A 56182-nucleotide genomic window follows, 5' to 3' on the forward strand; every position below is an offset into this window, starting at 1 on the left:
GCCGACACCCCCGACGGGCCGGTCACCGTCTACGCGGGCGCCTCGCTGCGCGCCGCCGACGAGGCCATGGACATCACCCAGGCCGGGCTGGCCGTCGCCTGCCCGCTGCTGCTGCTCACCGGGGTGGTGGTCACCTGGAAGGTCACCGGGCAGGCGCTGCGCCCGGTGGAGGCGATCCGCGCCGAGGTCGACGCCATCACCGGGCAGGACCTGCACCGCCGCGTCCCCGAACCCGGCACCGCCGACGAGATCGCCCGGCTCGCCGCCACCATGAACGCGATGCTCGACCGGCTGGAGGCCTCCGGCCGCCGCCAGCGGCAGTTCATCGCCGACGCCTCGCACGAACTCCGCAGCCCCCTCGCGGTGTTGCGCACCCAGCTGGAGGTCGCCGACACCCACCCGGACCCGGCGGTCCGCGCCGAACTGGTGCACGGCGCCCTGGCGGACACCGACCGGCTGCAGAACCTGGCCACCGACCTGCTGCTGCTCGCCCGGCTGGACGCCGGCGGCACCGACGACCGCCCCCGCCATCGGATCAACCTCACCGACCTGGTCGCCACCACCGTCCTCGCCCGCCCGTCCGGCCCCCACCGCCGCACCACCGACCTCGCCCCCGGGGTCACCGTCGACGGCATCCCGCTCTGGCTGGGCCGGCTGCTCACCAACCTGCTGGACAACGCCGACCGCCACGCGGCCACCACCGTGCACGTGCGCCTCGGCACCGACCCGGCGCGCGGCCTCGCCCTGCTGGACGTCGAGGACGACGGCCCCGGCATCCCGCCCGCCGACCGCGAGCGGGTCTTCGAACGCTTCACCCGCCTCGACGACGCCCGCTCCCGCGACCACGGTGGCACCGGCCTGGGCCTGTCGATCGCCCGCGACATCGCCCGCCACCACCACGGCACCCTCGCCGTCACCCCGACCCCGACCGGCGCCCGGCTCACCGCGACGATCCCGCTGACCGCGGCCGACTGAGGGCCCGTGCTCTCGCGGCGGCCGTCTGAGGGCTCGTGCTCTCGCGGCGGCCGTCTGAAGGCGCGTTCTCCGTCCTGGCGACCGGGCGGGAGCCGTACCCGGAAGGCCCTATGCTGCGGGCATGCCGAGTGAGCTGCGAACTCTTCGAGCCGACGCCGACCCCGCCTTCATCCGGCGGGAGACGGAGCTGACGCCCGTACCCTTCGTGCCCGAGATCCGCCTGCACATGGCGCAGGACGCCATCGCGCTGTGGGAGACCACCGAGCGCGAGCGCGGCCGGGACGGACTGCCGCCCCCGTTCTGGGCGTTCGCCTGGGCCGGCGGGGTGGCGGTCGCGCGCTACGTCCTGGACCACCCCGAACTGGTCGACGGGCGAGCGGTGTTGGACATCGCCGCCGGATCCGGACTGGTCGGGGTGGCGGCCGCGCTGCGCGGGGCGAAGGAGGTGCGCGCCGCCGAGATCGACGCCTACGCGGTGGCCGCGATCGAGCTGAACGCCGAGGCCAACGGCGTACGGGTGGCGGGCGCCCTGGTCGACCTGGTGGACGGGGACGGCGCCCCCGCCGAAGTGGTGCTCGCCGGGGACGTCTTCTACGAACGGGCCATGGCCGCCCGCTTCCTGCCCTTCCTGGAACGGGCCGCCGCCCGCGGCGCCACCGTGATCGTCGGCGACCCGGGCCGGGCCTACCTGCCCCGCGAACGGTTCACCGCCGTCGCCGCCTACCAGGTGCCAGTGGTCGCGGACCTGGAGGACGCCTCGGTCAAGACCACCACCGTGTGGCGCCTCGGCTGACCCGCGCCTGCCGCGCTCGGCGCGCAGTCGCGCGCGGCGCCGCCTGGCGGCCTTCGGCGAGTTGAAGCGAGCGCCGGGTGCGGCCCTCGGGTGATCCGTCCCGGGGGCCGCACCGCTGCCGTTGCGCCCGTCAGCCGCGCAGGCGGGCCAGCCAGGCCTCGACCTCCTCGGAGCCGCGGGGGAGGTCGGCGGAGAGGTTCTCGTTGCCGTCCTCGGTGACCAGGATGTCGTCCTCGATCCGGACGCCGATGCCGCGGTACTCCTCCGGCACCGTCAGGTCGTTCTCCTGGAAGTACAGGCCCGGCTCGACGGTGAGCACCATGCCCGGCAGCAGCGTGCCGTCGACGTGCTCCTCGGTGCGGGAGTGGGCGCAGTCGTGGACGTCGATGCCGAGCATGTGGCCCGTCCCGGCCAGGGTGAAGCGGCGGTGCAGGCCCAGCTCGTACACCTTGTCGGCGGTGAGGTCGCCGAACAGGCCCCAGGCGGTGAGGTGTTCGGCGAGCTCGCGCTGGGCGGCGTGGTGGAAGTCGCGGAAGTCCGCGCCCGGCCGGACGGCGGCGATGCCGGCCTCCTGGGCGGCGTGCACCGCGTCGTAGACCTTGCGCTGGATGTCGGTGAAGCGGCCGGAGACCGGCAGGGTGCGGGTCACGTCGGCGGTGTAGAGCTCGTTGGTCTCCACACCGGCGTCGAGCAGCAGCAGGTCGCCGGGGCGGGCCTGGCCGTTGTTGCGCACCCAGTGCAGGGTGGTGGCGTGCGGTCCGGCGGCGGCGATGGTGCTGTAGCCGACGTCGTTGCCCTCCAGCCGGGCCCGGACGAAGAAGGTGCCCTCGATCAGCCGCTCCGGCGTCGCGGCGTCCGTGCCGAGGACGCGCACCACGTCCTCGAAGCCGCGGGCGGTCGCCTGGCAGGCGAGACGCAGCTGGGCGATCTCGAACTCGTCCTTCACCAGGCGCATTCCGGACAGGAAGACCTCGAAGTCGGCGTCCCGCTCGGCGGTCGTCCGGTCCCGCAGGGTCTCCTCCACCCCGGCGTCGTGCCCGCGCAGAACCCGGACCGGGGCGGTGGCCGCGGCCAGGTCGGCACACACGGTGCGGACGTCCCGGCAGGGCAGGCCGAACAGCCGCTCGCTCTCGGTCAGGCTGTTGCGGCGCCCGTCCCACAGTTCGCCGTGGCCGTCCAGCCAGAACTCGCCGCTCTCGATGTCGGAGCGGTCGCGCAGGTAGAGCACGGCCCGGTGGCCGCTGTCCCCGGTGGGCTCCAGCACCAGCACGGCGTCCTGGGACTGGTCGCCGGTCAGGTAGACGTAGTCGGAGGACGGGCGGAAGGGGTAGTCGGTGTCGTTGGCCCGTACCTTGGGGTTGCCGGACGGGACCACCAGCAGCTCGCCCGGGAAGGCGGCGGACAGTTCGGCCCGGCGACGCTCGGTGTGGGCGGCCTGCGGGACCGGCTCCAGGGCGTGGCGCTCGGTGTCGGCCCAGCCGTGCTTCATGCTCTCGGCGAGTTCCTCGGTCACCCCGCGCGTGAGGCCGTTCTTGCGGTACCTGATGGACGGGGTGGACTCGGTGGGCTGGGCGGGCTGGGCGGGCTCGGTCACAGCGGACTCTCCAGAGGGGGATACGGCGCACCGTCGCGCCGACCTGCCGGGTACGTAACAAGCGTTGTGTACCGTATATCGAACGGGGACCGAAGAGAAGAGGCCGGTGCCGACGGTGCCCTGGTGCCGGGCCCGCCCGTGCCCCCGCTGAAAAGGTCGTCGATCAGCAGCCGCATGGTTGAGGGTGCGCACATAACGGGGCGGGCTTCGAGACCGCTCGAAGCCCGCCCCGAAAAGTGCAGTCCCTCAGCCGTCGTTGAGGGCGTAGTTGCGGAAGGTGGCCAGCAGGGGCAGGACTTCGGTCCTGGTCGGGTCCTCCGTGACGGCGCGCATGGCGTCGATGACCGTGTGGGCGATGATCTTGGTGACGGAGAGGTCGTCCGCCTCGGCGACCGTTCCCCAGGCCTTGAGGGTCTGGGTGAGCAGGGCGCTCATCCGGGCGCCGATGTTGGCGCTGACGGCGTCCGACAGCTCCGCGATCTCCTCGTCGCTCATGCTGGACCGCAGGCCGAAGGCCAGCGCCATCAGGGTGTCCATCGCGTGCTCGCCGTACGCGGCGACCAGCGCCGGCAGCGGCCGCTCGTCGGCCCCGCCCGCCGCAAGGGCGGACAGGGCCTCGTCGTCGTCCTTCCACGCCGCCTCGAGGGCGGCCAAGGCCCGCAGGGCCTCGTCCACGGTCAGCCCGTCTGTCATACCGGGAACGGTATTGAGCCGGTACCGCATCCCGCACGGTTTGGGCGCCGGGATCACACCTTCGGGGGACGCGGACCCGGTTCCGGCCGATGGACGTGTGCGAAGTGCTCCGCGTCCCAGGTGCCGCCCAGCTCAGGGGCCAGGGAAGCGAGGGCCACCTCGGTGAAGTCCTCCGCCGCGCCCGCCCGTTCCGGCAGGGCTCCGAGCAGCGGGGCACCGGCGGAGCGCGGCAGGTCGGCGAGGTTGCAGCGTTCGGCGAGGCCGGGGTCGGTCGGCCAGGAGCCGACCAGGACGCCGGCGAGCGGGAGTCCGCGGGCCGCGAGGGCCTCCGCCGTGAGCGCGACGATGTTCAGGGTGCCGAGCCCGGCGGAGGCGACCAGGAGCACCTCGGCCGGGAGGCCGGCGTCGAGGACGGCCCGGGCCTGGTCGGCGAGCGTACGGCCCTGGTCGTCGTAGCGGACCAGCAGGCCGCCCGCGCCTTCGACCAGGACCACGTCGTGGGTGGCGGCCAGGTCGGCGACTTCGGCTACCACCTCGGCGGGGGAGAGGTAGGGCAGGCCCGACCGCCGAGCGGCGGTGTCCGGCGCCAGCGGCTCCGGATAGCGCGCCAGCTCGCTGATCGTCAGGTCACCCGCCAGTCGGGCGACTTCGGCCGCATCGCCCGGCTCGCCGGGGGCCACGCCGGTCTGCCCGGGCTTGAGCACGGCGACCTTCCGCCCGGCCCGGAGCGCCGCCGAGGCGACGGCCGCCGTGGCGACGGTCTTGCCGACGTCCGTGTTGGTGCCCGTCACGAACAGGATGCGCGCGCTCATCCGGCCACCGCCGCGGCGGTCACGGCGGCAGCGATCCGTGCCACGTCCTCGTCCTGCGTCACGTAGGGGGGCATGGTGTAGACGAGGTCCCGGAACGGCCGCAGCCAGACGCCCTCGCGGGCCGCCGCCTCGGTCGCCGCCGGGACGTCCACCGGGTGGTCCAACTGCACCACGCCGATGGCGCCCCGGACCCGGACGTCACGAACACCCGGCACGTCCGAAGCCGCAGCCAGGCCCTCGGACAGCCCGGCCTCGATGCGCTTGACCTCCACCGCCCAGTCCTGCCCGAGCAGCAGGTCCAGCGAGGCGTTGGCGGCCGCGCAGGCCAGCGGGTTGCCCATGAAGGTCGGGCCGTGGGCCAGTACAGGCATCTCGCCGCGGCTGATCCCGTCGGCGATCTCGCCGGTGCACAGCGCGGCGGCGAGCGTCAGGTACCCGCCGGTGAGGGCCTTGCCCAGGCACATCACGTCGGGGGAGACGCCCGCGTGGTCGGCGGCGAACAGCGCGCCGCTGCGGCCGAAGCCGGTGGCGATCTCGTCGAAGACCAGCAGTACCCCGTACCGGTCGCAGAGTTCGCGCAGCATCCGCAGGTAGGCGGGGGAGTGGAACTGCATCCCGCCGGCGCCCTGGACCACCGGTTCGACGATGACGGCCGCCAGCTCGTCGGTGTGACGCTCCATCAACCCCTCGAAGAGCGACGCGTACTCGGGGTCGAGCGGGGCGTCGAAGCCGGCCGGGGGCTGGGGCGCGAAGAGCTGCCCGGGCAGCACCCCGCCCCACAGGTGGTGCATCCCGCCGTCGGGGTCGCAGACCGACATCGGGTGGAAGGTGTCGCCGTGGTACCCGCCGCGCCAGGTGAGCAGCCGGCGCTTCTCCGGCCGTCCGGTCGACTGCCAGTACTGCAGGCACATCTTCATGGCGACCTCGACCGCCACCGAGCCGGAGTCGGCGAGGAAGACGTGCTGCAGCGGCTCCGGGGTGATCTCCACCAGCCGGGCGGCCAACCGGACGGCGGGCTCGTGGGTGAGCCCGCCGAACATGACGTGGCTCATCCGCCCCAGCTGCTCGCGCACGGCCGCGTCCAGCACCGGGTGCCGGTAGCCGTGGATGGCCGCCCACCAGGAGGACATCCCGTCGACCAGCTCGCGCCGCCCGTCCGCGACGGGCTCGGCGAGGCGCAGCCGGACGCCCGAGGCGGATTCGACCACGTACGGGGTGACGGTGCCTGGCATGGGCCCGTACGGGTGCCAGACGTGCGCCCGGTCGAGGGCGAGCAGCGTGTCCGCGGACAGCTGGGGCATGGTGAGGTCTCTCCGAAGTGTTCCGACGGCGGGTGCCCAAGGGTGCCCAAGGGTGCCCGAGGGTGCCCAAGGGTGCCCAAGGGTGCCCAGGGGTGCCCGAGGGCGCCGAAGGGTCAGGCGTTGGGGGCGAGTTCGGTACCGGCGCCGCGGCGGCGGACCTTGACCAGGTCCTCGCGCAGCCCGTCGTCCGTACCCTCCGTGACCGGGGCGGCCTCGGGCGCCCCGTGCGAGTGCCCGCCGCACGGGCCGCAGCCGCCGCCGCTGCCGCAGGCCGAGGCCGCGCTGCCGCAGGAGCCCGCAGCGGCGGCCGCCTCGGCGACGTCGGCGCGGTGGCGCGGCAGGGTGGCCTCGCCGGCGCCCTCGACCTCGAAGCCCGCGTCCTTGATCATGTCGAGGTCGGCCTGGCCGGCCTGGCCCTCGCTGGTCAGGTAGTCGCCGAGGAAGATCGAGTTGGCGATGTGCAGGCCGAGCGGCTGCATCGAGCGCAGGTGCACCTCGCGGCCGCCGGCGATCCGCACCTCGGTGTCGGGGTTGACGAACCGGACCATCGCCAGGATGCGCAGGCAGCGCTGCGGGGTGAGGTTCCACTCCTTGGCGAGCGGGGTGCCCTCGAAGGGGATCAGGAAGTTGACCGGGACGGAGTCCGAGCCGAGCTCGCGCAGTGCGAACACCACGTCGACCAGGTCCTCGTCGGTCTCGCCCATGCCGGCGATCAGGCCGGAGCAGGCGGACAGCCCGGCACCGTGGGCCTTCTGCACGGTGTCGACCCGGTCCGCGTAGGTGTGGGTCTTGGTGATGGTCCCGTAGGTGTTCTCGGAGGTGTTGAGGTTGTGGTTGTAGGCGTCGGCACCGGCCGCCTTGAGCCGCTCGGCCTGGTTGTCGGAGAGCAGGCCGAGGCAGACGCAGATCTCGACCTCGGGGTCGGCGTCCTTGATGGCGGCCATGGTGTCGGTGACCCGGTCGATGTCACGGTCCGTCGGGCCGCGGCCGCTGGCGACCAGGCAGACCCGCTTGGCGCCGCCGGCCACCCCGGCGCGGGCGGCGTCGGCGGCCTGCTCCGGCTTGAGCCAGGTGTACTTGAGGATCTCGGCCTTGGAGCCCAGCCGCTGCGAGCAGTAGGAGCAGTCCTCGGGGCAGAGCCCGCTCTTGAGGTTCACCAGGTAGTTGAGCTTGACCCGGCGGCCGAACCAGCGGCGGCGCACCTTGCCGGCCGCGGCGACCACGTCGAGCAGCTCGTCGTCGGTGGTGGCGAGGACGGCGAGGGCCTCCTCGCGGGTCGGCACTTCGCCGCGCAGGCCCTTGGCGGTGAGGGTATCGAGCAGATCCATGGGCCGATCCTGCCTGCTGGCGTCGGAATGGCGCCAGAGCAAACCCACCAGAAGATCCCCGGAAGGATGTGCCGATTGCCACAGTGTCGAAGCTCACGGCGTCGGCGCTGGTCACGCGCTTGACGGGGGCCCGGGGGCGCGGTTACCGACGGGTAGTGAAACCGGCCCGCACAGGAAGATCGACAACCCCCCGACCCCGTGATCCGGGCCACGCGGGGGGTGCTTAGAATCTGCGCCATGACCACGCAGGGGGAGCGCACCCCGACTCCGGGAGAGGGCCAGGACGGCCAGGCAGGACAGCGGACCGGCGGGGGTCCCGACCCGATCGGGGAAGCCTCTGCAGGGGAGGCCGCAAGCCGGGAGACTGCGACCCGGGAGGCCTCGACCGGGGGCATGGGCCGCAATCGCGGCCGACGGCTGACCGGCCGCCGCGCGGTCGGCTGGGTCGTCATGGTCGGCGTGGTCGCGGCCGGCGGATGGATCATCACCCGCCCGACGCCCGGCGACTACATACCCGGCCTCGGCCCGTCCCAAAAGGACGCGGCCAGGACGCCCCCGGTGGTCGGCACCCCGCCGCCGCCCACCGACTCCGAGGGCCTCAACGCCGGCAGCCTCTTCCCCGCCCAACGGCTGGTCGAGGCCGCCGGGTACAAGGCCCGGCGCAACGGCATCCGGCAGGGTGAGAAGTGCGACGAGGTGCTCCAGGACGGTACCCAGGAGCTGCTCAAGGACAGCGGCTGCCAGGCCTACCTGATCGTCAGCTTCACCGGCGTCGACCACCCGGTGCGCAGCAGCGTCACCCTGCTGCGCTTCGCCGATCAGGCCGCCGCCGTAAGGGCCGCCGACACCCTGCGCGGCAAGCCCGGCGCGGTCGCCTTCATCCTCGCCGACACCAACTTCGCGCCCGCCCCGTCCGCCGGCAGCGCCAAGCCGGGCAGCGAGGCCCGGGTCGAGGCGGTCGGCCACTACGTGACCGTCACCAGCTCCCGCTCCGGCGACGCCCGCCCGGCCGACACCGCCTCCTCGAACCCGGCGCCGTCCACCCCGACGCCGACCGCCTCCGGCGGCGAGCCGAACCTGGACGAGGCCACCCGGGCGCTGTCCTACGCGGCGGGTCAGCCGTTTGTCTGGATGTGACAAACGCCAAGGGGTCCGGCGCGCTCGCGCCGGGCCCCTTTTGACGGTCGCTCAACCGCGATCCTGACGGTCCGTCAGCCGCCGAGCCGATCCACCGCGGTCACCCGCAGCACCGCCCGGCCCTCCTCGTCCGAGCCGTAGAGGTCGACCTCGGCGCTGATGCCCCAGTCATGGTCGCCCTCCGGGTCGTCGAAGATCTGCCGGACCTTCCAGGCGGAGTCCTCCTCCTCGATGATCAGCATCTTGGGGCCGCGCGCGTTCGGGCCGGTGCCCAGGTCGTCGTACTCGTCCCAGTAGCCGTCCATCGCGTCCGCCCAGCGGTCCGCGTCCCAGCCGTACTCGCCGTCCAGCTCGCCGAGTTCGTCCCAGTGCTCCAGGGCGCACAGTTCGACCCGGCGGAACATCTCGTTGCGCACCAGCACCCGGAAGGCCCGGGCGTTGGCGGTGACCGGCGCCGGCTTGTCGTCCAGGGTCACCTCGGCGGTGGCGGCCTCGGTCGGGTTGGCCAGCTGCTCCCACTCGTCCAGCAGGCTGGAGTCGACCTGGCGGACCAGCTCGCCGAGCCAGGCGATGACGTCCTTCAGGTCGTCGGTCTTCACGTCCTCGGGGACGGTCTGCTCCAGCGCCTTGTACGCCCCGGCCAGGTAGCGCAGCACGATGCCCTCGGTGCGGGCCAGTTCGTAGAAGCCGACGTAGTCCGAGAAGGTCATCGCCCGCTCGTACAGGTCGCGCACCACGGACTTGGGCTGGAGCTGGTGGTCGCCGATCCACGGGTGCGCCCGGCGGTACACCTCGTACGCGTGGGTGAGCAGCTCCTCCAGCGGCTTCGGGTAGGTGATCTCCTGGAGCCGCTCCATCCGCTCCTCGTACTCGATGCCGTCCCGCTTCATCTCGCCGACGGCCTCGCCGCGCGCCTTGTTCTGCTGGGCGGCGAGGATCTGGCGCGGGTCGTCGAGGGTCGCCTCGACCACCGAGATCACGTCCATCGCGTAGGACGGCGAGGTCGGGTCGAGCAGCTCGAAGGAGGCCAGCGCGAAGGTGGACAGCGGCTGGTTGAGGGCGAAGTTCTCCTGGAGGTCCAGGGTGAGGCGGACGATCCGGCCCTCGGCGTCCGGCTCCGGCAGCCGTTCCACCACGCCGCCCTCCAGCAGTGAGCGGTAGATGGCGATCGCGGTGCGGATGTGCCGGCGCTGGGCGGCCTTGTCCTCGTGGTTGTCGGTGAGCAGCTTGCGCATCGCCTCGAAGGCGTTGCCCGGGCGGCCGATCACCGACAGCAGCATCGCGTGACTCACCTTGAACCGGGAGACCAGCGGCTCCGGGTCGGCGGCGATCAGCTTGTCGAAGGTCTCCTCGGTCCAGCCGACGAAGCCCTCCGGCGCCTTCTTCCGGACCACCTTGCGCTTCTTCTTCGGGTCGTCCCCGGCCTTGGCGATCGCCTTGTCGTTCTCGATCACGTGCTCCGGCGCCTGGGCGACCACCTGGCCGACGGTGTCGAAGCCCGCCCGGCCGGCCCGCCCGGCGATCTGGTGGAACTCGCGGGCGCGCAGGATGCGCACGCGCTGCCCGTCGTACTTCGACAGGGCGGTGAACAGCACCGTGCGGATCGGCACGTTGACGCCGACGCCCAGCGTGTCGGTCCCGCAGATCACCTTCAACAGGCCCGCCTGAGCGAGGCGTTCGACCAGCCGGCGGTACTTCGGCAGCATGCCCGCGTGGTGCACGCCGATGCCGTGACGGACGAAACGGGACAGGTTGCGGCCGAACTTGGTGGTGAAGCGGAAGCCGCCGATCAGATCGGCGATGGCCTCCTTCTCCGCCTTCGAGCACATGTTGATGCTCATCAGCGACTGCGCCCGCTCCACCGCCTCCTTCTGGGTGAAGTGCACGACGTAGACCGGCGCCTGGCCGGTCTGCAGCAGCTCCTCCAGGGTGTCGTGCATGGTGGTGCGCCGGTACTCGTAGAACAGCGGCACCGGGCGGGTCGCGTTGCGCACCACGGTCGTGGGGCGGCCGGTTCGCCGGGTCAGGTCCTCCTCGAAGCGGCGGACGTCGCCGAGGGTCGCCGACATCAGCAGGAACTGCGCCTGCGGCAGCTCCAGCAGCGGGATCTGCCAGGCCCAGCCGCGGTCCGGCTCCGCGTAGAAGTGGAACTCGTCCATCACCACCTGGCCGATGTCCGCCCGCGCACCGTCCCGCAGCGCGATCTGCGCCAGCACCTCGGCCGTGCAGCAGATGATCGGCGCGGTCGGGTTGACGCTCGCGTCGCCGGTCATCATGCCGACCTGCTCGGTGCCGAACATCTTCACCAGGTCGAAGAACTTCTCCGACACCAGCGCCTTGATCGGCGCCGTGTAGAACGTCCGCTGCCCCTCCGCCAGCGCCGCGAAGTGCGCACCCGCCGCCACCAGGGACTTCCCCGAGCCGGTCGGCGTCGCCAGGATCACGTTGTTCCCCGAGACCAGCTCGATCAGCGCCTCCTCCTGCGCCGGGTACAGCGTGATCCCGCGCTCCTCCGCCCAGGCTGCGAACGTCTCGTACAGCGCGTCGGGAGTGGCGGGCTTCGGCATCAGATCAAGGAGGGTCACCCGGCTATCTTGCCTGCTCGCCGCCACCCCGGGCAAAGCCTCCGAGCGGCCGGCGGCCGGGCCCCGGTTGTCACGACCGGCCAGTGGGCCGCGCCGATCATGTGCCGAGTGGCACATTGATCCCCGTTCGCGGGGCGTGCCAGAGTGCCGGACATGACCCTCCCCCTCACCCCCGCACCGCACACCGCCGCCGGGCGCGCCCCGGCGCACGTCTTCGACTGGCTCGACGAGGCCGCCGAGCTGCGCGCCGACGCCGGGCTGACCCGCAGGCTGCGCAGCCGTGGGGCGGAGGATCCGGTGCTGGACCTGGCCGGGAACGACTACCTGGGGCTCACCCGGCACCCGGTGGTGACCCGCGCGGCGGGGGAGGCGGCGCTGCGGTGGGGCGGCGGGGCGACGGGCTCCCGGCTGGTCACCGGGACGACCGCGCTGCACACCGAACTGGAGCAGGAGCTGGCCGAGTTCTGCGGGGCGGAGGCCGCGCTGGTGTTCTCCTCCGGGTACACCGCCAACCTCGCCGCGCTCACCGCGCTGACCGACCCGGACACGTTGATCGTCTCCGACGCCTACAACCACGCCTCGCTGATCGACGGCTGCCGGCTCGCCCGGGCCGACGTCCACCGGGCCCCGCACAGCGACCCTGCGGCCGTCGCCGAGATCCTCGCCGGGCGGGCGCAGCGGCGGGCACTGGTGGTCACCGACTCGGTGTTCTCGGTGGACGGGGACGCGGCGCCGCTGCGCGGACTGTCCAAGGCGGTACGGGCGCACGGCGCCGCGCTGCTGGTGGACGACGCGCACGGGCTGGGCGTGCTCGGCCCCGGCGGCCGCGGCGCACTGGCAGCGGCAGGGCTCGCCGGGCAGCCGGACACCGTCGCCACCGTCACGCTGTCCAAATCCCTCGGCTCGCAGGGCGGCGCCGTGCTCGGCCCCCGCCGGGTGATCCGCCACCTCACCGAGACCGCCCGCACCTTCATCTTCGACACCGGCCTCGCCCCGGCCGCCGCCGGAGCCGCCCTCGCCGCCCTGCGCCTGCTGCGCGCCGAACCCCAGCGCGCCGACCGGGCCCGCGAGGTCGCCCGCACCCTCGCCGCCCGCCTCACCGCCGCCGGCCTGCACGCCTGCGAACCGGACGCGGCCGTGGTCTCCGTCCGCGCCCCGGGCCCCGAGGCCGCCGTCACCTGGGCCGCCGACTGCCTCCGCGCCGGCCTCGCCGTCGGCTGCTTCCGCCCCCCGTCCGTCCCGGACGGCATCTCCCGGCTGCGGCTGACCGCCCGCGGCGACCTCACCGACACCCAGATCACGGACGCCGTCCGCACCATCGCCAACCTCGCCCCGGCGGGGGCGATTTCAGTGGATCGCACCGGTACCGATCAGTAGGATGCGGGATCGTTCGGGGGGTACCGAGCGGTGCACGGGGGCGTAGTTCCGGTCGAAATGGTCGTGCGCAGGTGCCCGCGGGACTTCGGCAGTTTCGCTCCGTCGATGGGACTTCGCACATGAACCGCGTCTTTCGCCACTCGTTCCTACCCACGCTCGGCGCTGCCGTGCTGGTTGCCGTGAGCGCCCCGGTGGCGAGTGCGGACTCCTTCCCGCCCGGCTTCCCCAACGGCATCCCCCCGAAGACGGCGATGCTGCGCAACGCTCACAGCGGCAAGTGCCTGGAAGTGGCGGACTGGCGCACGGACGCGGGCGCGCCCGTGCGCCAATGGGACTGCCATAGTGGGGCCAACCAGGTGTGGGACTTCGCCTCCGGGATTCCGGGTGCGTTCGTCAACCGGAACAGCGGTCTCTGCCTGGAGATCGCCGACTGGCGCACGGATGGTGGGGCGCCTGCCCGTCAGTGGGACTGCACCCGCGGAATGAATCAGAGTTGGTCGTGGAGCCGGAACAGCCCGACCGAGGGCTGGCTGATCACCAACGGCAACAGCGCGAAGGTGCTGGAGATACCGGGGTGGGACACCGCGAACGGCGCGAACGCGACCCAGTGGGCACTCAACGGCGGGAACAACCAACGGTGGCTGACGATCGAGCGCTGATCAGGGCCCGGGACCACGACGTCGGCGCCGACCGCGTCCTGGTGCGCTGAGGTCGAGGATCCCTACGGCTGTCCCACCACCAGCAGGGCCTCCGCGCCGATCGGGCGGTAGCCGGCGGCCTGGAAGGCGCGGACGCTGGGGGCGTTTCCGGGGGCCTGCTGGGCCCAGACGGTCCCGCCGGAAGGCGTGAGGTGGCGGGCGGCGACGGCCAGCGCGCGGCCGAGGCCGCGGCCCTGGGCGTGCGGGTCGACCTCGACGGCGGCCTCCCAGCGGCCCGCCACGCCGCGGCCGAGGATCAGTACGCCGCCGTCGGTCTCGTACACCCGGACGTCCTCGCGGTAGCGCAAGGCCCGTACCACGCGGGGGTGTTCGCGATCCTCGACCGGGGTGAGCGGCAGCGGCGGGGCGCCGGGGAGGCGGTCGGCGACGGTGAGCAGGTCGATGTTGTTGACGGTCCGCCCGGTGCGCTCGGCGAAGGCGGTCAGGAAGGGCGGGCAGAGCGGCGCGGACAGCGGGTCGCCGGGGGTGGCGGCGAGCGTCTCGCGCACCCAGTCCGGGTCCTCGTCGGTGAACACCACCGCGTGGGCGGCGAGGGCCAGCACCCCGGCCTCGCGCGGCGCAGGCTGGGGCACCACGGTGACCGCCCCGTCCGGCGGCGGGAACGCTCCGCCCGCCGCGTCGGCCAGGATCTCCGCCAGCCCCCGCACGCCCATGCCCGTCCCTTCCGGAGAAGACTCGTCCCGCTCAGTTGATCACCATGGGCGGCGATACGCCAGCAGGTACCGCCAGAACAGCAGTCGGCGCACCCGGAATCCCGGCAGGTGCCGCTCCGCGTACGCCCGGATCTCGGGGAGCGAGGTCTGCGGCATCGTGACCGGGGCCCGCACCCGGGACGGTGGGGCGCCGCGCTCGCGCAGGTGGACGGCGAGCCGGCACAGCGCGTTGACCGGCACCGCCGTCAGGCTGATCAGCCGGTCCCCGGGCGTGGTCTCCCGGTAGCAGCCGAGCACGACCAGCACCCCGCCGGGCGCCAGGGCTTCGCGCAGCCGGGCGAGGGTGTCGAGCGGCAGGTGGTGGAGACTGGCCAGGCAGGAGATGAAGTCGTAGTGGCCGGGCGTCAGTTGGAGCGCGGTGAGGTCCGCCTGCCGGTACCGGATCGGCGCCGGCCCGCCGCTCGCCCGGGCGGCGGCGAGCACGGATTCGTCGCGGTCGACGGCGTCCACTTCGAGGCCCCGCCGGGCGAGCGCCCGGGCGAAGGCGCCGGTGCCGCAGCCGACGTCCAGGGCGCGGCGGGCGTCGGGCGGCACGGACCGCAGCAGCAACGGGTGGTAGTGGTCGTTGTGGTCGAAAGGCATCCGGTCAGATTAGGGGCCGGGCTTCTTGCGGGCCCGGCTCGGCTGGACCCGGGTGGGTTCGCCCGCGGCCTTCGGGTGGTCGGGCGGGTACGGGAGTTCGCCGAGGCCCTCGTCGTGCAGCTGCTTCTCGTACAGCTCCAGCACGCTGTCCAGCCGGTACGCGTGGCCGTCCATCTCCGCGTTGAGGTCGCCGAGTTCGGCGAAGCGGGCGGGTACCGTCCGCAGGTCGAAGTCCTCGGGGGCGGCGTCGTCCAGCTCCTCCCAGCGCAGCGGGGTGGAGGCGGTGGCGCGGGGGCGGGCGCGCAGGGAGTAGGCGGAGGCGATGGTGCGGTCGCGGGCCATCTGGTTGTAGTCGACGAAGATCCGTTCGCCGCGTTCCTCCTTCCACCAGGCGGTGGTGACCTTCCCGGGCAGCCGCTGTTCCAGCAGCCGGCCGAGGGCGATCACGGCGTGCCGGCCGTCGGTGAAGGTCCACTCGGGCACGAGCGGGACGTAGACGTGAAGGCCGCGCCCGCCGGAGGACTTGGGCCAGCCGCGCAGTCCGTGCTCCTCCAGCAGGGCGCGCAGTTCGTGTGCGGCACGGACGGCGTCGCGGAAGTCGGTGCCGGGCTGGGGGTCGAGGTCGATGCGCAGCTCGTCGACGTGGTCGGTGTCGGTGCGCCGGACCGGCCAGGGGTGGAAGGTGAGGCAGCCCAGGTTGGCGGCCCACAGCACGGCGGCCGGTTCGGTGGGGCAGATCTCGTCGGCGGAGCGGCCGCTGGGGAACTCGATCCGGGCGGTGGGCAGCCAGTCCGGCAGGCCCTTGGGGGCGCGTTTCTGGTAGAAGAACTCGCCGTCGACCCCCTCGGGAAAGCGCTGGAGGGTGGTGGGCCGGTCCCGCAGTCCGCGCAGCACCCCGTCGGCGACGGCCAGGTAGTACTGCGCGACGTCGAGCTTGGTGAAGCCGCGCTCGGGGTAGTACACCTTGTCCGGGTTCGACAGCCGGACGGTGCGCCCGGCGACTTCCAGTTCGACGGCTGAGCCCATGCCCCTCACGGTAAGGGCGCGGCGCCCGGCGCGCGCCCCGAGCCGCTTGGCGCGAGGCTGGCCCCATGGACCTGCCCGTGATGCCGCCGGTGGCGCCGATGCTCGCCAAGTCGGTGGCCAAGATCCCGCCGGGGATGCAGTACGAGGCCAAGTGGGACGGCTTCCGCACGATCGTCTTCCGCGACGGCGACGAGGTGGAGCTCGGCAGCCGCACCGGCAAACCGCTGACCAGGTACTTCCCCGAACTGGTGGAGGCCTTCCGGCGGGAGCTGCCGCCGCGCTGCGTGCTGGACGGCGAGGTGGTGATCGCCCGGGACGGGCGGCTGCGCTTCGAGGAGCTGCTGGAGCGGATCCACCCGGCCGCGAGCCGGGTGAGGCTGCTCGCCGAGCGGACGCCCGCCTCCTTCGTCGCCTTCGACCTGCTCGCCCTGGGTGACGACCCGCTCGTCGACGAGCCCCTCTCGGTGCGCCGCCCGGCCCTGGAGGCGGCGCTGCGCGGGGCGGCCGACCCGGTGTTCACCGCCCCCGCCTCCACCGACCGCGAAGTCGCGCAGAGCTGGTTCGCCGAGTTCGAGGGTGCCGGGCTGGACGGGGTGGTGGCCAAGCCGCTGGACCAGCCGTACCGGCCGGGGGAGCGGACCATGTACAAGATCAAGCACGAGCGCACGGCCGACTGCGTGGTGGCCGGCTACCGCGAGCACAAGAGCGGGCCGGTGGTCGGCTCGCTGCTGCTCGGCATCTACGACGAGCAGGGCAAGCTCCAGCACGTCGGCGTCTGCGCGGCCTTCCCGATGGCCCGCCGCCGCCAGCTGGTCGAGGAACTGGCCCCGCTCCGGATGGACGACCTGGCCCAACACCCTTGGGGCGCCTGGGCGGAGGAGGCCGCGCACGCCGAGGGCCGGCTGCCGGGGGCGGTCAGCCGCTGGACCGGCGGCAAGGACCTGTCCTGGATCGCGCTGCGCCCCGAGCGGGTGATCGAGGTGGCCTACGACCACATGGAGGGCAGCCGTTTCCGGCACACCGCGCAGTTCCGCCGCTGGCGGCCGGACCGCACGCCGGAGAGCTGCACCTACGAGCAGTTGGAGGAGCCGGTCTCGTACGATCTCGGCCAGGTGTTGGGGATCTGACGTAAAGTCAGTGCGAGCGGCCCGCCCCGGGTGAGCCGGGTCGGGCCGCTCGACCGCGGGAGCCGGGGATCAGGTCCGGACGGTCGAGGCCGTGTTGGTGGGCAGCGACGCGCTCGGGGAGCCGGAGGGCGAGCCCGAGGGCGCACCGGAAGGCGAGCCCGAGGGTGAACCGGAAGGCGAGCCCGAGGGTGAACCGGAGGCCGAGCCGGGGGCCGACGGTGAGGCGGTCTCCGCGGGCAGCGCGTAGACGTGCTTCGGCGAGATGATCTTGGTGATCTCGTTCGCGAACAGCGTCGACGGTTCCTGCCCCTGGGAGAGCACGTCGGTGTTGAGCAGCATCACCAGGGTGGCCTGAGCGTCCGGCATGTAGACCGCCACGCTCTCGTAGCCCGGCATCGAGCCGTTGTGGCCGATCCACCCGTTGTTGTTGAACAGGCCGAAGCCGTAGCTGACGTTCGGGGCGTCGGTCGGCAGGGTCTTCATGCGCTCGGTCTGGCTGGCCGGGCTGATGACGGAGCCGGTGGCCACGGTCTTCGCCCAGCTCTCCAGGTCGCCCAGGGTGGTGATGACGGCGCCGGCCGTCCACGCCCAGGACGGGTTCCAGCCGGTGGCGTCCTGGACCGACCCGTCGGGCGTCTGGTTGGTGTAGCCGTGGGCGTGCGGGTCGGGCAGCGTCGCGTCGGTGGGGAAGCTCGTCTTGCCCAGCGAGGCCGGGCTGAACACCTGGGCCTGGAGGAAGTCGCCGGCCGACTGCCCGCCGACCTGCTCGATCAGCTTGCCCAACAGGATGTAGTTGCTGTTGCTGTACTGGAACTTGGACCCGGGCGGGAACACCGCGGGGTGCCTGTACCCGTAGGCGAGCAACTCGTCCGGGGTGAAAACGTGGTTGGGGTCGTTGATGAACGCGTTCACGAAGTCCTGGTCGGAGGTGTACGGGAACAGGCCGCTGCGCATCTCGCCCAGCTGGCGGACGGTGATCCCGTCGCCGCCGGGCACGCCGTCCACGTACTTGGAGATCGGGTCGTCCAGGCCGACCTTGCCCTGGTCCACCAGGCGCAGCACCGCGGTCGCGGTGTAGGTCTTGCTCTCGCTGCCGATGCGGCTGTACATCCCCGGATCCATCGGCGTGTTGGCGCTCTTGTCGGCGACGCCGAAGGACTTCTGGTAGGTGCCGCTCGGCGTGATGATGCCGACCGAGACGCCGGGGACGCCCGTCTGCTTCTGCACCCGCTGGATCGCGTCGTCCAGCCGGCCGGTGACGGCGGGGGTCAGCGCCACCACCGCGTTGGAGGAGGCGCTGCCCGAGGGGGAACCGCCCGAGCCGGCGGTGCCCCCGGACGGGCCGAGCGCGGCCGGTTCGGCGGTGACCTCCCGGCCGCCCTGCCGGGCGGGTTTCGAGTCGCCGGAGCAGCCGGCGGCGGCGAGCAGGCCGGTCAGAGCGAGGGCGGCGGCGGCCGCGCGGCCGGCGGTGCGGGTGGCGGCCATGCGAGTGGCGGCGGTGCGGGACTCGGCCGGGCGGGGCCGTCGGGTCTTGGTCATGTGTCGAGGCGCCTCTCTGGGGCGAAGGGCCCCGGAGCGCCTGCTCCACGGGCCGCAGGGGAGCGTCGCCACCGTAAGCACCGCGCTCGGGGGTCCGCGCGCCGGTGGCGGCCCGGCTGGCCCGAACGGGCCCGAGCCCCATCCGAGTGGCCGGTCCCGCCTGCGGTGCGATGTCAAGTACCGGGGCGCGACGTCCGGTTGGTGTCGCCGACGGCTCCCCGCGCTCGGCCGGACGGGTGAGCACCGGCATGCCGCAGCCGCCCCCGCCCCCAGCTCGGGCACGATCGTTTAGCCCAGCTGTGGCCGCCCTTAAGAATTCCTCGATGGACCGCACCCCCTCCCACCAGGCAGATTTCTGCCTGCCGGAGCGTGCCCGTCAGGAGCGGCCGAACCGCGCCCCTCGGCCCACACCCCGAGGCCGTCCCCGCCCCGCACGTCAGGAGCCGTCGCCCGTGAAGGCACTCGTCAAGCACAACGCCGAGCCCGGGCTCTGGCTGATGGACGTCCCCAAGCCGGAGATCGGCCCCGGTGAGGTGCTGATCAAGGTGCTGCGGACCGGCATCTGCGGCACCGACCTGCACATCCGCAAGTGGGACGGCTGGGCGCAGCAGACCATCAGGACCCCGCTGGTCCTCGGCCACGAGTTCGTCGGCGAGGTCGCCGAGATCGGCGCCGGCGTCGCGGACATCGCGATCGGCGACCTGGTCAGCGGCGAGGGCCACCTGGTCTGCGGCAAGTGCCGCAACTGCCTGGCCGGCCGCCGCCACCTGTGCCGCAACACCATCGGCCTGGGCGTCAACCGCGACGGCGCCTTCGCCGAGTACGTGGCGCTGCCCGCCTCCAACGTCTGGGTGCACCGGGTGCCGGTCGACCTCGACGTGGCCGCGATCTTCGACCCCTTCGGCAACGCCGTGCACACCGCGCTGTCCTTCCCGCTGGTCGGCGAGGACGTGCTGGTCACCGGCGCCGGCCCGATCGGCATCATGGCCGCCGCCGTCGCCAAGCACGCCGGCGCCCGCAGCGTGATGATCACCGACGTGTCCCCGTACCGCCTCGACCTGGCCCGCGAGGTCGGCGTGACGCTGGCGCTCAACGTCGCCGAGCACACCATCGAGGAGGGCCAGCAGAAGCTGGGCCTGCGCGAGGGCTTCGACGTCGGCCTGGAGATGTCCGGTCGCCCCGAGGCGATGCAGTCGATGATCGCCAACATGACCCACGGCGGGAAGATCGCCATGCTGGGCCTGCCGGCCGAGCAGTTCCCGGTCGACTGGGCCTCGGTCGTCACCTCGATGATCACCATCAAGGGCATCTACGGCCGCGAGATGTTCGAGACCTGGTACGCGATGTCCGTGCTGCTGGAGGGCGGCCTGGACCTCAGCCCGGTGATCACCGGCCGCTACGCCGCCACCGACTTCGAGGCGGCCTTCGACGACGCCGCGAGCGGCAACTGCGGCAAGATCATCCTCGACTGGACCGCCTGAGCACCCCGCTGACGCCAAAGGAGCCTGTTGTGTTCGACAACGTGCGCGCCGACATCGCCGCCACCCTCGACGAGATCCGCGAGGCCGGCCTCTTCAAGCCGGAGCGGGTCATCGGCACCCCGCAGAGCGCCGCGGTCACCGTCACGGGCGGCGGCCGTCCGGGCGAGGTGCTGAACTTCTGCGCCAACAACTACCTCGGCCTGGCCGACCACCCCGAGGTGCTCGCCGCGGCCAAGGACGCGCTGGACCGCTGGGGCTACGGGATGGCCTCGGTCCGGTTCATCTGCGGCACCCAGGACGTGCACAAGGAGCTGGAGGACCGCCTCTCGGCCTTCCTCGGCCAGGAGGACACCATCCTCTACTCCTCGTGCTTCGACGCCAACGGCGGCGTCTTCGAGACCGTCCTCGGCGCTGAGGACGCCGTCATCTCCGACGCGCTCAACCACGCCAGCATCATCGACGGCATCCGGCTCAGCAAGGCCCGCCGCCACCGCTACGCCAACCGCGACATGGCCGACCTCGAGCAGCAGCTCAAGGAGACCCAGGACGCCCGCCGCCGACTGATCGTCACCGACGGCGTCTTCTCGATGGACGGCTACGTCGCCCCGCTGCGCGAGATCTGCGACCTGGCCGACCGCTACGACGCCATGGTCATGGTCGACGACTCGCACGCCGTCGGCTTCGTCGGCGCGGGCGGCCGCGGCACCCCGGAACTCCACGGCGTGATGGACCGGGTGGACATCATCACCGGCACCCTGGGCAAGGCGCTCGGCGGCGCCTCCGGCGGCTACGTCGCCGCCCGCCGTGAGATCGTCGCCCTGCTGCGCCAGCGCTCCCGCCCGTACCTGTTCTCCAACTCGCTGGCCCCGGTGATCGCGGCCGCCTCGCTGAAGGTGCTCGACCTGGTCGAGAACTCCAACGAGCTGCGCGAGAAGCTGACGGCCAACACCGCGCTGTTCCGTACGAAGATGACCGAGGCCGGGTTCGAGATCCTGCCGGGCGACCACCCGATCGCCCCGGTGATGATCGGCGACGCGGCGAAGGCGGGCCGACTGGCCGAACTCCTGCTGGAGCGCGGCGTGTACGTGATCGGCTTCTCCTACCCGGTCGTCCCGCACGGCCAGGCCCGGATCCGGGTGCAGCTCTCCGCCGCGCACTCCACCGAGGACGTCGAGCGCGCCGTCGCCGCCTTCGTGGACGCCCGCGCCGCGCTGGGCGACTGACCTCCCGCTGAGGGGGTCCCCAGACCGCCCGCGGGCCGGACCGCTCGGAACCGGACCGGCCCGCGGGCTCACAAGTGCGTTGCGACAGTGGCGAATCGATTCACCACTGCCGCACGGCTCCAGAACCACCTGCCCCACCCTCCCGCTTCGGGGGTGGGACGCCGGCCCGCGCCGGTGTCCCACCCCCGTTCGCGGTTCCCGGTGGCGTCACCGTCGCCACCCGACGTTACCGGCCAGTAATTTGGCTGATCATCACCTCCCCCGCGCTGACGGAAGATCTTAGGCTCGCCGTGATCACATCGAGTGAAACAAGGGAGCAGAGTGTGATGGCACGACCCCGCCGGACCAGCCGACACCGGGCAGTGAGCGCCCTCCTCGTCGCGGCGCTCGGGCTCGGCGCAGGGGCGGTGGCGGCCCCCTCCGCCGTCGCGGCCCAACCCGCCGCCGGGGCGCCCGCGTTCGGTGCCGCTGCGTCGGCGCTCGACGGCTTCCGGCTGGCCGACATCACCGCCGGGGACGGAGTCGTCCTCAAGGCCGACGTGTTCACCCCGCCCGCCGGGACGCCGGGCGCGGACGCCCAGGGGCGCTACCCGGTGGTGGTGCAGCCGGCGAGCTGGGGGCAGAACGACCTGGAGTACGTCGCCCAGGGCCACCGCTTCGCCGCCGCCGGGTACGTCGTCGTGACGTACACCGTGCGCGGGTTCTGGGGCTCGGGCGGGGAGGTGGACGTCGCCGGGCCCAAGGACGTCGCCGACATCTCGACGGTGATCGACTGGGCGCTCGCCCACACCCCGGCGGATCCCGACCGGGTCGGCATGGTCGGGTTGTCGCTCGGCGGCGGCCTCACCCTCCTCGGCGCCGCGTTCGACGCGCGGATCAAGGCCGTCGCCTCGCTGAGCGGCTGGGCGGACCTGACCGACGCGCTGTACAGCGGGCAGACCCGGCACACCCAGGCCGCCACCAGGCTGGCCACGATCGAGGGCCTGACCGGCCGCAAGAGCCCGGAGTTCGCGACCGCCCTGGACGACCTGTTCGCCGACCGCGACCTGCCCGAGGTGGTCAAGTGGGCGAACGTCCGCTCACCGGCCACCTACCTGGACCGGATCAACGCCCACGGCACCGCCGTCTACCTCGCCAACGGCTGGAGCGACAGCTTCTTCAACCCCGGGCAGATGACGGACTTCTACCGGAAGCTCACCGTCCCCAAGCGACTCGAACTGCGCCCGGGAGACCACGCGAGCCAGGAGTTCACCGGCCTGCTCGGCTTCTCCAACGACACCTGGGACGGCGCCCGCGCGTGGCTCGACCACTACCTCAAGGGCGCCGGGGGCAGCCGGACCGGAGTCGACCTGGAGGTCCGCCCGACCGGCGCCCACGAGGCGTACCCGGACTGGAGCTCCGTCGGCTCCCGCACCGAGCAGCTGTCCTTCGGCGAGACGTCCACCGTGCGCGGCGACCGGTCCTCCGGCGCGAGCGGCGGCGTCGTCCTGCTCTCCGGCCTGGTCGACCAGTGGCTGCACCAGCCGCCGACCGCCCTGGTGCCCCTGCTGGACCGCGACGCCGCGGCCGTCCGGCAGGCGGGGCCGTACCGGCAGGGCCTCCCCGTGCGCGGAGCCGTCCGGGTGCGGACCACCGTCACCGCCTCCGCGCCGCAGGGCACGGCCGTCGCGTACCTCTACGACACGGACGCCTTCGGCGTCGGCCGGCTGATCGCGCACGCCCCGCAGAGCTGGAGCGGACGCCCGGCGGGGCAGCCCTTCCCGCTGGACGTCACGCTGTTCCCCACCGCGTACGACCTCCCGGCCGGCCACCGGCTCACGCTGGTGCTCGGCACCCACGACGAGCTGTACGGCGGCGAGACGCCGAAGGGCAGCACGGTGACCTTCGGTCCGGCGGAGGTCTCGCTGCCGGTTCGCTGAGGTCCTGGTTCGGGAAGCGGCAGTCGTCCTGGCCCCGGTCGCGCCGGGGCCGGTGGTCAACAGCTGAGATGAATCCGGTCGGAAAATACGTCAACAGTCGTATGCGGCGTCCGGTGCGGGCGCCGCCGAGCGGTCCCGGGAAACCCGGCGGGAGGGGGCGGGTGGCGGCCCGGCACCCGCGCCGGGCGGGTCACAGCCGGCGCAGGAACACGTCCAGGTAGGTGCTGTTGTCACCCGGCACCAGGTTGGCGTCCTCCGCGGTGAAGACGACGGTGTCGCCGGTGGCGTCGACGTACGGGCTGTCGGAGCCGCCGGTGCTCTGCGAGCCGTCCTGGGCGGCGGTGACCCGCTCGACCCGCCCGGTGCGCAGGTCGCGGCGGAACACGTCGTTCTGCTGGTTGGTGTCGCCGGGCACCAGGTTGTCGGCGCCGGAGTCGAAGTAGACCCAGCGGCCGTCCGCGGTCACGGCGGGGTCGTAGGCGCCCTCGGTGGTCGTGGTGCCGGGCAGGAAGGTGTTGATCCGGGTGATCGTGCCGGTGGCCAGCTCACGGGCGTACAGGTCCATCCGGATGCCGTGGCTGCCGGGCCGGCCGGCGCCGTAGACCGGCAGGCCGTAGAGGGCGAACCGGCCGTCGGGGCTGATCCGGGCGTCGCCGCCGGCGCCGCTCAGCTCGCCCGTGGTGCCGTCCACGCTGGCGCCGGTGATTCTGCCGGTGTCGGCCTTCCAGACGTAGTACGGGTAGAACCGCGGGCCGGCCAGCAGCTCCGCGGTGCCCGCACCCGCCGTCGTGGTGGTCGCCGCGGGCTGTTGCGGGACGAGGTTGCTCGCCCGGGAGGTGAACCCGACGGTGGCGCCGGTTCGGTCCCGAGCCAAGCGCCGTCCGAGCGCGACGGTCAACGGCCCGAAGCGATCTCCGCCCGAAATACGCCACGGGTGGTACCACCGCTCTGCGACCCACCCGAACGGGTCAGCCGCGGCACGCTGGCAGAATTGGGCTGTGATCGACGCACGACGGCTGCGGACCCTCCGGGCCGTGGCGGACCACCGCACCGTGACCGCCGCGGCGGCCGCCCTCTACCTGACCCCCTCCGCGGTCTCCCAGCAGCTGGCCGCCCTGGAGCAGGAGACCGGCCACCACCTGCTGGCCCGGGAGGGCCGGGGCGTGCGGCTGACCGCCGCCGGGGAGATCCTGCTCGGCCACGCCGACGCGGTGCTCGCCCAGCTGGAGCGGGCCGAGGCCGACCTCGCCGCGTACAGCGCGGGCGTCGCGGGCGAGGTCACCGTCGCCTCCTTCGCCACCGGCATCTCGCACGTGCTGGCCCCCGCGATCGGGCTGCTCGCCGGCCGGGCGCCGGGCGTACGGCTCAAGGTGCTGGACGCCGAGGGCGACGCCAGCCTGCCGATGGTGCTGGACGGCCGGGCCGACCTCGCGGTGGCCGTCGAGTACCGGGGCGCCCCGCGCGCCGACGACGCCCGGCTCACCCGGGTCCCGCTGTACGCGGAGCCCTTTGAGGCCGTCCTGCCGCTGGCCCACCCGCTGGCCGCCGAGTCGGGCCCGCTCGCGGTGGCCGCGCTGGCCGACGAGCCGTGGATCGGCCCCTACCCTGGCAACCCCTGCCACGACGTGGTCCTGCTGGCCTGCGAGCACGCCGGCTTCCAGCCGCGCCTGCTGCACTCCTCGGACGACTTCCGCGCCGTCGTCGCCCTGGCCTCGGCCGGTTCGGGCGTCGCCCTGGTGCCGCGTTCGGCGCTGCGCGGGGTCGACCTGGCCCGGGTCTCGGTTCGCCCGGTGGACAGCGAACTGGCCACCCGCCGGGTCTTCGCCGCCGTGCGCGCCGGTGCCGACGGGCACCCGCTGATCCGCCCGGTCCTGGACTCCCTCGCCGAGGCGGCCGCCTCGGGGGCCTGAGCCCACCCGACGAACGGCTACCTTCAGGGTGCGGAGCGCAGCCATGCGATCGCCGACCGCGCGTACCGGTAGGCCCGGAAGACGGCGTTCTGGGCCCCGCTGGAGGATTCGAGGCCGACGCCCTCACCGAACGAGCCGAAGTGGGGGACGACGTACTCCCAGACCACCTCGCCTCCGGCGGTGACCTCGAAGATCCGGCCGAACGAGCCCTCGGCGATCAGGGTGTTGCCGTTGGGCGGTCGCTGGGCGCTGGACGTGTACGGGCTGTAGAAGTTCTGCGGCGGGTCGTCGCGGTACTCCCAGACGGCCGCCCGGCTGGCGCGGTCGACCTCGACCACCCGCGAGTACGGCACCGAAGTCCCCTGCCGGTAGGAGCCGTTGTCGAAGACGAGGATGGTGCCGTTGGCGAGTTCGTGCGGGTAGTGCTGCTGGGCGAGGACGTCGGGGCCGAGCCGCCAGGTCACGTCACCGGTCTCCCGGTCGATGATTACCGCCGTCGAGGCGCTGCGGAAGCCCACCATGACGGAACCGTCGGCGAGTTCGTCCTGGTCGCCTTCCGGCCCGGACTGATCTCGCCCACCCTGGCCGCCCAGATGGCCGCCACCTACCAGCGGGCCACCGGCGGCCGGCTCCTGCTGAACGTGGTGACCGGCGGCGACGCCGACGAACAGGCCCGCTTCGGGGACCACCTGGACCACGACAGCCGCTACGCCCGGACCGACGAGTTCCTCGCCGTGGTCCGCGGCGCCTGGTCCGGAACCCCGTACGACTTCGACGGTGCCCACTACCGGGTGACCGGTGCGCACGTGCCGGTGCCGCCGGCTCCCACGGTCCCGGTCTTCTTCGGCGGCTCCTCCGCGGCCGCCGGACCGGTGGCCGCCCGGCACACCGACGTCTACCTGACCTGGGGCGAACCGCCGGCCCAGGTCAAGCAGAAGATCGACTGGATCCGGGGACTCGCCGAGGCCGAGGGACGGGAGATCCGCTTCGGCGTCCGGCTGAACACCATCTCCCGCGACTCCTCCCGGCACGCCTGGCAGGAGGCCGAACGGCTCCTGGACGGCATCGGCGACGCCGAGGTGGCACACGCCCAACGCCTGCTCGGCCGCAGAGAGTCGGTGGGCCAGCAGCGGATGCTGGCGCTCCACCAGGGATCGCGGGACAAGCTGGAGATCCACCCCAACCTGTGGGCCGGCGTCGGCCTGGTCCGCGGCGGGGCGGGCACCGCCCTGGTCGGCAGCCACGAGGAGGTCGCCGACCGGATCGAGGAGTACCACGCCATCGGCATCGACCACTTCGTCCTCTCCGGGTACCCGCACCTGGAGGAGGCCTACTGGTTCGGCGAAGGCGTCCGGCCCGTGCTCCTGGCCCGCGGCCTGGTCGCCCCGCCGCCGGGTGCCCGTACCCCGGGCGGCATCCCGCCGGCCGCCGGCGGCAGGTGAGGGGCGCACGGCAGCCGGTGCATAGGGTGGGGGTGATGCTGTCGGCGCGCACCCGTGGAGAAAGCTGATGAACTCGACCCCTGTCCCTGGCGGTGGCCCCCTTCCGGTGGGTGTCATCGGGCTCGGTGACATCGCGCAGAAGGCGTACCTGCCGGTCCTGGGCGGATTGCCGGGCCTGGATGTGCGGTTGATGACCCGGGACGGGGCGAAGCTGGACCGGCTTGGGGAGACGTACCGGATCGAGGACGGGAAGCGGTTCACCGACCTCGGCGAGCTGATCGACAGCGGCATCCGCGCCGCCTTCGTGCACGCGGTCACCGACCAGCACGTGCCGATCGTCGAGCGGCTGCTCCGCGCCGGGGTGGACGTGTACGTGGACAAGCCGCTGGACCACACCCTGGACGGCTCGCGCAAGCTGGTCGACCTCGCCGACCGCACCGGCCGCTCGCTGATGGTCGGGTTCAACCGGCGCCACGCGCCCGGCTACGCGCAGGCGCTGGAGCGCCCGCGCGACCTGATCGTGCTGCAGAAGAACCGCGAGGGCCTGGCCGAGGCCGCCCGGACCCTGGTCTTCGACGACTTCATCCACGTCGTGGACACCCTGCGGTTCCTGGTGCCCGGCGAGGTCGAGCACGTGGACGTCCGGGCCCGCAAGGACCGGGACGGCCTGGTGGAGCACGTGGTGCTCACGCTCGGCGGGGAGGGGTTCACCGCGCTGGGGATCATGAACCGGGTCTCCGGTTCCACCGAGGAGGTGCTGGAGGTCTCCGGCGGCGACTCCAAGCGCGAGGTGCGCAACCTGGCCGAGGTGATCGACCATCGCGGCCAGCCCACCGTGCGCCGGCGCGGTGACTGGGTGTCGGTGGCCCGCCAGCGCGGGATCGAGCAGTGTGTCCTGGCCTTCCTGGACGCCGTGCGGGCCGGGAAGACGCTGGACGCCCACGACGCGCTGCGCACCCACGAGCTGTGCGAGCTGATCGTGGAGCGCATCGAGGCGGTCTGACCGGCAGGGCGGGGTGCGGCGCTTCATCGGTGTGTCACCGGCCGCTGCCATGTGGTCCGGTGACCGTTGAGCCGGGCCATGACCCCGGCCCGGCTATCCTGCCTCCGCTGCCGGTGATCACCGGCAGCGGAGGCCTTTTCGTACCACGGGGGACGGCATGGAGTACCGGATCGAGCGGATCGGCCGGGAGGACTGGCAGCGGCTGCGCACCATTCGGCTGGCCCAACTCCTCGATACCCCAATGGCGTTCGGGGAGCCCTACGAGTACGCCCGGATCCAGGGGGAGGGCAACTGGCGGGCCCGGACGGACTGGCTGAACGAGCCCGGCCGGATCGGCCTGGTCGCCGTGGACGACACCGACCAGTGGGTCGCCACCATGCTCGGCACCCCCAGCGTCAAGGCCGAGACCGTCGACCTGATCGGCGTCTGGGTCGACCCGGCGCACCGCGGCCGCGACCGCGGCGTCGCCGACGCCCTGCTGGACGCCGTCATCGCCTGGGCCCGCGACGGCGGCGCCAGGTGGATGCTGCTCGGCGTCCACGAGGCCAACCACCGCGCCGCCGCCTTCTACCGGCGGCGCGGCTTCACGTACACCGGCGGCGAGACGCCGTACGTGCTGGACGAGGGCGCCCGGATCCTGGAGATGCGCCTCCCGCTGGAGCAGGCCCGTCAGCCGGTCACGTAGTCCGCCAGGTGCTCGCCGGTCAGCGTCGAGCGGGCCGCGACCAGCGCGGCCGGGGTGCCCTCGAAGACGACCCGGCCGCCGTCGTGCCCGGCGCCCGGGCCGAGGTCGATGATCCAGTCGGCGTGCGCCATGACCGCCAGGTGGTGCTCGATCACGATCACCGACTTGCCGGAGTCCACCAGTCGGTCCAGCAGGCCGAGCAGCTGCTCGACGTCCGCCAGATGCAGACCGGTGGTCGGCTCGTCCAGGACGTAGATCCCACCCTTGTCGCCCATGTGGGTGGCCAGCTTCAGCCGCTGGCGCTCCCCGCCGGACAGCGTGGTCAGCGGCTGCCCGAGGCTCAGGTAGCCGAGGCCGACATCGGCGAGCCGCTCCAGGATCCGGTGCGCGGCCGGCAGCTTCGCCTCCCCGGCGCCGAAGAACTCCTCCGCCTCCGTCACCGACATCGCCAGCACCTCGCTGATGTCCCGGCCGCCCAGCCGGTACTCCAGCACCGAGGCGTCGTAGCGCCTGCCCTCGCAGTCCTCGCAGGTGGAGGCCACCCCGGCCATCATCGCCAGGTCGGTGTAGACCACACCCGCGCCGTTGCAGGTCGGGCAGGCGCCCTCCGAGTTGGCGCTGAACAGGGCCGGCTTGACGTCGTTCGCCTTGGCGAAGGCCTTGCGGATCGGGTCGAGCAGCCCGGTGTACGTTGCCGGGTTGCTGCGCCGGGAGCCCTTGATCGCGCCCTGGTCGACGTACACCACGCCTTCTTCCGAGGGGAGCGAGCCGTGGATCAGCGAGCTCTTCCCGGAGCCCGCGACCCCGGTGACCACGGTGAGCACTCCGAGCGGGACGTCCACGTCCACGTTCCGCAGGTTGTGGGTGTCCGCGCCGCGGATCGCCAGCTTCCCGGTGGGCGTACGGACCGCCTCCCGCAGCGAGGTCCGGTCCGCCAGATGCCGCCCGGTCACCGTGCCGCTCCCGCGCAGCCCGGCCACGCTGCCCTCGAAGCAGACCGAGCCGCCCGCCGCACCGGCTCCCGGGCCGAGGTCCACCACGTGGTCGGCGATCGCGATGGTCTGCGGCTTGTGCTCCACCACCAGCACCGTGTTGCCCTTGTCCCGCAGCCGCAGCAGCAGGTCGTTCATCCGGCTGATGTCGTGCGGGTGCAGTCCGGTGGTGGGCTCGTCGAAGACGTACGTGGTGTCGGTGAGCGAGGAGCCCAGGTGGCGGATCATCTTGACCCGCTGGGCCTCGCCGCCGGAGAGGGTGCCGGAGGAGCGGTCCAGCGAGAGGTAGCCGAGGCCGATCTCCACGAAGGAGTCCAGCACCTGCTGCAGCGCGGTGAGCAGCGGCGCCACCGAGGGCTCGTCCAGCCCGCGCACCCAGTCGGCGAGGTCGCTGATCTGCATCGCGCAGGCGTCGGCGATGCTGATCTTCCCGATCTTCGAGGAACGGGCGGCCGCGCTCAGCCGGGTGCCCTCGCACTCGGGGCAGGCGGTGAAGGTGACGGCGCGCTCCACGAAGGCCCGGATGTGCGGCTGGAGGGCGTCCTTGTCCTTGGACAGCATGGACTTCTGGAGCTTGGGGATCAGGCCCTCGTAGGTCAGGTTGACCCCGTTGACCTTGACCTTGGTCGGCTCCCGGTGCAGGAAGTCCTGGAGCTCCTTCTTGGTGTACCGGCGGATCGGCTTGTCCGGGTCGAGGAAGCCCGAGTTGGCGTAGACGCCGACCGTCCACCAGCTGTCCGGCTTCCAGCCCGGGATGAGGATCGCGCCCTCGGCGAGCGACTTGGTGTCGTCGTACAGCTGGGTGAGGTCGATGTCGGAGACGCTGCCCCGGCCCTCGCAGCGCGGGCACATGCCGCCGGTGATGCTGAAGCTGCGCCGCTCCTTGACCGTCCGGCCGCCGCGCTCGACGGTCACCGCGCCGGCGCCGCTGATCGAGGGGACGTTGAAGGAGAAGGCCTTGGGGGAGCCGATGTGCGGGGTGCCGAGCCGGCTGAACAGGATGCGCAGCATCGCGTTGGCGTCGGTGGCGGTGCCGACGGTGGAGCGCGGGTCGGCACCCATCCGCTGCTGGTCGACGATGATCGCGGTGGTCAGCCCCTCCAGGACGTCCACCTCGGGGCGCGCCAGGGTGGGCATGAAGCCCTGGACGAAGGCGCTGTAGGTCTCGTTGATCAGCCGCTGCGACTCGGCGGCGACGGTGTCGAAGACCAGCGAGCTCTTGCCGGAACCGGACACCCCGGTGAACACCGTCAGCCGGCGCTTGGGAATGTCGACGCTGACGTCCTTGAGGTTGTTCTCGCGGGCGCCGTGCACCCTGATCAGGTCGTGGCTGTCGGCGACGTGCGGCTCGGCCATCGTGTTCTTCGCTCCCTGGCGGTGTCTGCGGTCTGCGGGCGGCGGCCTCTCCGGACGGCGGGCTGTCCGGACGGGCGGGTCGGGGCCCGCCCCGGCCTTCCGGCGGTCGGGGCGGGCCCGGGCGACTCAGCGCACTTCGTTGAAGCGGACCATGTTGCCCGCCGGGTCGCGGAAGGCGCAGTCGCGGATGCCGTACGGCTGCAGGGTCGGCTCCTGGACGAGTTCGGCGCCGCCGGACTTCAACCGGTCGAACACCCCGTCCAGGTCGGCGGTGGCGAGCACCAGTCGCGCGTACGTTCCCTTGGCCATCATCTCGGTGATGGTACGCCGCTCGTCCTCGGTGATGCCCGGGTCCGCGAACGGCGGCTCCAGCACCAGCGAGACGCCGGGCTGGTCCGCGGGGCCGACAGTGATCCACCGCATCGGGCCGCCGCCGACGTCCTGGCGGACCTCGAAGCCGAGCAGGTCCCGGTAGAAGGCCAGGGAGGCCTCGGGGTCGGTGTGCGGGAGGAAGGTCCAGTGAATGGTGATGTCGTTCATGACCGCAACGCTAGGCGCGGCCCCCGGGAGGGCGCTTCTCGAATCCTGACCGGTTCCCTCTCCGTCCCTCTCGGTCCCCGCCGGGCACCCGCACGAGGGCGCTCGCCCGACCCCCCGATCGGGCGAGCGCCGGTCCCACTGCTGCTCAGGCGCGGCAGCGCAGCAGCTCCAGCGGCGGGTGGGCGAGCGCGTCCGCCCAGAAGTCCTCGCCGAACTCGCGCAGGCCCTCCTCGGAGATCCGCAGCGGCACCCACTCCAGGTCGTGGAACCCGGCCGCCCGCAGGGACTGCTCGTAGACCTCGCGGCGCGGACAGGTGGCGACGATGCTGATCGGCTGGGGGTCGAGCAGCGCGGTGACCCGCACCCGCGGACCAGCCCCGGCCTCCTCGCCGGTCGGCTCGCAGCGGAACCCGTACTGCTCCAGGGACGCGCAGTCGAAGCGGTAGTCGGGGTTCTGGGCGAACACGAAGAAGTCCCCGCCCGGCACCAGACTGCGGTGGACGTTGCGGCACATCCGCTCCAGCGCCGCCACGTCCTCGGCGTAGTTGAGGCACTGCACCGCCAGTGCGGAGTCGAACTGCAGCTCCAGCGGCCGCAGTTCGGCGACGTCGCCGACCTCGTAGCGGATGCCGAGCGGGTCGCGCTCCTCCAACGCCCGTGCCGCGGCGATCATCTCGGTGGAGATGTCGATCCCGAGCACCTCGGCGGCGCCGCGCCGCCGGAGCTCCCGGCTGTAGAAACCGGTGCCGCACGCGAGGTCGAGGACGGTCTTGCCGCGCACGTCCCCGACCAGCGCCAGGACGCTCGGAACCTCCCCGTACCGCACCAACGGCAGGGCCTTGAAGCCCTCGAACGCCTCGCCGATCCGGTCGTACTGGTGCACGCTCATCGCGCCGTCCTCCCCTGTGATCGGCCCTGTGCGGCCGTCTGCTGCGGCCACGGCCCGGGACGCGCCGTGGCCTCCGCCGGGAAGTCTTCCGCAGGCCGACGGGGCGGGCGTACTGGCAGAAGCCACGAATCAGCGGCGGCGGGCGAGGTGCGCCGTGATGTCGGCGTCCAGTTCGCTCGTAGGCCTCCGCGACCGTCCCGAAACTCAGGGCGCGTTCAGGCACCCCGGACACCCGGCAGCGCCAGCCAGTCCTGCCAGCTGATCTCCCGCCCCAGGAAGCGCGGTCGCCGGAACGGCCAGTCGGCGGCGATCCACTGGGGCACCAGGGCGTCCAGCGCCTGCTCCACCTCGCTGCCGACCAGCTCGTCCACCACCCACCAGGAGATCTCCGCGTCGGCGCCGGCCCGCTCCGGCGGGTCGATGTACACGCACCCGCGCACCGCCGTCTCGGCCGGGTCCAACAGCACGTAGTTGAACGACTCGTGCGCGGCGATCTCCCGCTCGTGCCGCGCCAGGTCAACCCGGTTCGCCTCCGCCGTCATCGTCTCCGACGGCCACCCCCAGGCGGGTCCGAAGATGCCGAACAACCGCTCCCGCGACCCCATCACGGCCGGGTAGTCCATCGGCGCGTCCGACTCCCGGATCGGCCGCAGATGGTGGGCCCCGCCGGGCAGTGGGACCCGGACGGGGTGGACGAAGTCAGCAGGAAGCCAGGTCATGCCGCCGAGGCTATCCAGCGGCGGGCAGTCGGCGCACGGAATATCGCCCCGCCCTCCCGCGGGACGCAACGCCCTGCTCCGACCGGAGACATCAACGCCCTTGGGCGTTAAGTTGAGTTGGTCTCACGGTGACCGGCGACGGGAGAGGGACGGGACGCGTGGCGGAGCATCGACCGGATGACAACAGGCCACCGATGGGCGGCCGGATCGTGTTCGTGATCCTGACCCTGCTGTTGCTGCCTTTCATCCTGTTCTTCCTGTGCGCCTGGATATTCGGCACGGGCCCCTGGGGAAGCGGCGGCCCCCCTCCCGGCCCCGGCCACATCTGAGCCCGCGACCGCGCCCTTGCGCCGACGCGGTGGCCGAGGTCGGCCAGGACGTCCCCCGATCGAGCACACGTCCTGGCCTCCCTCGGCCACCGCACCCCCGGCCCCGCACCCCGTGGCGTCGCGCCGGTCGTGAGGGACCGCGCGGGCGATCAGCCCCAGTAGGCCGCGACCTGGAGCGGGCGCTTGCCGTTGTGGGTGCTGAGGTGGGCGTAGTACGCCCAGCGGGTGTTCAGGTGCTTGGTGGTGACGGAGTACCAGTGGCCGTCGCACGGCACGTGGTCGGCCTGGCTGACGCCGATGCCGACGCCGGCCTTACGGATCTCCACCTTGTACGAGCCGCCGCCGGAGCACCACACGTCGAACCGCACACTGCTTCCGCCCGGTCCGAGGCCGATGTTCTTGGTGGACCAGCCGGTGGTCGGGGTGTGGGTGTCGAACCAGGCGTAGTGCCACGATGCGGCCGACGCCGGGCTGGTGCCCAGCGCGAGCCCCAGCACCGCCGTCCCGCCGAGAACCGTCGCCGCGAGCTTCTTCCTCATGCTTCCTCCCGTTGCCACCGCGGGGTCGCGGTGGATGGGAAGAGCGTGGCAGTTCGGGCCCCGACGCGGCGTCAACTCCAGGGTCGAACGGCCGGGTAAACCCCTGCGGTAGCGGCTGCCGCTCCGGGGCCCGGTGCGGTCAACCCCAGGGCTGACGACACCGGCCGCAGCCGTCCGTACCCTGCCGGGATGCGGTTGATCGGTCGGAGGCTGCGGGTGGATCCGGTGCAGGCGGACACCGCGCTCGCCGTCGTGCTCACGGTGGTGACCATCGTGTACGGGCTGCAGTCCTACCAGGCCCGGTACCGGGCGGAGGGCTGGCGGCCGTTCGACCTGGCGGCGGCCGGGCTGTGCGTCCTGGTGGCACTGCCGCTGGCGGTGCGCCGGCGGCACCCGTGGCCCGTACTGGTCCTGTCCGTCACCGGTCTGCTGGTGTACACCGGGGCCGGGTTCCAGCCCTCGGTGAACGTGTGGCCGCCGCTGCTCGCGGGCTACACCGTCATCGCCCGCCGGCCGCCGCGCGAGGCGGTCGCGGCCGGGACGCTGACCGGTGGCGCCTGGATCGCCAGCGGGCTGGAGGCGCGGCTGTCGGTGGAGCTCGCGGTCGCGCAGTCCGTCATCGCGCTCGGCATCGTGGGAATCTTCGCGACCGGCACCCGGCGCCTGGCCGAGCGGAACGCCCAGCTGGCCGAGGCGACCGACCGGCTGCGGCGCGAGCAGGAACTGCGGGCGCGGCACGCCGTGGTGGAGGAGCGGGTGCGGATCGCCCGGGAACTGCACGACGTGATCGCTCACCACCTGTCGGCGCTGGCGGTGCAGGCGGGCGTCGCCGAGTACGTCTTCGCTTCCGATCCGCCGGCGGCCCGGGCCGCCCTGGCCGCGATCGGTGCGACCAGCCGCGAGGCGCTGGAGGAGATGCGCGGACTGCTCCAGGTCCTGCGCGTGTCGGGGGAGGTGCCCTGCGACCAGGAGCGGCTCTACCGTGCGGCGCCCGGTCTGGCCCAGCTCGGCGAGCTCGTGGAGCGCACCCGGGCGGCGGGCGTGCCGGTCCGGGTCGTCGTGGCGGGCTCCGCGCGGATGCTGGCCCCCGGCGTGGACCTGTGCGCGTTCCGGGTCGTCCAGGAGGCGCTGACCAACGTGATCAAGCATGCCGGGCGGCCCGCCACCGCGACCGTCGACCTGTGCTACCGGCCGGACCGACTCGAAGGCCGGATCACCGACGACGGGCCCGGGAACGGCCGGGCGGTGCCGGGCAGCGGACTCGGTTTGATCGGGATCCGTGAACGCGTCAGACTCTACGGCGGGTCCGTGCACACCGGCCCCCGCCCGGACGGCGGGTTCGAGGTCGCGTTCACGCTGCCGGTCACCTCGACCGATCCGTGACGTCGTGCACCGGTCGAGGCACGGGGACGAGGGGGCGGCGACGGTGACATCGGTACTGATCGTGGACGACCAGGTGCTCATCCGGGCGGGAATCGCCGCCCTGGTCCGGGCCACCGACGGCCTGGAGGTGGCCGGGGAGGCCGCCACCGGCGAGGAGGCCGTCGACCTGGCCGCCGGCTGCGCCGCCGACGTCGTCCTGATGGACATCCGGCTGCCCGGCATGAGCGGCATCGCCGCCCTGGAACGGATCCTCGCCGCCGCACCGCCGCCGAAGCCCAGGGTCGTCATGCTGACCGTCTACGACCTGGACCAGTACGTCTACGCGGCGCTGCGCGCCGGGGCCAGCGGGTTCCTGCTCAAGGACACGCCGCCCGAGCGGCTGCTCGCCGCGGTCAGGCAGATCGCGGACGGCGAGATGCTGTTCGCCCCGACCGTCACCCGGCGCCTGGTGGAGACGTTCGCCCGGCAGGCCGAGCCGCTCGTCGGCCGCCCGGACACGCTGCACGGGCTGACCGTGCGCGAACGGGACGTCCTCCACCTCGTCGGCCGGGGTCTGACCAACGACCAGATCGCCGAGAGCCTGGTGGTGAGCACCGCCACCGTCAAGACGCACGTGAACCGGGTGATGTCCAAACTCGCGCTCAGCAGCCGCGCCCAGGCCGTGGTCGTCGCCTACGAGAGCGGCCTGGTCACGGTCGGCGGCGACCGGCGGCCCACGGCCGACTGACGCCGAGGCCCGCCGTTCCGGTCCCGCGGGGGCCACGCGGGCGGTAGCGGGCGCCGCTCGGGTCGGCGCTGCGAAACAAGCAGGCGTGATTGCTTTTTTCTTCGGCCGGTGCCACGCTGCTGCGCGGCGGCATGCGTGCGGGGTGTCGTCAACCCACCGGCAGGGGAGGCGCTTTGGCGCGCACGAGCTCGGTACTGCGGATCGGCAACGCCTCGGGGTTCTACGGGGACCGCTTCGCGGCGGTGCGGGAGATGCTGACGGGTGGGCCGCTGGACGTGCTCACCGGGGACTACCTCGCCGAGCTGACCATGCTGATCCTGGCGCGGGACCGGCTGAGGGATCCGTCGCTCGGGTACGCGCGGACGTTCCTGCGCCAGATGGAGGAGTGCCTCGGGCTGGCCCGGGAGCGGGGCGTGCGGATCGTGGTGAACGCGGGCGGCCTCAACCCGGCCGGGCTCGCCGAGCAACTGCGGGTGTTGGCGCAGCGCCTGGGGGTACCGACCGTCGTCGCCCATGTCGAGGGCGACGACCTGCTGCCGCGCAGGGAGGAACTCGGGCTGCCGGAGAGGGCGTTGGCCGCCAACGCCTACCTCGGCGGGTTCGGGATCGCCGAATGCCTGGCCAGGGGCGCGGACGTGGTGGTGACCGGACGGGTGACCGACGCCGCGCTGGTCGCCGGGCCCGCGATCGCCCACTTCGGCTGGACCGCCGCCGACCTCGACGCCCTCGCCGGGGCGGTGGTGGCCGGGCACGTGCTGGAGTGCGGCGCCCAGGCCACCGGCGGCAACTACGCCTTCTTCGGCGAGCACGACGTGGACCACCCCGGCTTCCCGCTGGCCGAGTTGCACCCGGACGGCTCCAGCGTGATCACCAAGCACCCCGGTACCGGCGGAGCCGTCACGATCGGCACCGTCACGGCCCAACTCCTCTACGAGACCGGCGGACCGCACTACCTCGGCCCCGACGTCACGGCCCGGCTGGACACCGTCCGGCTCACCGAGGACGGCCCGGACCGGGTGCGGATCGACGGCGTGCGCGGCGAGGCCCCGCCGCCCACCCTGAAGGTCGGCTGCAACAGCCTGGGCGGCCACCGCAACGAGGTGGTGTTCGTGCTCACCGGCCTGGACATCGAGGCCAAGGCCGCCCTCGTGCAACGCCAGTTCGCCGCCGCGCTGCCGCCCGAGGGCCGCCCGGCCGAGCTGCGCTGGACCCTCGCCCGCACCGACCACCCGGACGCCCCCACCGAGGAGGCCGCCTCGGCCCTGCTCCGGCTGACCGCCCGCGACCGGGACCCGGCCAAGGTCGGCCGTGAACTCGGCAAGGCAGCAGTCGAGTTGGGTCTCGCAGGCTACCCCGGATTCCACCTCACCGCCCCGCCCGGCCCGGGCGCGCCGTACGGGGTGTTCAGCGCCGCGTACGCGGACGCCAAGCTGGTCGAGCACACCGCCGTACTGCCGGACGGCCGCCGGATCGCCGTCCCGCCTGCCCCCGTCACCGGCCAACCGGCCGATGTTCATGAGGAGTTGCCCGACCCGCTGCCGCCGGGCCCGACCCGCCGCGCCCCCCTCGGGATGCTGCTCGGTGCCCGCAGCGGCGACAAGGGCGGCGACGCCAACCTTGGCGTCTGGGCCCGCACCGAGGACGCCTGGCGCTGGCTCGCGCACACCCTCACCGTCGAGAAGCTGCGCGAACTCCTGCCCGAGACGGCGGAGTCGCCCGTCGCCCGGCACCTGCTGCCGAACCTCAGGGCGGTCAACTTCACCCTCGCCGGCCTGCTCGGCGAGGGCGTCGCCGCCCAGCACCGTTTCGACCCCCAGGCCAAGGCCCTGGGGGAGTGGCTGCGCTCGCGCCACGTGGACATTCCGGAGGTTCTGCTGTGACCGCCCTGCCCACCCGTGTCGATCCGGCCGGGCCCGAGTACGCCGAGCACCGGGCCGCGATGATCGCCAAGCTGGCCGCCCTGGACGGCGAGCACGCCAAGGCGCTGGCCGGCGGCGGCCCCAAGTACGTGGAGCGCCACCGCCGGCGTGGCAAGCTGCTGGCCCGGGAGCGGATCGAGCTGCTGGTCGACGAGGACTCGCCGTTCCTGGAGCTGTCCCCGCTGGCGGCCTGGGGCAGCGACTACCCGGTGGGCGCGGCGCTGGTCACCGGCATCGGCGTGATCGAGGGAGTCGAGTGCGTGATCACCGCCAACGACCCGACGGTGCGCGGCGGAGCGAGCAATCCGTGGACCCTGCGGAAGGCGCTGCGGGCCAACGAGATCGCGCTGACCAACCGCCTCCCGCTGGTCAACCTGGTCGAGTCGGGCGGTGCCGACCTGCCCAGCCAGAAGGAGATCTTCATCCCGGGCGGGGCCCTGTTCCGCGACCTCACCCGGCTGTCCGCCGCGGGAATCCCCACCGTGGCCGTGGTGTTCGGCAACTCGACGGCCGGCGGCGCCTACGTGCCGGGCATGTCCGACCACACCGTGCTGGTCAAGGAGCGCGCCAAGGTCTTCCTCGGCGGCCCGCCGCTGGTCAGGATGGCCACCGGCGAGGAGGCCGATGACGAGTCGCTGGGCGGCGCCGAGATGCACGCCCGCACCTCCGGCCTGGCCGACCACTTCGCGGTGGACGAGCGGGACGCGCTGCGGATCGCCCGCCGGATCGTCGCCCGGCTCGACCACCGCAAGCCGGGCCCGGACCCGGACCGGTTCGCCGAGCCGCCGAAGTACGACGAGGAGGAGCTGCTCGGCATCGTCCCGGGGGACCTCAAGGTGCCCTTCGACCCGCGCGAGGTGATCGCCCGGATCGTCGACGGCTCCGACTTCGACGAGTTCAAGCCGCTCTACGGCACCAGCCTGGCCACCGGCTGGGCCCGGCTGCACGGCTACCCGGTGGGCATCCTGGCCAACGCCCAGGGCGTGCTGTTCAGCGCGGAGTCCCAGAAGGCCGCGCAGTTCATCCAGTTGGCGAACCAGCGCAGCACCCCGCTGCTGTTCCTGCACAACACCACCGGCTACATGGTCGGCAGGGACTACGAGCAGGGCGGCATCATCAAGCACGGCGCGACGATGATCAACGCCGTGGCCAACTCGAAGGTCCCGCACCTGTCCGTGCTGATGGGCGCCTCCTACGGGGCCGGCCACTACGGGATGTGCGGCCGGGCGTACGAGCCGCGCTTCCTGTTCTCCTGGCCGAGCGCCAAGTCCGCCGTGATGGGACCGCAGCAGCTCGCCGGGGTGCTGTCGATCGTGGCCCGCCAGTCGGCCGCCGCCAAGGGGCAGCCGTACGACGAGGACGCCGACGCCGCGATCCGGGCGATGGTCGAGCAGCAGATCGAGGCGGAGTCGCTGCCGGTCTTCCTGTCCGGCCGGCTCTACGACGACGGCGTGATCGACCCGCGCGACACCCGTACGGTGCTCGGCCTGTGCCTGTGCGCGATCCACAACGCGCCGGTCGAGGGCGCGCGCGGCTACGGCGTCTTCCGAATGTGAGAGGGCTACCGACCATGACCACGATCACCAACCTGCTGGTCGCCAACCGGGGCGAGATCGCCCGCCGGGTGTTCCGCACCTGCCGGGAGCTCGGCATCGCGACCACCGCCGTGCACTCCGACCCGGACGCCGGCGCCCCGCACGTCCGGGAGGCCGACGCCGCCGTCCGGCTGCCCGGCGCGGCGCCCGCAGACACCTACCTGCGCGGCGAGCTGATCGTGCGGGCCGCGCTGGAGGCCGGGGCCGACGCCGTCCACCCGGGGTACGGGTTCCTGTCCGAGAGCGCCGAGTTCGCGCGGGCCGTGCTGGACGCGGGCCTGGTGTGGGTCGGCCCGCCGCCGGCCGCGATCGCCGCGATGGGCTCCAAGACCGCCGCCAAGCGGCTGATGGCCGCGGCCGGGGTGCCCGTTCTGGGGGCTTTGGACGAGCCGGCCGAGGCCGACCTCCCGGTGCTGGTCAAGGCCGCGGCGGGCGGCGGAGGCCGTGGCATGCGCGTCGTCCGGGACCTCGCGGACCTGCCCGCCGAGATCGAGGCGGCCCGGGCGGAGGCGGCCAAGGCCTTCGGCTCGGACGAGGTGTTCTGCGAGCGCTATCTGCCCACCGGCCGGCACGTCGAGGTCCAGCTGCTGGCCGACGCCCACGGCACGGTCTGGGCGGTCGGGGACCGCGACTGCTCGCTGCAGCGGCGGCACCAGAAGGTGATCGAGGAGGCCCCGGCGCCCGGCCTGCCGGCGGACGTACGGGCCGAGCTGCACACGGCGGCGGTGAACGCCGCCCGGGCGATCGGCTACGTCGGCGCCGGGACCGCCGAGTTCCTGCTCACCGAGGACGGCCGGTTCTTCTTCCTGGAGATGAACACCCGCCTCCAGGTCGAGCACCCGGTCACCGAGGCGGTCACCGGCCTGGACCTGGTCGCGCTCCAACTCACCGTCGCCGAGGGGGAGGAGCTGCCCTCGGCCGCTCCGCCGCCGACCGCCGGCCACGCGATCGAGGCCCGGCTGTACGCGGAGGACCCGGCCAAGGACTGGCAGCCCGCGACCGGGACCCTGCACCGGCTCGAACTCGACTCGGAGCACACGGAGTTCGGCAACGGCGCGGTGCGGCTGGACTCCGGTGTGGAGCCCGGCAGCGAGATCACCCCGCACTACGACGCGATGCTCGCCAAGGTGATCGTCCGGGCGCCGACCCGAGCCGCCGCCGCCCGCCGGCTGGCCGACGTGCTCGCCCGCGCCCGGATCCACGGCCCGGCCACCAACCGGGAGTTGCTGGTCCGCGCGCTGCGGCACCCGGCCTTCCTCGCCGCGCACCTGCACACCGGCTTCCTCGCCGAGCACGCGGCCGAACTCACCGCCCCCGACGCCAGGAGCGCCGGGCGCGCCGCCCTGGCCGCCGCCCTCGCCGAGGCGGCAGCCCGCCGGACCGCCCTGCCGTCCGGCTGGCGCAATCTGCCCTCCCAGCCCCAGTCCAGGCGCTACCGGGCCGCGGACGGAGAGGAGTTGGAGGTCCGCTACCGCCGGACCAGGGCCGGCCTGGAGACCGACGGCCACGGCGACGTCGAACTCGTGGACGCCACCGCGGACCTGGTCGTGCTGCGCGAGGGAGCGGTCCAACGCCCTTACGCCGTAGCCCGCTACGGCGACCGGGTCCACGTCGACACCCCGACCGGGAGCACCGCGCTCACCGCGCTGCCGCGATTCCCCGACCCCACCGTCCGCACGGACCCGGGCGCCCTGCTCGCCCCGATGCCCGGCACCGTCCTGCGCACCGCCGCCGCCGTCGGCGACACCGTCACCGCCGGGCAGCCGCTGCTCGTGTTGGAGGCGATGAAGATGGAGCACCGCGTCACCGCCCCCGCCGACGGCATCCTGGCCGAACTCCGCGTCGCCCCCGGCGAACAGGTCGAGCTCGGCACCCTGCTCGCCGTCGTCAAGTCCACCGAACCGGCCTGAGACCCCCGTACAGCCTGAGGAAGGACCCCCGCATGTCCGGCATCGGCAGTCAGCTCCTCGAAACCCCCGAACGCACCGCCCTGCGCAAGGCCGTCGGCGACCTCGGCCGCCGCTACGGCTCCGCCTACTACCTCGCCAAGGCCCGGGCCGGCGAGCCCGCCGACGAACTGTGGGCGGAGGCCGGCGAGGCCGGCTACCTGGGCGTCAACCTGCCCGCCGAGTACGGCGGCGGAGGCGGCGGCATCAGCGACCTCGCCATCGTCCTGGAGGAACTCGGCACCGCGGGCTGCCCGTTGCTGCTGCTGATCGTCTCCCCGGCGATCTGCGGCACGGTGATAGCCCGCTACGGCACCGAGGAGCAGAAGCAGCGCTGGCTGCCCGGTCTGGCCGACGGCAGCCGCCGGATGGCCTTCGGCATCACCGAGCCGGACGCCGGCAGCAACTCGCACCGGATCTCCACCGTCGCCCGCCGGGACGGCGAGGACTGGCTGCTGACCGGCCGCAAGGTGTTCGTCTCGGGCATCGACCACTCGGACGCCGTGCTGTTCGTCGCCCGCACCGAGGACGCACGCACCGGCAAGCTCAAGCCCTGCCTGTTCGTCGTGCCACGGGACACCCCCGGCTTCGAGTACCGGGCGATCCCGATGGAACTCGTCGCCCCCGAGAAGCAGTTCCAGGTCTTCCTGGACGACGTCCGGCTGCCCGCCGACGCCCTGGTCGGCGACGAGAACGCCGGCCTGCTCCAGCTGTTCGCCGGCCTCAACCCGGAGCGCGTCCTCACCGCCGCCTTCTCGCTGGGCCTGGCCCGCCAGGCGCTCGGGAAGGCGGTGGAGTACGCGAAGACCCGTACCGTCTGGTCCACCCCGATCGGCGCCCACCAGGGCCTGGCGCACCCGCTGGCCCAGTGCGCGGTGGAGATCGAGCTGGCCCGGCTGATGACCCAGAAGGCCGGGCTGCTCTACGACGGGGGCGAGGACGTCGCCGCGGGGGAGGCGGCGAACATGGCCAAGTACGCCGCCGGGGAGGCCGCCGCCCGGACGGTCGACCAGGCGGTGCAGACCCTCGGCGGCAACGGCCTCACCCAGGAGTACGGCCTGGGCGCCCTGCTGGCCGCCACGCGGGTCGGCAGGGTCGCCCCGGTCAGCCGGGAGATGGTGCTCAACTACGTCGCCCAGCACACCCTCGGCCTGCCGAAGTCGTACTGATCCGGCAAACCGGTCTAGCGGGTTTTCGACAGGTGGGCGAACACGACGGTGTTGGACTCGTACCCGGTCTTCCGGTCGAACTTCCCGCCGCAGGTGATCAGCCGGAGCTCGGCCCGCTCGGTGGGGCCGTACACCAGGGCGTCGGGGAAGTCCCGCTTCGGGATGACCCGGACCGAGTCGACGGTGAACACCGCGACGCGGCGGTCCTTGCGGCTCACCTCGACGGTGTCGCCCACGCGCAGCAGTCCGAGCCGGTAGAACACGGCCGGTCCGCTGCGGGTGTCGGCGTGGCCGACCACGAGGGCGTTCCCGGCGGCGCCGGGCGCGGTGCCGTCCCGGTACCAGCCGGTCAGGTTGCGCTGGTCCGTCGGCGGGGTGTCCAGCTGCTGGGAGGGGGTCAGCCCGAGGCCGGTCACCGGGGCGTCGACCTTGATCGCGGGAATCCGGATCCGGGTCGGCACCGAGGCCGCCAGCGGCGGGACGGCGGGTGCCGGGGTCGGCTTCGCCGTCCCGGTCGGGGCGGCGGTCGGGGCGGTGGACGCCGGCGGTACCGGGGCGGGCAGCGGTGGGCCGCCGAGGCCGTCGGTGCCGTCATGGAGGAGCCAGCCGCCGCCGGCCGCCAGGACCAGCGCGACGACCCCGGCCGCCATCGGGCCGGGGCCGCCGCGCCGGGCGCGCAGGGGGCGGTCAGGACGTGGCATTGCGTCCGGAGCGGCGGCGCGTCGCGCGGATCCAGAGCCCGGCGGCACCGGCCAGCAGGGCGGAGCCGCCGAGCACCTCGGCGGCGTCCGGTCCCGAGGTGCCGCCGCCGCCGGTGCCCACTCCGCCGTGCGGTCCGCCGTGCGGCCCGCCGGGCAGGTGCGCGGGCAGCGGGGCCGAGGTGGCACAGGAGACGTCGAAGACCTTCTGCCTCGCCGCGCCGGTCTCACCCGCGAACGTCCATTCGAGCTTGTAGTGCCCGTCCGGGAGGGTCAGCGCGCTGGTCACGCCGGTGCCGTTGGCGAGGGTGATCGCCCCGGACTGGACCAGGGCGGTGCCGGTCGGCGGGGCCTGCTCGGTCGTCCAGTTGACCAGCTGGAGGGTGTCGAAGTTGAAGGCGTCCAGGTAGAACCGGCAGACCTTGAGCTGGTCGCGTTGGTCGGTCAGCGGCGTGCTGCTCTCGTGCACCTTGATGTCGCCGTTGTCGCCCGGCGCGGCCAGCGCGGCCGGCGCCGTACCGAGGGTGAGTGCGGCCGCGGCGGTGGCGGCGGCGAGCAGACGGCGGGAGGAGGGCAGATGGGCGGAGGGAGGTCTCACGGGGGTTGCTCCATGGTCCGAGGCCGCACCTCGGGGGTGGGCGGCCGTGCTGCCCAAACCGCCCGGTCGGGCGCCCTCCGGAGCAACCGCGCCACGCGTGCACCGCCCCGGGTTCCTCACAATGGCCGAGCCTGCCCCCTGACTGTCCGTATGCTCCTGAGCGCACCCGGAACCACTTAGTTGTCGCGTCAACTTCCTTACTGGAGGCATGCCTTGGTCTTCCGAAGCGAGTTCCCGGACGTTCCCGACGTCGACCTGCCGATCCACGAAGCGGTACTGTCACCGGCCGCCGGGTACGGCGACCGGACGGCCCTGATCGACGGCCTCACCGGGGAGCGGGTCAGCTACGCCCGGCTCGCCGCCTCGGTCGAGCGGGTCGCCGCCGGGCTGGCCGAGGCGGGGGTGCGAAAGGGCGACGTGGTGGCGCTGTTCAGCCCGAACTCGATCGCCTACCCGGCGGCCTACTACGGCGCCAGCCGGGCCGGCGCCACCGTGACCACGGTGTCCTCGCTGAGCACCCCCGGCGAGCTGGCCGGCCAACTGGGCGACAGCGACGCCCGCTGGCTGATCACCGTCTCCCCGTTCCTGCCGACCGCCCGGGCGGCCGCCGACCTGCTCGCCGCCGCCGGCCGGCCGCTGACCGGGACGGTCGTCCTGGACGGCGCCGAGGGCCACCCCTCGCTCGCCGACCTGCTGGCCGCCACCGGCCCCGCCCCCGAGCCGGCCGTCGACCCGGGTGAGGACATCGCCGTCCTGCCGTACTCCAGCGGCACCACCGGCCTGCCCAAGGGCGTGATGCTCACCCACCGCTCGATCGCCACCAACCTCGCCCAGACCGACGCCCTCTACCGCCCCGCCGTGGGCGAACGAGTGCTCGCCGTACTGCCCTTCTTCCACATCTACGGCCTGACGGCGCTGCTCAACCAGCCGCTGCGGTGCGGCGCCACCGTGGTCGTGCTGCCCCGCTTCGACCTGGAGACGTTCTGCCGCGCGGTCGAGCAGCACCGGGTGCAGGGCCTGGTGGTCGCCCCGCCGATCGTCCTCGCGCTGGCCAGGCACCCGCTCGTGGACCGCTTCGACCTCTCCTCGGTGGAGTACCTGCTGTGCGCGGCCGCCCCCCTGGACCAGGAGCTCGCCGCGGCCTGCGCCCGCCGGCTGAACCTGCCGCACCTGCTCCAGGGCTACGGGATGACCGAGCTGTCACCCGTCACCCACGTGGTCTCCCCGACCGATCCCGCCCCCTCGCCCGGCTCGGTCGGCCGGCTCGTGCCCTCCACCGAACTGCGGGTCACCGCCCTGGACGGCTCCGGGGACGACCTCGGCCCGGGGGAGCGGGGCGAGCTGCTGATCCGCGGCCCCCAGGTGATGAAGGGGTACTTCGGCCGGCCCTGCGACACCGCCGCCGTGGTCGACGCCGAGGGCTGGCTGCACACCGGCGACATCGGCTACGTGGACGAACGCGGCTACCTGTTCGTCGTGGACCGGGTCAAGGAGCTGATCAAGTACAAGGGATACCAGGTCGCCCCCGCCGAACTGGAGGCCGTGCTGCTCGGACACCCCTGGATCGCCGACGCCGCCGTGATCGGCGTCGCCGACGCCGACGGCACGGAGTGCCCCAAGGCCTTCGTGGTCCGCGTCCCGGGCACCGGCCTGACCGGGGAGGAGGTCGCCGACTACGTCGCCGGCCGGGTCGCCCCGTACAAGAAGGTGCGCGCGGTGGAGTTCGTGGACGCCGTCCCCAGGTCCGCGGCCGGCAAGATCCTGCGCCGCGAACTGCGCGCCCGCGAGGCCGACCGGGCCGGAGCCGCCTCCTGAAGGCCGGGACCCCCGGCGGACGGAGACCGCGGCCCGTCTGTGAGGATCGACCCGCCGCGCCCCCACCCGAACAGACCCCGTCGACACAGGAACCGCCACCCGACATGACCAGCCACCCCGCCGTCCGCACCCCCCAGCAGGACCGCAGCCGCGCGACCCGGGCCCGGCTGCTCGCGGCCGCCGTGGACTGCCTGGCCGAACTCGGCTGGCAGGGCTCCACCGTCAGCGTGGTCGCCGAACGGGCCGGCGTCTCCCGGGGCGCCGCCCAGCACCACTTCCCGACCCGCGAGGACCTGTTCACCGCGGCCGTCGAGCACGTCACCGCCGAGCGGCTGGCAGCCGTCCGCACCCACGCGGACGAACTGCCGGCCGCCGGCCCCGACCGCACCCGGGCCGTGGTCGACATGATCGTCCGCCTCTACACCGGCCCGCTGTTCCGCGCCGCCCTGCACCTGTGGACCGCCGCCGCCACCGAGGAGGCCCTGCGCGAGCGGATCATCGCCCTGGAGGGCCACGTCGGCCGGGAGGCCCACCGGGCCGCCGTGGAGTTCCTGGACGCCGACGAGAGCCGCCCCGGCGTGCGCGAATCGGTGCAGGCCACCCTCGACCTCGCCCGCGGACTCGGCCTGGCCAACCTGCTCACCGACGACAGCGTTCGACGTTCCGGTGTGATCCGGCAGTGGGCGGGCGTTCTGGAGAGTACGCTGCGGCCGGTACGCCCATGACGCCCGTACAACCGAGCGACCGGACGCCCCCTGGCCAAGGGGTCGCCGGGCGGCCGATGTCCGTGCAGTCTGGAGAAGAAACCCGGCCGGCACGGACCGTGAGGCCCCTCCGGCCGGGTACGAGCGAACCGGGGTGCTGCCTGAATGCACGGACACGAGTGGGACGCGACCAGCGCCGCCGGCCCCGCGCCGGACGGCGATGCCGCACGCCCGGAAGGCCACCGCCTCGTTCCGCTCGCCACGGCGCTGCTCCAGGCCGACGGACTGATCCTGCACTGGAGCGAGGACGCCGAGGCCCTGCTCGGGTACTCCGCCGAGGAGGCTGTCGGCAGCTACGCCGCCCGGCTGCTCACCGACGAGGCCGACCGGCCCGCCGTGCTCGACCTGTTCCAGCGGATCATGGCCGGCAACGGCTCCTCCTTCGTCTTCCCGGTCCGCCACCGCGACGGGCACCGGGTCGAGCTGGAGTTCCGCACCTACCCGATCGCCGGACCGGCCGGCACCCTGCTGCTGCTCGCCACCGCCTCCGACACCCGGGCCATCCACGCGATCGAGGCCGACCTCGCCGTGCTGGGCGGCATCTTCAGCCGCTCCCCGATCGGCATGGCCGTCTATGACACCGACCTGCGCTTCGTCCGGATCAACGAGGCACTGGCCCGGATGAACGGCGTCCCGGTCGCCGGCCACCTCGGCCGGCGGATATCCGCCGTCCTGCCCGGCATCAACACCGCCGAGATCGAACAGATCATGAGACAGGTGCTCAAGAGCGGCAAGCCCGTGGTCGACGCCCGCTCGCACGGCCGCGTCCCCGGCGACCCCCGACGGGACCACGCCTGGTCCGCCTCCTACTTCCGGCTGGAGGACTCCACCGGCAAGGTCTTCGGCGTCTGTTCCTCGATCATCGACGTCACCGAGCGCTTCCAGGCCGAGGCCCGCGCCGCCCGCGCCCAGGAACGCCTCGCCACCATCGCCGAGGCCACCGCCCGGATCGGCACCACCCTCGACCTCCAGCGCACCGCAGAGGAGCTGATCGAGGCGGTCGTCCCCCGGTTCGCCGACTTCGCCACCGTCGACCTGCTGGAACCGGTGCTGCGCGGCGCCGAGCCCACCCCGATCCCCTCCGACCGGTCGGTCACCCTGCGTGCCGTCGCCGTCGGGGAGAACTACGAGACCGGCCTCGCCCACGCGGTGGACGTCGTCGGCGAGACCTCCGAGTACGCCCCCGACCGCAGCTACACCCAGTGCCTGCGCAGCGGACGCCCGCTGCTGCGCGCCCACGTGGACGAGGAGGTGCTGCGCGGCCTGGTGTCCAGCGAGGACCGCGTCGCCCCCGGGATGGCCGCCGGCATCCACTCGTACCTGATGGTCCCGATCACCGCCCGGGGCATGGTGCTCGGCGGGTCCGAGTTCATCCGGATGCGCAACCCCGAGCCCTTCAACGAGGCCGACGTCGCACTTGCCGAGGAACTCGTCGCCCGCACCGCCCTGGCCCTCGACAACGCCCGGCTCTACCGCCGCGAACGGGAGACCGCCCTCACCCTCCAGCGCAGCCTCCTGCCGCAGGAGATCCACCGCACCCTCGGTCTGGAGATCGCCTACCGCTACCTGCCCAGCAGCGTGGTCAGCGAGGTCGGCGGCGACTGGTTCGACGTGGTCCCGCTGTCCTGCGGGCGGGTCGCCCTGGTGGTCGGCGACGTGATGGGCCACGGCATCCGGGCCGCCGCCACCATGGGCCAGCTGCGCACCGTCGCCCGGACCCTCGCCACCCTGGACATGCCGCCCGAGCAGGTCCTCACCCGGCTGGACGAAACCGCCTCGGGGATCGGCGAGGGCCAGTTCGCCACCTGCATCTGCGCCGTCTACGACCCGCTGGAGCGCACCGTCCAGGTCGCCTCGGCCGGGCACCTGCCGCCGGTCTGGGTGGGCACCGACGGCATCGCCCGCAGGGTTGAGGTGCCGCCGGGCGTTCCGCTGGGCGTCGGCGGGGTCGCCTTCGAGTCGACCGAGTTCACCTTCCCCGAGGGCGGCGTGCTCGCCCTCTACACCGACGGCCTGGTCGAGCGGCGCGGTCAGGACCTGGATGACGGCATCGACCTGCTGGCCGGAACCCTGGCCGGCCCCGGCCGGACGCTGGAGGAGACCTGCGACGCCGTGATCGGCGCCCTGGTCACCGACGGCACCGAGGACGACATCGCGATGATCATGGCCAGGGCGCTGCCGGTGCCCGCCGACCGGATCGCCACCCTGCCGCTCACCGGCGGCGGCAAGCTCCCCGGCACGGCCCGCCGCTTCACCCGCGCCACCCTGGAGGCCTGGGGCCTGAGCGCGCTCTCCGACTACGCCGAACTGCTGGTCAGCGAGCTGGTCACGAACGCCCTGCTGCACGCCGAGGCGCCGCGCCGCCTGCGGCTGTTCCACGACCGGGTGCTCACCGTCGAGGTCTCGGACGCCGGCGGCGCCACCCCGCAGCTGCGCCCCTTCGCCGAGCAGGACGAGGGCGGACGCGGGATGTTCCTGGTCAGCGAGCTGGCCCAGCGCTGGGGCAGCCGGCTGACCAGGGACGGCAAGGTGGTCTGGGCGGAGCTGGAGCTGCCCTTCGGGGTCTCGTAGCCGACGCCGCACGTGCGAGAACGGCCGTTCCCGAATCCGGAACAGCCGTTCTCCCTTCTTTCTAGGCGGGCACCCGCTGGGGCTGCTCGGGCCGGGCGTGTTCGGCCGGCCCGGCCGGCGTCGGCGCGGACCGGCCGCGCAGCAGCCACCAGGCCAGCGCGGCCGCGCCGGCCAGCAGCACCCCGGCCAGCAGCCCGGCGCTGTTCAGGCCGTGGACGAAGGAGTCCTTCGCGCTCGCCAGCAGCGGCTGCGCCAGCTCCGGCGGCAGCCCCCGTGCCGTCTCCACGGCCGCGCCCAGCGACTCCCCGGCCCGGGTGGCGACCTCCGGGGAGGCCCCGGCCGGGACGGACAGCCCGTTCGTGTAGATCGAGCCGACCACCGAGCCGACCAGCGCGATGCCGAGCGCGGTGCCCAGCTCGTACGCCGTCTCGGAGACCGCCGAGGCGGCCCCGGCCTTGTCGGCGGGAGCGGCGGTCAGCACCAGGTCGGCGCCGAGGGTGTAGACCACGCCCTCGGCCGTGCCGGTCACCAGGAAGGAGACGGCCAGCAGCAGGTAGGTGGTGTCCTGCTCCATCCAGCCCAGCCCGCCCGTGGCCAGGCCCATCGCCAGCAGACTGACGGCCAGGGCCCGGCGCGCGCCGAAGCGCCGGGCGATCCGGGCGGTCAGCAGCCCGCCGGCCACCGAACCGGCGAAGGCCGGCAGCTCCGCCAGGCCCGCCTGGAGCGGGTCGTAGCCGCGCACCAGCTGGAGGTACTGGGAGACCACGAAGATCACGCCGGACAGGCCGACCAGCGAGATCAGCGAGGCCGTGACGGCGGCGGTGAACCGGCGGTCCCGGAACAGCCGGACGTCCAGCAGCGGGGTCTCCAGCCGCAGCTGGCGGCGGACGAAGAGGGCCAGCGCGGCGGCGCCCAGCAGGAAGGTGACCGGCACGTCCCAGCGGGCGGGGCCGTGCGCGGCGCCCTCCTTGACCGCGTACACCACGCCGATCACGCCGGCCATCGACAGCGCGACGCTCAGCACGTCCCAGCGCCCCGGCTTCGGGTCCCGGGACTCCGGCAGCAGCCAGGCGCCGGACACCAGCAGCAGGGCCAGCACCGGGATGTTCAGCAGGAACACCGAACCCCACCAGAAGTGCTCCAGCAGCAGCCCGCCGACCACCGGGCCGAGCGCGGCACCGGCGGTGGCGGCCGCGCCCCAGACGCCGATCGCGGTGGCCCGCTCCCGGTCGTCCGGGAACAGCCCGCGGATCAGCGAGAGGGTGGAGGGCATGATCGTCGCCCCGGCGACACCGAGCAGCGCCCGGGCCAGGATCAGCCAGCCCGGGCCCGGGGCGTACGCGGCCAGCAGCGAGGCGGCCCCGAAGGCGGTGGCGCCGGTCAGCAGCAGCTTCTTGCGCCCGATCCGGTCGCTCAGGGCGCCCATGCTGACCAGCAGGCCGGCCAGCACGAAGGAGTAGGAGTCGCCGATCCACAGCAGCTGGGTGCCGCTGGGGCGCAGCGTCTCGCTGATGGAGGGGAGGGCGAGGGAGAGCACGGTCGCGTCCAGGGCGACCACGGTGACGGCCAGTACCAGGACGGCGAGGCCGGTCCAGCGCTGGCGGGCGGTCAGGGCGGGGGTACCACTCATGGGTTATCGGTTTCCGGTTTCCGGTCCGAGGTGCTGTGGGTTCGAAGGAGTGGGGTCCCGGCGCAGCGCGCCGCCGAGGAAGAGCTCGGCGAGGGAGAAGGCGGCGTCGCGCGGGGCGAGCCGGCCGTCCTGGATGGCCCAGCCGATCCCGGCCACCAGGTCGAAGAAGGCCTCGCTCAGCCAGGCCGCGCTCAGCTCGATCCGGAAGACGCCCTCGCGCTGGCCGCGCAGGAAGAGCGCGTGCAGCCGGTCGATCTGGACCTCCCAGAGGTCGTTGATCTCGTCGTCGTCGTAGAGCTGGTTCTCGCCCGCCAGGAAGGCGCAGAGCATGGCGTCCGGGACGGCGGCGTCCACCAGGCGGCGCAGGGCCGTCCGGGCGTCGCCCTCCTCGACGGCGGCGGTGTCCAGTGCGGCGGCGAAGCGTTGCAGGCCGAGCCGGCCGACGTCGCGGATCAGCGCGTCGCGGCCCGGGAACAGCCGGTGCAGGGTGGCCCGGCTGATGCCCGCGGCGCGGGCGATCTCGTCCAGGTGGGCGGTGGGGCGGCGGGACAGCACGCCGACGGCGGCTTCCAGAACGGTGTCACGGTCGGTGGCCATGAGTCGAGTGTAGGCCAGATGAGACATTCATGTCTCATATTTGTTCTGCTGGTCTCAGCTGCGCCATAGGAGAATCGAACGCGGACCGCAAAAACCGGGGGCGGCTGGGGTGCCGCCCCCGGTGGGGGTGCTGCGGGCCGTCCGGCCCGCGCCGCTCCGGTCAGCTCTGGTTGTAGAACCCGGTCTCGTCCAGCGGTCGGTCGATCACCATCACCTCGACGTCCGCCGGGGTGAGCAGGAAGACCCGGCGGGCGATCCGCTCGATGCCGCCCCGGGTGCCGAAGATCAGCCCGGAGGCGAAGTCGACCATGCGCTTGGCCTCGGCCTCGTCCATCTCGGTGAGGTCCATGACCACCGGGGTGCTCGCCCGGATGTGCTCACCGACCGTGCGGGCCGCCTCGAAGCCCGTCGGCCGCAGGGAGACGATCTTCGCGGGCGCGGGGACGGCGGGCACCGTCTCCTGATCCACCCACTCGTCGTCGTACGCCGCGGCCGGGTAGTTCCCGGAGGGCATCAGCCACCCGTTGTGGTGCTCGTCGCGAAGTGCTCCCATGCCGCGCCTCCCTGCCTCGTCCCGTCTGGTCCCCCCGGGGGGTGCGTGTCCTTCTTGACACGTCATCCACTCGTCGGAACTGTCCGAGTATCGCACTGTTCACCGGTCCCGTGCCCGCTCGCGGCCCCCGTACGAGTCGTGCCGCACCGGAAACCCGGGCGGACCCGGGCAAAGACAGCGACGCGGCACGGCGCGGTACGGTTGCGCGCGTAGACCATATCGGTAGCGGTCACGGCGTAACTGACCCTCTGTCAACAATGCGGAAACGATTTCACTCGCCGGTCGAACCGTCCACCAGCTCCCGCAACAGATCCGCGTGCCCGTTGTGCCGCGCGTACTCCTCGATCATGTGGACGAGGATCCAGCGGAGCGTCACCTCCTGGTCCTGGCGCGCCCGCTTGCCGACGGTGTCCAGCGGCAGGCCGGCAACCGCCCGGCGGGCGGCCTCGATCTCGGCGCGCCAGGTGGCGAAGTCGGCGGCGACGTCGGCGGTGTCGACGTGGTCGAAGTCGCCGTCAGGGTCCGCCTCGGTCCAGTAGTGGCCGGTGGCGAACTCCTCGCCGAGCAGGACGCCCTGGAACCAGTGCCGTTCGACCTCGGCCATGTGCCGGACCAGACCGAGCAGGGAGAGCGTGGACGGCGGGACCGAGCGCAGCCGCAGCTGGTCGTCGGTCAGGCCCTCGCACTTCAGGGCGAGGGTGCTGCGGTGGTAGTCGAGCCAGGAGGTGAGCATGGCGGCCTCGTCGGCGGCCATCGGCGGGTCCACCCGCGGAGTGAGTTCGGTCATGCGGGACATCGTGGCCCCGATGGCGCGCAGGCGCGAGCGAATTGCGGGGGCGCGAGCGAGGCGTCAGCCGGCCTGCGCCCGGCGGCGGGCCGCGGCCGCCCGCCAGAGCCCGACCAGGCTGCCCAGCACCAGCAGGGCGATCACCCCGGCCGAGACCAGGAACGCGGCCGAGCCCGGCTGGTCCGCGCTGGCCGCGGCGACGACGTACACGGCGGTGGTCGGCACCACGCCGATCGCGGTGGCGAACAGGAAGGGCAGGAAGCGGACCCCGGAGAAGGCCGCGCCGTAGTTGCCCGCCTGGAACGGCAGCCCGGGCAGCAGCCGAAGCACCAGGACGCTGCGGAAGCCCTGGTCGGTGAAGCGCCGGTCGAGGGCGCCGAGCACCTTGCCGCGCAGGTACGGCCGCAGCGCCTCCCGGCCCAGCCCCCGGCCGAGCGCGAAGGCCAGGGCCGCGCCCAGCGTGGTGCCGAGCACCGCGAGCAGCACCCCCTGCTGGATGCCCAGCAGCAGCCCGGCCGCGGCGTTCAGCGCGGGGCGCGGCACGAAGGCGAGCGTCCCGACCGCGTAGACGAGGGTGAACAGCGGGGCGAACCAGTAACCGGGCATCCGGTGCGCCAGCCCGCCGGAGAGCAGGTCGGTCGGGCTCCACAGCAGCAGCGAGCCGGCGCAGGCCCCCAGCAGCACCACCAGCAGGCCGAACCGCCACCAGGCCGAGCGGGCCGGGTGCCGCCCGCCGTGGGCGGCGGGCTCGGCGGGCTCTTCGGCGGTCGGCGCGGCGGAGGTCGTCAGGGCTGCGGGCACGGCGAGAGCCTAACCGGTCGCGGGAGCGGGGCCGGTCGGGGCAGGGCCGACGCCGGTGATCGCGATCGGCATGACGGCGGGTGGGGCTCTACCCGGGGCGCAGGGGTCCGGCTGGACGCACACCTGGGTGGGTCTGGCCGCACTCCCGGGCCGGACCGGGGCGGACGGGGGTTCCGCGCGGTGCACAGTGGGCGCACCGACGGAAGACGAGGAAGGGCTCCTGGGGAAGCTGGGCGGGTGGGCGACGGAGGCCGCGACGGGGTTCCCGCGGGCGTGCGCGGTCGCGGCGGTGACCCTGCTGGTCCCGGCCGTGTGGGCGGGCTCGGTGGTGCTGGGGTGGTCCTGGGGGCTTCGACGCCGACCAGTTCATCGGTTCGCTGGAGCGGGTCGCGGCCGGCGGCACGGCGATGGACCCGGCGGTGATCGCCAAGCTGCTGTCCGCGAGCCCACCGGAGCGAGGGCTCAGCCAGCTCACCGAGCGCGAGTACCGGGTGCTCGGGCTGATGGCGGAGGGACTGTCCAACCAGGCCATCGGGCGGCGGCTGTTCCCCAGTGACAGCGCGGTCGGCAAGTACACCACCTCGATGTTCGGCAAGCTCCGCATCGCGGACGACGACGACACCAACCGCCGCGTCCGGGCCGCGCTCACCTACCTCAACCAGCCCTGAGGCTCCGTCCGGCGCGTGGCGCGGTCCGTCGGTGGATGGGCCCGCCGGGGGCGTACCAGCCCGCCTTCTTGCGGACGGCCGGGCTCGGGTCGCCGGCCTGGCACGCCTGAAGGGCGGCGACGGCGCGGGCGTCGCTGTGGGCGAACTTGCCGACCAGTTCGGCGGCCCTGGCCCGGACCCGTGGGTCGGGGTCGTCGGCCAGGTGACGCAGCGCGGGTTCGAGGACCAGGCCCGCGCCCGGGGCGCAGGCGTCGTCCTTGCAGCGGTCGCAGGCCAGGGCGTGGAAGGCGGCGACCCTGACCTCGGCGTCGGGGTCGTCGGCCATGGCGACGAGCAGGTCCATGGAGTCGGTCTCGACCAGGTGGTCCAGGAGGCGGCAGCAGCCCTCCCGGACGGCCGGGTGGTCATGGGACAGCCCGGCGCGGATCGCGCCCAGTGCGCCCGGCCCGCGCCGGAGCAGCTCGTGGTAGGCCGCCACGGTGCGCTGGGGATCGCCCAGGCAGGAGACCAGGGTTTCGTCGTCGGTCTTGAGGAATCCGAGCACGGCCCCAGTGTCGGACCGCAACGTCCGGCCGCGCAAAGGGATTTAGGCTCGGCGGAGGGACGTCGGCCGACCGCCCCGGCCGGGCCGAAGCGGGGTGCGGTGGTGCGGAAGGCCTGGCGGCCGCCGAAGCAGAAGCCGAGAGCGACCACCTCGGCGGGGCCGACGGTGCACAGCCGCTCCAGGGCGGCCGTGAGGTCGGCCCGCGCCGGTCGCGGAAAACCGCCGGGCGCTGGGGTGCGCTCGGCGGTCGGCGATATCAGCGGGAATTTCCCGGCGAATGGTCGGTCATATCGCGGAGAGATCTTTTCCGGAAGTGTTTCCCGGCGACGACGCGGTCACCTTGTTGTCGGTGGAATCCGGTTCGGCCCGGCGCAGTGCCCCGGCGCTCAGCAGCAGGGCGAAGGCGAGCAGCGTGACGAGTCCGAAGGAGACGGTGAGCGAGGTGGCCTGGGCGAGGGCGCCGATCACGGCGGGGGCGACCAGGCCGGAGGTGTAGGTGACGGTGGCGACGCCCGCGATGGCCTGGCTGGGGTTGCTGCCGATCCGTCCGGCGGCGGCGAAGGCGAGCGGCACGATCACCGCGATGCCGACGCCGATCAGGGCGAAGCCGGGGATGGCCAGCGCCGGGTGGTCGGCGGCCACCACCAGGACGCCGCCGAGGGTGGCGGTCGCACCGCCCAGCCGGGTGGCGCGGACGGCGCCGAGGCGGCGGATCACCGCGTCCCCGGCCAGGCGGCTGACCGCCATGGTGAGCGAGAAGGCGGTGTAGGAGGCGGCCGCGAGGGTGGCGGAGGCGCCGGTGACGGTCTTGAGGTAGACGCCGCTCCAGTCCATCGAGGCGCCCTCGGCGAACACCGCGCAGAAGCCGACCAGTCCGATCACCAGCGAGCTGCGCGGCGGCAGGGCGAAGTGCGGCGGCTCCTCCGCCGCCTCGGGCGCCCGGAAGTCCGGCAGGCTCCGGCAGACCGGCTGGGCGAGGGCGAGCAACACCAGGGCGGTGACGGCCAGTTGGAGCCGGGCGTCGAGGTCCAGGTGGGCGGCCAGGATGCCGAAGCCGGAGGCCAGCAGTCCACCCGCGCTCCACATCCCGTGAAGCCCGGACATGATCGAGCGGCCGAGGCACCGCTCGATCTCCACGCCCTGGGCGTTCATCGCGACGTCCGCTGTGCCCGCGGTGGCGCCGTACACCAGTAGCACCGCGCACAGCGCCGGCAGTGAGGGGGCGAGCGCGGGCAGGGCGAGGGCCAGGCACCAGAGCGAGATCAGCCCGCGCACCGCGGCCCGGCCGCCGTGGCGATGGACGAAGCGCCCGGCGAGCGGCATCGCGAGGGAGGAGCCTATGGCGGGCATCACCAGGGCCAGGCCGAGCTGGCCGGGGGAGAGGTCCAGCCGGTCCTGGATCCACGGGATGCGGGTGACGAAGGTGCCGCTGACGGCGCCGTGCACGCCGAAGACCAGCGCGATGCTCAGCCGGGAGCGGCGTGGGTCGGCGAGTGGTTCCGGGGTTTGCGGGGTCGTGACTGTCATGCGGCGTTCCCTCCCGGTCGCGCGTGGCGGGGCGCGACGGTGCCCTGTGGGTGGTCTACGTGCAGGCCGACGGGTCCGCGCGGCGGGGTGGGCCGTCCGGCGGTTCGTGCGATCGGTTCGATAAATTATCAGGAAGGGACCCTGATAGAAACACTCTGGAAGGATGACCGGCCATGACCACCGCGCGTACGGCCACGCCGAGCACCGCCCGGGCGATCAACGACCGCCTGGCGCTCAACCTCCTGCTCGAACAGGGTCCGCTCACCGCGACCGAGCTGCGCGACCTCACCGGCCTGTCCCGGCCGACCGTCGCCGACCTGCTCGACCGCCTCCAGCGCACCGGCCTGGTGGCCGTCGTCGGCGAGCGCGGCGAACAGCGGCGCGGCCCCAACGCCCGGCTCTACGCGCTGGTCGCCTCCCGCGCCCACATCGCCGCCTTCGACGTCCGCGAGGGCGGGGTCAGCATGGTCGTCGCCGACCTCGCCGGGCGCAGCCTCGCCACCGCGGAGGTGTCGGTCGAGGCGTCGGCCGAGGCGTCGGGCGTAGGTGCAGCCGACGCGGG

At 73.3% G+C, this 56182-nt stretch carries 50 protein-coding genes and 1 pseudogene (2 of these 51 running past the window's edge); 25 read left to right on the forward strand and 26 right to left on the reverse strand.

The features are described 5' to 3' along the window. Nucleotides 1–975, forward strand: partial view of a sensor histidine kinase gene (locus tag BOQ63_RS37250; RefSeq protein ID WP_223886152.1) — the 3' portion only. The gene continues 414 nt to the left of window position 1, outside the view; 975 of the gene's 1389 nt are visible here — the last part of the coding sequence; its start codon lies beyond the left edge, outside the window; its stop codon occupies nt 973–975. A 121-nt stretch (nt 976–1096) separates the two neighbouring features. After that, the gene (locus BOQ63_RS37255) at nt 1097–1768 is read left to right on the forward strand and encodes a class I SAM-dependent methyltransferase (RefSeq protein WP_030278901.1); all 672 of its coding nucleotides are present in this window, start codon (nt 1097–1099) and stop codon (nt 1766–1768) included. 130 nt (nt 1769–1898) lie between these two features. Here BOQ63_RS37255 and BOQ63_RS37260 read toward each other — a convergent pair whose 3' ends face one another. The 5 genes from BOQ63_RS37260 to bioB all read right to left on the reverse strand — a co-directional run bounded on the left by BOQ63_RS37260 (nt 1899) and on the right by bioB (nt 7496). Then, nucleotides 1899–3362 carry an aminopeptidase P family protein gene (locus tag BOQ63_RS37260; RefSeq protein ID WP_030550736.1) on the reverse strand — a complete coding sequence of 488 codons (1464 nt, stop codon included), beginning with the start codon at nt 3360–3362 and terminating at the stop codon, nt 1899–1901. Nucleotides 3363–3608: 246 nt separating this feature from the next. Beyond that, entirely contained in the window at nt 3609–4055 is a 447-nt protein-coding gene (locus BOQ63_RS37265) for a hypothetical protein (protein WP_030550734.1), read from the reverse strand. Between the two features lie 53 nt (nt 4056–4108). After that, nucleotides 4109–4867, reverse strand: coding sequence for a dethiobiotin synthase (bioD, locus tag BOQ63_RS37270; protein ID WP_072655748.1), 759 nt, complete (start codon nt 4865–4867; stop codon nt 4109–4111). Further along, complete coding sequence (locus BOQ63_RS37275) at nt 4864–6168, reverse strand: adenosylmethionine--8-amino-7-oxononanoate transaminase (protein WP_150476272.1); 1305 nt, start codon at nt 6166–6168, stop codon at nt 4864–4866. Before BOQ63_RS37275 ends, bioD begins: the two co-directional genes overlap by 4 nt. Nucleotides 6169–6281: 113 nt before the next feature. Further along, on the reverse strand, nt 6282–7496 hold the full coding sequence (gene bioB, locus BOQ63_RS37280; protein WP_030278891.1) for a biotin synthase BioB: 1215 nt from the start codon (nt 7494–7496) through the stop codon (nt 6282–6284). A 237-nt stretch (nt 7497–7733) separates the two neighbouring features. Here bioB and BOQ63_RS37285 point away from each other — a divergent pair, with 237 nt between their 5' ends. Beyond that, nucleotides 7734–8633, forward strand: coding sequence for a hypothetical protein (locus tag BOQ63_RS37285; RefSeq protein WP_141763743.1), 900 nt, complete (start codon nt 7734–7736; stop codon nt 8631–8633). Nucleotides 8634–8707: 74 nt separating this feature from the next. Here BOQ63_RS37285 and BOQ63_RS37290 read toward each other — a convergent pair whose 3' ends face one another. Further along, nucleotides 8708–11200, reverse strand: a complete 2493-nt coding sequence (locus BOQ63_RS37290; RefSeq protein ID WP_370863267.1) for a DEAD/DEAH box helicase — start codon at nt 11198–11200, stop codon at nt 8708–8710. Between the two features lie 171 nt (nt 11201–11371). Here BOQ63_RS37290 and BOQ63_RS37295 point away from each other — a divergent pair, with 171 nt between their 5' ends. Then, on the forward strand, nt 11372–12595 hold the full coding sequence (locus BOQ63_RS37295) for an 8-amino-7-oxononanoate synthase (RefSeq protein WP_030278886.1): 1224 nt from the start codon (nt 11372–11374) through the stop codon (nt 12593–12595). 119 nt (nt 12596–12714) lie between these two features. Further along, nucleotides 12715–13254, forward strand: a complete 540-nt coding sequence (locus BOQ63_RS37300; protein WP_072655750.1) for an RICIN domain-containing protein — start codon at nt 12715–12717, stop codon at nt 13252–13254. Nucleotides 13255–13316: 62 nt separating this feature from the next. On the opposite strand, the gene BOQ63_RS37305 is transcribed toward BOQ63_RS37300, so the two are convergent. From BOQ63_RS37305 to ligD, 3 genes are read right to left on the reverse strand one after another with little or no spacing between them, the layout of a single operon-like run. Continuing rightward, a complete protein-coding gene (locus tag BOQ63_RS37305) occupies nt 13317–13967 on the reverse strand; it encodes a GNAT family N-acetyltransferase (RefSeq protein WP_072655751.1) in 651 nt (216 codons plus the stop codon). A gap of 39 nt (nt 13968–14006) precedes the next feature. After that, nucleotides 14007–14609 (reverse strand): class I SAM-dependent methyltransferase, encoded by a 603-nt coding sequence (locus tag BOQ63_RS37310; protein ID WP_030550722.1) that lies wholly within the window; start codon nt 14607–14609, stop codon nt 14007–14009. 9 nt (nt 14610–14618) lie between these two features. After that, nucleotides 14619–15635, reverse strand: a complete 1017-nt coding sequence (gene ligD / locus BOQ63_RS37315) for a non-homologous end-joining DNA ligase (RefSeq protein ID WP_030278881.1) — start codon at nt 15633–15635, stop codon at nt 14619–14621. Nucleotides 15636–15700: 65 nt separating this feature from the next. Here ligD and BOQ63_RS37320 point away from each other — a divergent pair, with 65 nt between their 5' ends. Beyond that, nucleotides 15701–16762 (forward strand): ATP-dependent DNA ligase, encoded by a 1062-nt coding sequence (locus BOQ63_RS37320; RefSeq protein WP_030278879.1) that lies wholly within the window; start codon nt 15701–15703, stop codon nt 16760–16762. A gap of 69 nt (nt 16763–16831) precedes the next feature. Here the strand turns inward: BOQ63_RS37320 and BOQ63_RS37325 are convergent, their stop codons facing one another. Then, on the reverse strand, nt 16832–18301 hold the full coding sequence (locus BOQ63_RS37325) for a serine hydrolase domain-containing protein (protein ID WP_051746562.1): 1470 nt from the start codon (nt 18299–18301) through the stop codon (nt 16832–16834). Nucleotides 18302–18753: 452 nt separating this feature from the next. Here BOQ63_RS37325 and tdh point away from each other — a divergent pair, with 452 nt between their 5' ends. The 3 genes from tdh (at nt 18754) to BOQ63_RS37340 (ending at nt 22924) form a co-directional block, all read left to right on the forward strand. After that, on the forward strand, nt 18754–19782 hold the full coding sequence (tdh, locus tag BOQ63_RS37330) for an L-threonine 3-dehydrogenase (RefSeq protein ID WP_030278875.1): 1029 nt from the start codon (nt 18754–18756) through the stop codon (nt 19780–19782). A 29-nt stretch (nt 19783–19811) separates the two neighbouring features. After that, the gene (locus BOQ63_RS37335) at nt 19812–21005 is read left to right on the forward strand and encodes a glycine C-acetyltransferase (RefSeq protein WP_030278873.1); all 1194 of its coding nucleotides are present in this window, start codon (nt 19812–19814) and stop codon (nt 21003–21005) included. Between the two features lie 326 nt (nt 21006–21331). Further along, nucleotides 21332–22924: a CocE/NonD family hydrolase gene (locus BOQ63_RS37340; RefSeq protein ID WP_072655753.1), complete on the forward strand. Its 1593-nt coding sequence runs from the start codon at nt 21332–21334 to the stop codon at nt 22922–22924. Between the two features lie 190 nt (nt 22925–23114). On the opposite strand, the gene BOQ63_RS37345 is transcribed toward BOQ63_RS37340, so the two are convergent. Then, entirely contained in the window at nt 23115–23798 is a 684-nt protein-coding gene (locus BOQ63_RS37345; RefSeq protein ID WP_143174846.1) for a TolB family protein, read from the reverse strand. Nucleotides 23799–23922: 124 nt separating this feature from the next. On the opposite strand from BOQ63_RS37345, the gene BOQ63_RS37350 reads away from it, so the two are divergent. Then, nucleotides 23923–24834 (forward strand): LysR family transcriptional regulator, encoded by a 912-nt coding sequence (locus tag BOQ63_RS37350; protein ID WP_030278864.1) that lies wholly within the window; start codon nt 23923–23925, stop codon nt 24832–24834. A gap of 23 nt (nt 24835–24857) precedes the next feature. Here BOQ63_RS37350 and BOQ63_RS37355 read toward each other — a convergent pair whose 3' ends face one another. Continuing rightward, nucleotides 24858–25355 (reverse strand): aryl-sulfate sulfotransferase, encoded by a 498-nt coding sequence (locus tag BOQ63_RS37355; protein WP_107488593.1) that lies wholly within the window; start codon nt 25353–25355, stop codon nt 24858–24860. Here BOQ63_RS37355 and BOQ63_RS37360 point away from each other — a divergent pair. The 3 genes from BOQ63_RS37360 to BOQ63_RS37370 all read left to right on the forward strand — a co-directional run bounded on the left by BOQ63_RS37360 (nt 25248) and on the right by BOQ63_RS37370 (nt 27964). Next, complete coding sequence (locus BOQ63_RS37360; RefSeq protein WP_107488594.1) at nt 25248–26276, forward strand: LLM class flavin-dependent oxidoreductase; 1029 nt, start codon at nt 25248–25250, stop codon at nt 26274–26276. The genes BOQ63_RS37355 and BOQ63_RS37360 overlap by 108 nt on opposite strands. 67 nt (nt 26277–26343) lie before the next feature. Next, entirely contained in the window at nt 26344–27279 is a 936-nt protein-coding gene (locus BOQ63_RS37365) for a Gfo/Idh/MocA family protein (RefSeq protein ID WP_030278858.1), read from the forward strand. A gap of 157 nt (nt 27280–27436) precedes the next feature. Then, a complete protein-coding gene (locus BOQ63_RS37370) occupies nt 27437–27964 on the forward strand; it encodes a GNAT family N-acetyltransferase (RefSeq protein ID WP_030278855.1) in 528 nt (175 codons plus the stop codon). Here BOQ63_RS37370 and BOQ63_RS37375 read toward each other — a convergent pair. The 4 genes from BOQ63_RS37375 to BOQ63_RS37390 form a co-directional block, all read right to left on the reverse strand. Next, nucleotides 27949–30312: an ATP-binding cassette domain-containing protein gene (locus tag BOQ63_RS37375; RefSeq protein WP_072655755.1), complete on the reverse strand. Its 2364-nt coding sequence runs from the start codon at nt 30310–30312 to the stop codon at nt 27949–27951. The two genes, BOQ63_RS37370 and BOQ63_RS37375, sit on opposite strands and share 16 nt — an antisense overlap. A gap of 126 nt (nt 30313–30438) precedes the next feature. Further along, complete coding sequence (locus BOQ63_RS37380; RefSeq protein WP_030278851.1) at nt 30439–30852, reverse strand: VOC family protein; 414 nt, start codon at nt 30850–30852, stop codon at nt 30439–30441. Nucleotides 30853–30997: 145 nt separating this feature from the next. Continuing rightward, a complete protein-coding gene (locus tag BOQ63_RS37385; protein ID WP_030550707.1) occupies nt 30998–31741 on the reverse strand; it encodes a class I SAM-dependent methyltransferase in 744 nt (247 codons plus the stop codon). 215 nt (nt 31742–31956) lie between these two features. Next, nucleotides 31957–32460: a GNAT family N-acetyltransferase gene (locus tag BOQ63_RS37390; protein ID WP_030278846.1), complete on the reverse strand. Its 504-nt coding sequence runs from the start codon at nt 32458–32460 to the stop codon at nt 31957–31959. 158 nt (nt 32461–32618) lie between these two features. Between BOQ63_RS37390 and BOQ63_RS37395 the strand changes: the two genes are divergently transcribed. Continuing rightward, nucleotides 32619–32789, forward strand: a complete 171-nt coding sequence (locus BOQ63_RS37395; RefSeq protein ID WP_167395833.1) for a hypothetical protein — start codon at nt 32619–32621, stop codon at nt 32787–32789. Nucleotides 32790–32938: 149 nt separating this feature from the next. On the opposite strand, the gene BOQ63_RS37400 is transcribed toward BOQ63_RS37395, so the two are convergent. Next, on the reverse strand, nt 32939–33328 hold the full coding sequence (locus BOQ63_RS37400) for a hypothetical protein (RefSeq protein ID WP_030278844.1): 390 nt from the start codon (nt 33326–33328) through the stop codon (nt 32939–32941). A gap of 189 nt (nt 33329–33517) precedes the next feature. Between BOQ63_RS37400 and BOQ63_RS37405 the strand changes: the two genes are divergently transcribed. The 6 genes from BOQ63_RS37405 to BOQ63_RS37430 all read left to right on the forward strand — a co-directional run bounded on the left by BOQ63_RS37405 (nt 33518) and on the right by BOQ63_RS37430 (nt 42067). Further along, nucleotides 33518–34711 (forward strand): sensor histidine kinase, encoded by a 1194-nt coding sequence (locus BOQ63_RS37405; protein ID WP_072655756.1) that lies wholly within the window; start codon nt 33518–33520, stop codon nt 34709–34711. A 43-nt stretch (nt 34712–34754) separates the two neighbouring features. After that, on the forward strand, nt 34755–35438 hold the full coding sequence (locus BOQ63_RS37410; RefSeq protein WP_072655757.1) for a response regulator: 684 nt from the start codon (nt 34755–34757) through the stop codon (nt 35436–35438). Between the two features lie 173 nt (nt 35439–35611). Continuing rightward, nucleotides 35612–37318 carry an acyclic terpene utilization AtuA family protein gene (locus tag BOQ63_RS37415; protein ID WP_223886153.1) on the forward strand — a complete coding sequence of 569 codons (1707 nt, stop codon included), beginning with the start codon at nt 35612–35614 and terminating at the stop codon, nt 37316–37318. Then, a complete protein-coding gene (locus BOQ63_RS37420) occupies nt 37315–38913 on the forward strand; it encodes an acyl-CoA carboxylase subunit beta (protein ID WP_072655759.1) in 1599 nt (532 codons plus the stop codon). Before BOQ63_RS37415 ends, BOQ63_RS37420 begins: the two co-directional genes overlap by 4 nt. Nucleotides 38914–38927: 14 nt before the next feature. After that, complete coding sequence (locus tag BOQ63_RS37425; RefSeq protein ID WP_030278825.1) at nt 38928–40862, forward strand: ATP-binding protein; 1935 nt, start codon at nt 38928–38930, stop codon at nt 40860–40862. Nucleotides 40863–40894: 32 nt separating this feature from the next. After that, nucleotides 40895–42067 carry an acyl-CoA dehydrogenase family protein gene (locus tag BOQ63_RS37430; protein WP_072655761.1) on the forward strand — a complete coding sequence of 391 codons (1173 nt, stop codon included), beginning with the start codon at nt 40895–40897 and terminating at the stop codon, nt 42065–42067. Nucleotides 42068–42081: 14 nt separating this feature from the next. On the opposite strand, the gene BOQ63_RS37435 is transcribed toward BOQ63_RS37430, so the two are convergent. Further along, nucleotides 42082–42768, reverse strand: coding sequence for a class F sortase (locus tag BOQ63_RS37435; RefSeq protein ID WP_043388143.1), 687 nt, complete (start codon nt 42766–42768; stop codon nt 42082–42084). Beyond that, nucleotides 42755–43363, reverse strand: coding sequence for a hypothetical protein (locus tag BOQ63_RS37440; protein ID WP_223886154.1), 609 nt, complete (start codon nt 43361–43363; stop codon nt 42755–42757). Before BOQ63_RS37440 ends, BOQ63_RS37435 begins: the two co-directional genes overlap by 14 nt. A 213-nt stretch (nt 43364–43576) precedes the next feature. Here BOQ63_RS37440 and BOQ63_RS37445 point away from each other — a divergent pair, with 213 nt between their 5' ends. The 3 genes from BOQ63_RS37445 to BOQ63_RS37455 all read left to right on the forward strand — a co-directional run bounded on the left by BOQ63_RS37445 (nt 43577) and on the right by BOQ63_RS37455 (nt 48513). Then, nucleotides 43577–45178: a 4-coumarate--CoA ligase family protein gene (locus tag BOQ63_RS37445; RefSeq protein WP_030278811.1), complete on the forward strand. Its 1602-nt coding sequence runs from the start codon at nt 43577–43579 to the stop codon at nt 45176–45178. A gap of 104 nt (nt 45179–45282) precedes the next feature. After that, nucleotides 45283–45903, forward strand: coding sequence for a TetR/AcrR family transcriptional regulator (locus BOQ63_RS37450; RefSeq protein WP_030278809.1), 621 nt, complete (start codon nt 45283–45285; stop codon nt 45901–45903). A 144-nt stretch (nt 45904–46047) separates the two neighbouring features. Next, entirely contained in the window at nt 46048–48513 is a 2466-nt protein-coding gene (locus BOQ63_RS37455; protein WP_046385827.1) for a SpoIIE family protein phosphatase, read from the forward strand. A gap of 61 nt (nt 48514–48574) precedes the next feature. Here the strand turns inward: BOQ63_RS37455 and BOQ63_RS37460 are convergent, their stop codons facing one another. From BOQ63_RS37460 to BOQ63_RS37480, 5 genes are all read right to left on the reverse strand, one after another. Next, nucleotides 48575–50143 carry an MFS transporter gene (locus BOQ63_RS37460; RefSeq protein ID WP_079183924.1) on the reverse strand — a complete coding sequence of 523 codons (1569 nt, stop codon included), beginning with the start codon at nt 50141–50143 and terminating at the stop codon, nt 48575–48577. Nucleotides 50144–50146: 3 nt separating this feature from the next. Beyond that, nucleotides 50147–50740: a TetR/AcrR family transcriptional regulator gene (locus BOQ63_RS37465; protein WP_046385826.1), complete on the reverse strand. Its 594-nt coding sequence runs from the start codon at nt 50738–50740 to the stop codon at nt 50147–50149. A 160-nt stretch (nt 50741–50900) separates the two neighbouring features. Then, nucleotides 50901–51293, reverse strand: a complete 393-nt coding sequence (locus BOQ63_RS37470) for a cell division protein SepF (protein ID WP_167395834.1) — start codon at nt 51291–51293, stop codon at nt 50901–50903. Between the two features lie 271 nt (nt 51294–51564). Continuing rightward, nucleotides 51565–52080 carry a DinB family protein gene (locus BOQ63_RS37475; protein ID WP_030278800.1) on the reverse strand — a complete coding sequence of 172 codons (516 nt, stop codon included), beginning with the start codon at nt 52078–52080 and terminating at the stop codon, nt 51565–51567. 63 nt (nt 52081–52143) lie between these two features. Then, nucleotides 52144–52881 (reverse strand): TVP38/TMEM64 family protein, encoded by a 738-nt coding sequence (locus tag BOQ63_RS37480; protein ID WP_223886155.1) that lies wholly within the window; start codon nt 52879–52881, stop codon nt 52144–52146. Between the two features lie 350 nt (nt 52882–53231). On the opposite strand from BOQ63_RS37480, the pseudogene BOQ63_RS37485 reads away from it, so the two are divergent. Beyond that, nucleotides 53232–53549: pseudogene (locus tag BOQ63_RS37485) on the forward strand (response regulator transcription factor); the annotation flags it as partial. Here the strand turns inward: BOQ63_RS37485 and BOQ63_RS37490 are convergent. Both BOQ63_RS37490 and BOQ63_RS37495 read right to left on the reverse strand, forming a co-directional pair. Beyond that, nucleotides 53536–54093 (reverse strand): HEAT repeat domain-containing protein, encoded by a 558-nt coding sequence (locus BOQ63_RS37490; protein WP_072655765.1) that lies wholly within the window; start codon nt 54091–54093, stop codon nt 53536–53538. The pseudogene BOQ63_RS37485 and the gene BOQ63_RS37490 overlap by 14 nt on opposite strands. A gap of 285 nt (nt 54094–54378) precedes the next feature. Further along, nucleotides 54379–55620, reverse strand: a complete 1242-nt coding sequence (locus BOQ63_RS37495) for an MFS transporter (RefSeq protein WP_046385825.1) — start codon at nt 55618–55620, stop codon at nt 54379–54381. Nucleotides 55621–55793: 173 nt separating this feature from the next. Between BOQ63_RS37495 and BOQ63_RS37500 the strand changes: the two genes are divergently transcribed. Next, nucleotides 55794–56182, forward strand: the beginning of a protein-coding gene (locus tag BOQ63_RS37500; RefSeq protein ID WP_030278791.1) for an ROK family transcriptional regulator. The gene runs 820 nt beyond the window's last position; the window shows 389 of its 1209 coding nt (coding positions 1–389); it begins with the start codon at nt 55794–55796; its stop codon lies beyond the right edge, outside the window.

Source organism: Streptomyces viridifaciens (genome assembly GCF_001888885.2).
Lineage (GTDB): Bacteria > Actinomycetota > Actinomycetes > Streptomycetales > Streptomycetaceae > Kitasatospora > Kitasatospora aureofaciens.

Excerpts from the sequence above, each read along its gene's own strand:
- BOQ63_RS37310 (WP_030550722.1), bottom strand. The coding sequence starts at position 14,609 with ATGCCTTTCGACCACAACGACCACTACCACCCGTTGCTGCTGCGGTCC.
- BOQ63_RS37465 (WP_046385826.1), bottom strand. The coding sequence starts at position 50,740 with ATGGCCACCGACCGTGACACCGTTCTGGAAGCCGCCGTCGGCGTGCTG.
- BOQ63_RS37375 (WP_072655755.1), bottom strand. The coding sequence starts at position 30,312 with ATGGCCGAGCCGCACGTCGCCGACAGCCACGACCTGATCAGGGTGCAC.
- BOQ63_RS37320 (WP_030278879.1), top strand. The coding sequence starts at position 15,701 with ATGGACCTGCCCGTGATGCCGCCGGTGGCGCCGATGCTCGCCAAGTCG.
- BOQ63_RS37405 (WP_072655756.1), top strand. The coding sequence starts at position 33,518 with ATGCGGTTGATCGGTCGGAGGCTGCGGGTGGATCCGGTGCAGGCGGAC.
- BOQ63_RS37455 (WP_046385827.1), top strand. The coding sequence starts at position 46,048 with ATGCACGGACACGAGTGGGACGCGACCAGCGCCGCCGGCCCCGCGCCG.
- BOQ63_RS37365 (WP_030278858.1), top strand. The coding sequence starts at position 26,344 with ATGAACTCGACCCCTGTCCCTGGCGGTGGCCCCCTTCCGGTGGGTGTC.
- BOQ63_RS37495 (WP_046385825.1), bottom strand. The coding sequence starts at position 55,620 with ATGACAGTCACGACCCCGCAAACCCCGGAACCACTCGCCGACCCACGC.
- BOQ63_RS37385 (WP_030550707.1), bottom strand. The coding sequence starts at position 31,741 with ATGAGCGTGCACCAGTACGACCGGATCGGCGAGGCGTTCGAGGGCTTC.
- BOQ63_RS37300 (WP_072655750.1), top strand. The coding sequence starts at position 12,715 with ATGAACCGCGTCTTTCGCCACTCGTTCCTACCCACGCTCGGCGCTGCC.
- BOQ63_RS37340 (WP_072655753.1), top strand. The coding sequence starts at position 21,332 with ATGGCACGACCCCGCCGGACCAGCCGACACCGGGCAGTGAGCGCCCTC.
- BOQ63_RS37285 (WP_141763743.1), top strand. The coding sequence starts at position 7,734 with ATGACCACGCAGGGGGAGCGCACCCCGACTCCGGGAGAGGGCCAGGAC.
- BOQ63_RS37390 (WP_030278846.1), bottom strand. The coding sequence starts at position 32,460 with ATGACCTGGCTTCCTGCTGACTTCGTCCACCCCGTCCGGGTCCCACTG.
- BOQ63_RS37275 (WP_150476272.1), bottom strand. The coding sequence starts at position 6,168 with ATGCCCCAGCTGTCCGCGGACACGCTGCTCGCCCTCGACCGGGCGCAC.
- BOQ63_RS37265 (WP_030550734.1), bottom strand. The coding sequence starts at position 4,055 with ATGACAGACGGGCTGACCGTGGACGAGGCCCTGCGGGCCTTGGCCGCC.
- bioB (WP_030278891.1), bottom strand. The coding sequence starts at position 7,496 with ATGGATCTGCTCGATACCCTCACCGCCAAGGGCCTGCGCGGCGAAGTG.
- BOQ63_RS37380 (WP_030278851.1), bottom strand. The coding sequence starts at position 30,852 with ATGAACGACATCACCATTCACTGGACCTTCCTCCCGCACACCGACCCC.
- BOQ63_RS37435 (WP_043388143.1), bottom strand. The coding sequence starts at position 42,768 with ATGCCACGTCCTGACCGCCCCCTGCGCGCCCGGCGCGGCGGCCCCGGC.
- BOQ63_RS37400 (WP_030278844.1), bottom strand. The coding sequence starts at position 33,328 with ATGAGGAAGAAGCTCGCGGCGACGGTTCTCGGCGGGACGGCGGTGCTG.
- bioD (WP_072655748.1), bottom strand. The coding sequence starts at position 4,867 with ATGAGCGCGCGCATCCTGTTCGTGACGGGCACCAACACGGACGTCGGC.
- ligD (WP_030278881.1), bottom strand. The coding sequence starts at position 15,635 with ATGGGCTCAGCCGTCGAACTGGAAGTCGCCGGGCGCACCGTCCGGCTG.
- BOQ63_RS37460 (WP_079183924.1), bottom strand. The coding sequence starts at position 50,143 with ATGAGTGGTACCCCCGCCCTGACCGCCCGCCAGCGCTGGACCGGCCTC.
- BOQ63_RS37425 (WP_030278825.1), top strand. The coding sequence starts at position 38,928 with ATGACCACGATCACCAACCTGCTGGTCGCCAACCGGGGCGAGATCGCC.
- BOQ63_RS37430 (WP_072655761.1), top strand. The coding sequence starts at position 40,895 with ATGTCCGGCATCGGCAGTCAGCTCCTCGAAACCCCCGAACGCACCGCC.
- BOQ63_RS37370 (WP_030278855.1), top strand. The coding sequence starts at position 27,437 with ATGGAGTACCGGATCGAGCGGATCGGCCGGGAGGACTGGCAGCGGCTG.
- BOQ63_RS37450 (WP_030278809.1), top strand. The coding sequence starts at position 45,283 with ATGACCAGCCACCCCGCCGTCCGCACCCCCCAGCAGGACCGCAGCCGC.
- BOQ63_RS37325 (WP_051746562.1), bottom strand. The coding sequence starts at position 18,301 with ATGACCAAGACCCGACGGCCCCGCCCGGCCGAGTCCCGCACCGCCGCC.
- BOQ63_RS37470 (WP_167395834.1), bottom strand. The coding sequence starts at position 51,293 with ATGGGAGCACTTCGCGACGAGCACCACAACGGGTGGCTGATGCCCTCC.
- BOQ63_RS37475 (WP_030278800.1), bottom strand. The coding sequence starts at position 52,080 with ATGACCGAACTCACTCCGCGGGTGGACCCGCCGATGGCCGCCGACGAG.
- BOQ63_RS37255 (WP_030278901.1), top strand. The coding sequence starts at position 1,097 with ATGCCGAGTGAGCTGCGAACTCTTCGAGCCGACGCCGACCCCGCCTTC.
- BOQ63_RS37305 (WP_072655751.1), bottom strand. The coding sequence starts at position 13,967 with ATGGGCGTGCGGGGGCTGGCGGAGATCCTGGCCGACGCGGCGGGCGGA.
- BOQ63_RS37290 (WP_370863267.1), bottom strand. The coding sequence starts at position 11,200 with ATGCCGAAGCCCGCCACTCCCGACGCGCTGTACGAGACGTTCGCAGCC.
- BOQ63_RS37355 (WP_107488593.1), bottom strand. The coding sequence starts at position 25,355 with ATGGTGGGCTTCCGCAGCGCCTCGACGGCGGTAATCATCGACCGGGAG.
- BOQ63_RS37295 (WP_030278886.1), top strand. The coding sequence starts at position 11,372 with ATGACCCTCCCCCTCACCCCCGCACCGCACACCGCCGCCGGGCGCGCC.